The organism is Brevibacterium sp. JSBI002, assembly GCF_026013965.1.
Taxonomy (GTDB): domain Bacteria; phylum Actinomycetota; class Actinomycetes; order Actinomycetales; family Brevibacteriaceae; genus Brevibacterium.
Window position 1 is genome coordinate 3,514,988 of sequence record NZ_CP110341.1, and the last position, 56,621, is coordinate 3,571,608.

Annotated in this window: 51 protein-coding genes and 1 pseudogene (2 of these 52 running past the window's edge); 22 read left to right on the plus strand and 30 right to left on the minus strand. The window is 65.8% G+C overall.

Annotation, left to right across the window (positions count from 1 at the left end; translation table 11 throughout):
• From LJ362_RS15885 to rpmB, 5 genes are all read right to left on the minus strand, one after another.
• Positions 1-1,084: the 5' portion of a bifunctional copper resistance protein CopD/cytochrome c oxidase assembly protein gene (locus LJ362_RS15885; RefSeq protein WP_264799985.1), read on the minus strand. It extends 974 nt beyond the left edge of the window; only the first 1,084 of its 2,058 coding nucleotides appear in the window; it begins with the start codon at positions 1,082-1,084; its stop codon lies off the left edge, out of view.
• Between the two features lie 237 nt (positions 1,085-1,321).
• A complete protein-coding gene (locus tag LJ362_RS15890) occupies positions 1,322-1,609 on the minus strand; it encodes an HU family DNA-binding protein (RefSeq protein ID WP_025779153.1) in 288 nt (95 codons plus the stop codon).
• 69 nt (positions 1,610-1,678) lie between these two features.
• Complete coding sequence (rpsN, locus tag LJ362_RS15895; protein ID WP_169253553.1) at positions 1,679-1,984, minus strand: 30S ribosomal protein S14; 306 nt, start codon at positions 1,982-1,984, stop codon at positions 1,679-1,681.
• Between the two features lie 6 nt (positions 1,985-1,990).
• Positions 1,991-2,158, minus strand: coding sequence for a 50S ribosomal protein L33 (rpmG, locus tag LJ362_RS15900; RefSeq protein ID WP_039211931.1), 168 nt, complete (start codon positions 2,156-2,158; stop codon positions 1,991-1,993).
• Positions 2,158-2,394, minus strand: coding sequence for a 50S ribosomal protein L28 (gene rpmB, locus LJ362_RS15905; RefSeq protein WP_039211930.1), 237 nt, complete (start codon positions 2,392-2,394; stop codon positions 2,158-2,160). Before rpmB ends, rpmG begins: the two co-directional genes overlap by 1 nt.
• Before the next feature lie 586 nt (positions 2,395-2,980).
• Between rpmB and LJ362_RS15910 the strand changes: the two genes are divergently transcribed.
• Complete coding sequence (locus tag LJ362_RS15910) at positions 2,981-3,940, plus strand: protein kinase (protein ID WP_264799987.1); 960 nt, start codon at positions 2,981-2,983, stop codon at positions 3,938-3,940.
• A gap of 244 nt (positions 3,941-4,184) precedes the next feature.
• On the opposite strand, the pseudogene LJ362_RS15915 reads toward LJ362_RS15910, so the two are convergent.
• The 6 genes and pseudogenes from LJ362_RS15915 to LJ362_RS15940 form a co-directional block, all read right to left on the minus strand.
• A pseudogene (locus LJ362_RS15915) lies at positions 4,185-5,643 on the minus strand (dihydrolipoamide acetyltransferase family protein).
• Between the two features lie 18 nt (positions 5,644-5,661).
• The gene (locus LJ362_RS15920; RefSeq protein ID WP_264799988.1) at positions 5,662-6,639 is read right to left on the minus strand and encodes an alpha-ketoacid dehydrogenase subunit beta; all 978 of its coding nucleotides are present in this window, start codon (positions 6,637-6,639) and stop codon (positions 5,662-5,664) included.
• Entirely contained in the window at positions 6,639-7,793 is a 1,155-nt protein-coding gene (gene pdhA, locus LJ362_RS15925) for a pyruvate dehydrogenase (acetyl-transferring) E1 component subunit alpha (RefSeq protein ID WP_264799989.1), read from the minus strand. The genes LJ362_RS15920 and pdhA overlap by 1 nt, the downstream gene beginning before the upstream one ends.
• 409 nt (positions 7,794-8,202) lie before the next feature.
• Positions 8,203-9,720 (minus strand): hypothetical protein, encoded by a 1,518-nt coding sequence (locus LJ362_RS15930; RefSeq protein ID WP_264799990.1) that lies wholly within the window; start codon positions 9,718-9,720, stop codon positions 8,203-8,205.
• Between the two features lie 130 nt (positions 9,721-9,850).
• Complete coding sequence (locus LJ362_RS15935; protein ID WP_264799991.1) at positions 9,851-10,582, minus strand: hypothetical protein; 732 nt, start codon at positions 10,580-10,582, stop codon at positions 9,851-9,853.
• Positions 10,579-10,824, minus strand: a complete 246-nt coding sequence (locus tag LJ362_RS15940) for a hypothetical protein (protein WP_139909343.1) — start codon at positions 10,822-10,824, stop codon at positions 10,579-10,581. Before LJ362_RS15940 ends, LJ362_RS15935 begins: the two co-directional genes overlap by 4 nt.
• Positions 10,825-11,076: 252 nt before the next feature.
• Here LJ362_RS15940 and purB point away from each other — a divergent pair, with 252 nt between their 5' ends.
• A complete protein-coding gene (gene purB / locus LJ362_RS15945) occupies positions 11,077-12,510 on the plus strand; it encodes an adenylosuccinate lyase (RefSeq protein WP_264799992.1) in 1,434 nt (477 codons plus the stop codon).
• A 230-nt stretch (positions 12,511-12,740) separates the two neighbouring features.
• Here the strand turns inward: purB and LJ362_RS15950 are convergent, their stop codons facing one another.
• Positions 12,741-13,547: a transcriptional regulator gene (locus LJ362_RS15950; protein WP_264799993.1), complete on the minus strand. Its 807-nt coding sequence runs from the start codon at positions 13,545-13,547 to the stop codon at positions 12,741-12,743.
• A gap of 214 nt (positions 13,548-13,761) precedes the next feature.
• Entirely contained in the window at positions 13,762-15,141 is a 1,380-nt protein-coding gene (locus tag LJ362_RS15955) for an MFS transporter (protein ID WP_101547017.1), read from the minus strand.
• Positions 15,142-15,358: 217 nt separating this feature from the next.
• Here LJ362_RS15955 and LJ362_RS15960 point away from each other — a divergent pair, with 217 nt between their 5' ends.
• Positions 15,359-16,243, plus strand: a complete 885-nt coding sequence (locus tag LJ362_RS15960) for an alpha/beta fold hydrolase (RefSeq protein ID WP_264799995.1) — start codon at positions 15,359-15,361, stop codon at positions 16,241-16,243.
• Between the two features lie 151 nt (positions 16,244-16,394).
• Here the strand turns inward: LJ362_RS15960 and LJ362_RS15965 are convergent, their stop codons facing one another.
• Positions 16,395-17,735, minus strand: coding sequence for a D-arabinono-1,4-lactone oxidase (locus LJ362_RS15965; RefSeq protein ID WP_264799996.1), 1,341 nt, complete (start codon positions 17,733-17,735; stop codon positions 16,395-16,397).
• 92 nt (positions 17,736-17,827) lie between these two features.
• Positions 17,828-19,090, minus strand: a complete 1,263-nt coding sequence (locus LJ362_RS15970) for an amino acid deaminase/aldolase (RefSeq protein WP_264799997.1) — start codon at positions 19,088-19,090, stop codon at positions 17,828-17,830.
• 49 nt (positions 19,091-19,139) lie between these two features.
• Between LJ362_RS15970 and LJ362_RS15975 the strand changes: the two genes are divergently transcribed.
• On the plus strand, positions 19,140-20,741 hold the full coding sequence (locus LJ362_RS15975) for a succinic semialdehyde dehydrogenase (protein ID WP_264799998.1): 1,602 nt from the start codon (positions 19,140-19,142) through the stop codon (positions 20,739-20,741).
• A gap of 61 nt (positions 20,742-20,802) precedes the next feature.
• Here LJ362_RS15975 and LJ362_RS15980 read toward each other — a convergent pair whose 3' ends face one another.
• From LJ362_RS15980 to LJ362_RS15995, 4 genes are all read right to left on the minus strand, one after another.
• On the minus strand, positions 20,803-22,785 hold the full coding sequence (locus LJ362_RS15980; RefSeq protein ID WP_264799999.1) for a penicillin-binding transpeptidase domain-containing protein: 1,983 nt from the start codon (positions 22,783-22,785) through the stop codon (positions 20,803-20,805).
• Between the two features lie 223 nt (positions 22,786-23,008).
• Positions 23,009-23,743, minus strand: a complete 735-nt coding sequence (locus LJ362_RS15985) for a response regulator (protein ID WP_139467467.1) — start codon at positions 23,741-23,743, stop codon at positions 23,009-23,011.
• Between the two features lie 112 nt (positions 23,744-23,855).
• Complete coding sequence (locus tag LJ362_RS15990) at positions 23,856-25,766, minus strand: sensor histidine kinase (protein WP_264800000.1); 1,911 nt, start codon at positions 25,764-25,766, stop codon at positions 23,856-23,858.
• A 124-nt stretch (positions 25,767-25,890) separates the two neighbouring features.
• On the minus strand, positions 25,891-27,804 hold the full coding sequence (locus tag LJ362_RS15995) for an MOSC domain-containing protein (protein WP_264800001.1): 1,914 nt from the start codon (positions 27,802-27,804) through the stop codon (positions 25,891-25,893).
• A 113-nt stretch (positions 27,805-27,917) separates the two neighbouring features.
• Between LJ362_RS15995 and LJ362_RS16000 the strand changes: the two genes are divergently transcribed.
• From LJ362_RS16000 to LJ362_RS16010, 3 genes are all read left to right on the plus strand, one after another.
• On the plus strand, positions 27,918-28,211 hold the full coding sequence (locus LJ362_RS16000) for a metal-sensitive transcriptional regulator (RefSeq protein ID WP_264800002.1): 294 nt from the start codon (positions 27,918-27,920) through the stop codon (positions 28,209-28,211).
• A gap of 86 nt (positions 28,212-28,297) precedes the next feature.
• The gene (locus LJ362_RS16005; RefSeq protein ID WP_101547024.1) at positions 28,298-28,510 is read left to right on the plus strand and encodes a heavy-metal-associated domain-containing protein; all 213 of its coding nucleotides are present in this window, start codon (positions 28,298-28,300) and stop codon (positions 28,508-28,510) included.
• Positions 28,510-30,831: a heavy metal translocating P-type ATPase gene (locus tag LJ362_RS16010; RefSeq protein WP_264800003.1), complete on the plus strand. Its 2,322-nt coding sequence runs from the start codon at positions 28,510-28,512 to the stop codon at positions 30,829-30,831. Before LJ362_RS16005 ends, LJ362_RS16010 begins: the two co-directional genes overlap by 1 nt.
• Positions 30,832-31,112: 281 nt before the next feature.
• Here LJ362_RS16010 and LJ362_RS16015 read toward each other — a convergent pair whose 3' ends face one another.
• A complete protein-coding gene (locus LJ362_RS16015; RefSeq protein WP_139467472.1) occupies positions 31,113-31,394 on the minus strand; it encodes a hypothetical protein in 282 nt (93 codons plus the stop codon).
• A 265-nt stretch (positions 31,395-31,659) separates the two neighbouring features.
• Here LJ362_RS16015 and LJ362_RS16020 point away from each other — a divergent pair, with 265 nt between their 5' ends.
• From LJ362_RS16020 to LJ362_RS16040, 5 genes are all read left to right on the plus strand, one after another.
• Positions 31,660-32,415 carry a hypothetical protein gene (locus LJ362_RS16020; RefSeq protein ID WP_264800004.1) on the plus strand — a complete coding sequence of 252 codons (756 nt, stop codon included), beginning with the start codon at positions 31,660-31,662 and terminating at the stop codon, positions 32,413-32,415.
• Positions 32,415-33,380, plus strand: coding sequence for a response regulator transcription factor (locus tag LJ362_RS16025; RefSeq protein WP_264800005.1), 966 nt, complete (start codon positions 32,415-32,417; stop codon positions 33,378-33,380). The genes LJ362_RS16020 and LJ362_RS16025 overlap by 1 nt, the downstream gene beginning before the upstream one ends.
• Positions 33,381-33,384: 4 nt before the next feature.
• Complete coding sequence (locus tag LJ362_RS16030; RefSeq protein ID WP_264800006.1) at positions 33,385-34,671, plus strand: sensor histidine kinase; 1,287 nt, start codon at positions 33,385-33,387, stop codon at positions 34,669-34,671.
• A gap of 408 nt (positions 34,672-35,079) precedes the next feature.
• Entirely contained in the window at positions 35,080-35,655 is a 576-nt protein-coding gene (locus tag LJ362_RS16035) for a hypothetical protein (protein WP_264800007.1), read from the plus strand.
• Positions 35,652-35,963, plus strand: coding sequence for a D-alanyl-D-alanine carboxypeptidase family protein (locus LJ362_RS16040; RefSeq protein WP_264800008.1), 312 nt, complete (start codon positions 35,652-35,654; stop codon positions 35,961-35,963). The genes LJ362_RS16035 and LJ362_RS16040 overlap by 4 nt, the downstream gene beginning before the upstream one ends.
• 4 nt (positions 35,964-35,967) lie before the next feature.
• On the opposite strand, the gene LJ362_RS16045 is transcribed toward LJ362_RS16040, so the two are convergent.
• A complete protein-coding gene (locus LJ362_RS16045) occupies positions 35,968-36,567 on the minus strand; it encodes a DUF1990 family protein (RefSeq protein ID WP_264800009.1) in 600 nt (199 codons plus the stop codon).
• Between the two features lie 168 nt (positions 36,568-36,735).
• Between LJ362_RS16045 and LJ362_RS16050 the strand changes: the two genes are divergently transcribed.
• Positions 36,736-37,188, plus strand: a complete 453-nt coding sequence (locus tag LJ362_RS16050) for a MaoC family dehydratase (RefSeq protein WP_264800010.1) — start codon at positions 36,736-36,738, stop codon at positions 37,186-37,188.
• 178 nt (positions 37,189-37,366) lie between these two features.
• On the opposite strand, the gene LJ362_RS16055 is transcribed toward LJ362_RS16050, so the two are convergent.
• The 3 genes from LJ362_RS16055 to LJ362_RS16065 form a co-directional block, all read right to left on the minus strand.
• Positions 37,367-38,377: an endonuclease domain-containing protein gene (locus LJ362_RS16055; protein ID WP_264800011.1), complete on the minus strand. Its 1,011-nt coding sequence runs from the start codon at positions 38,375-38,377 to the stop codon at positions 37,367-37,369.
• 256 nt (positions 38,378-38,633) lie between these two features.
• Positions 38,634-41,279 (minus strand): trehalose-phosphatase, encoded by a 2,646-nt coding sequence (gene otsB, locus LJ362_RS16060; RefSeq protein ID WP_264800012.1) that lies wholly within the window; start codon positions 41,277-41,279, stop codon positions 38,634-38,636.
• 35 nt (positions 41,280-41,314) lie between these two features.
• Entirely contained in the window at positions 41,315-42,043 is a 729-nt protein-coding gene (locus LJ362_RS16065) for an HdeD family acid-resistance protein (protein ID WP_264801868.1), read from the minus strand.
• Between the two features lie 124 nt (positions 42,044-42,167).
• On the opposite strand from LJ362_RS16065, the gene LJ362_RS16070 reads away from it, so the two are divergent.
• The 3 genes from LJ362_RS16070 (at position 42,168) to LJ362_RS16080 (ending at position 44,398) form a co-directional block, all read left to right on the plus strand.
• The gene (locus LJ362_RS16070) at positions 42,168-42,788 is read left to right on the plus strand and encodes an ArsR/SmtB family transcription factor (RefSeq protein WP_264800013.1); all 621 of its coding nucleotides are present in this window, start codon (positions 42,168-42,170) and stop codon (positions 42,786-42,788) included.
• 87 nt (positions 42,789-42,875) lie between these two features.
• Positions 42,876-44,027, plus strand: coding sequence for a serine hydrolase domain-containing protein (locus LJ362_RS16075; RefSeq protein ID WP_264800014.1), 1,152 nt, complete (start codon positions 42,876-42,878; stop codon positions 44,025-44,027).
• Complete coding sequence (locus LJ362_RS16080; RefSeq protein ID WP_264800015.1) at positions 44,024-44,398, plus strand: hypothetical protein; 375 nt, start codon at positions 44,024-44,026, stop codon at positions 44,396-44,398. The genes LJ362_RS16075 and LJ362_RS16080 overlap by 4 nt, the downstream gene beginning before the upstream one ends.
• Before the next feature lie 83 nt (positions 44,399-44,481).
• On the opposite strand, the gene LJ362_RS16085 is transcribed toward LJ362_RS16080, so the two are convergent.
• A complete protein-coding gene (locus LJ362_RS16085; protein ID WP_264800016.1) occupies positions 44,482-44,940 on the minus strand; it encodes a Rieske (2Fe-2S) protein in 459 nt (152 codons plus the stop codon).
• A gap of 212 nt (positions 44,941-45,152) precedes the next feature.
• On the opposite strand from LJ362_RS16085, the gene LJ362_RS16090 reads away from it, so the two are divergent.
• The 3 genes from LJ362_RS16090 (at position 45,153) to kynU (ending at position 49,739) form a co-directional block, all read left to right on the plus strand.
• Entirely contained in the window at positions 45,153-46,364 is a 1,212-nt protein-coding gene (locus LJ362_RS16090) for an MFS transporter (RefSeq protein WP_264800017.1), read from the plus strand.
• A gap of 74 nt (positions 46,365-46,438) precedes the next feature.
• A complete protein-coding gene (gene recQ, locus LJ362_RS16095; protein ID WP_264800018.1) occupies positions 46,439-48,274 on the plus strand; it encodes a DNA helicase RecQ in 1,836 nt (611 codons plus the stop codon).
• A gap of 151 nt (positions 48,275-48,425) precedes the next feature.
• The gene (kynU, locus tag LJ362_RS16100) at positions 48,426-49,739 is read left to right on the plus strand and encodes a kynureninase (protein WP_264800019.1); all 1,314 of its coding nucleotides are present in this window, start codon (positions 48,426-48,428) and stop codon (positions 49,737-49,739) included.
• A gap of 75 nt (positions 49,740-49,814) precedes the next feature.
• On the opposite strand, the gene LJ362_RS16105 is transcribed toward kynU, so the two are convergent.
• Positions 49,815-50,579 carry an MOSC domain-containing protein gene (locus LJ362_RS16105; protein ID WP_264800020.1) on the minus strand — a complete coding sequence of 255 codons (765 nt, stop codon included), beginning with the start codon at positions 50,577-50,579 and terminating at the stop codon, positions 49,815-49,817.
• Positions 50,580-50,646: 67 nt separating this feature from the next.
• Positions 50,647-51,930 (minus strand): MFS transporter, encoded by a 1,284-nt coding sequence (locus tag LJ362_RS16110; RefSeq protein WP_264800021.1) that lies wholly within the window; start codon positions 51,928-51,930, stop codon positions 50,647-50,649.
• Between the two features lie 95 nt (positions 51,931-52,025).
• On the opposite strand from LJ362_RS16110, the gene LJ362_RS16115 reads away from it, so the two are divergent.
• Both LJ362_RS16115 and LJ362_RS16120 read left to right on the plus strand, forming a co-directional pair.
• Positions 52,026-52,595: an isochorismatase family protein gene (locus LJ362_RS16115; protein ID WP_264800022.1), complete on the plus strand. Its 570-nt coding sequence runs from the start codon at positions 52,026-52,028 to the stop codon at positions 52,593-52,595.
• A gap of 44 nt (positions 52,596-52,639) precedes the next feature.
• Positions 52,640-53,062, plus strand: coding sequence for an OsmC family protein (locus tag LJ362_RS16120; protein WP_264800023.1), 423 nt, complete (start codon positions 52,640-52,642; stop codon positions 53,060-53,062).
• A 64-nt stretch (positions 53,063-53,126) separates the two neighbouring features.
• Here the strand turns inward: LJ362_RS16120 and LJ362_RS16125 are convergent, their stop codons facing one another.
• The 3 genes from LJ362_RS16125 to LJ362_RS16135 form a co-directional block, all read right to left on the minus strand.
• Entirely contained in the window at positions 53,127-53,987 is an 861-nt protein-coding gene (locus LJ362_RS16125) for a PPK2 family polyphosphate kinase (RefSeq protein ID WP_264800024.1), read from the minus strand.
• 59 nt (positions 53,988-54,046) lie between these two features.
• Positions 54,047-54,886, minus strand: coding sequence for a hypothetical protein (locus LJ362_RS16130; RefSeq protein WP_264800025.1), 840 nt, complete (start codon positions 54,884-54,886; stop codon positions 54,047-54,049).
• Positions 54,887-54,990: 104 nt separating this feature from the next.
• Entirely contained in the window at positions 54,991-55,677 is a 687-nt protein-coding gene (locus tag LJ362_RS16135) for a trimeric intracellular cation channel family protein (RefSeq protein ID WP_264801869.1), read from the minus strand.
• Between the two features lie 142 nt (positions 55,678-55,819).
• Between LJ362_RS16135 and LJ362_RS16140 the strand changes: the two genes are divergently transcribed.
• Positions 55,820-56,621, plus strand: partial view of an alpha/beta hydrolase gene (locus LJ362_RS16140; protein WP_264800026.1) — the 5' portion only. Its footprint extends 71 nt past the window's final position; 802 of the gene's 873 nt are visible here — the first part of the coding sequence; it begins with the start codon at positions 55,820-55,822; its stop codon lies beyond the right edge, outside the window.

Sequence of the window (56,621 nt, forward strand, 5' to 3'; positions counted from 1 at the left end):
GGGTGGGGTCGCCCACCGGCTCCTGCGGCACGGGCGGCTGCGACCGGGCCAAGGCCACGGCCATTCCCATCGTGATTCCGAAGAGGATGAATTCGACGGTGATGAGGCGCCAGAATTCGACCGTCGCCGAGGTTGCTGTGCCCAAGCGGGAGATGACGAACTGACGGTGCCAGAATCCGATCAGACCGAGCAGGACCGTCGCGAACGCCTTTGCGAGGATGACCTGCCCGTACGTGGTCATGAGGTCGTCGAGGCCCTGCACGCGCAGGAGCGAGTTGACGATTCCGGAGAAGACGATGAGGCCGAAGGCGATGAGTGCGATCGTCGAATACCGTTCGACGATCGCCTTGAGGTTCTTCGAGGCGGCCAGTCGAGTGCCCAGCAGGGCGATGACGAAGAGCCCACCGAGCCAGAGGACCGCGCCGAGGATGTGCAGACCGAGGCTGTTGACGGCCTGTGTGTGCCCGGAGGCCTCTGCGGAGTGTCCCATCAGGGCCAAGGGAAGGATCACGGCGGCGCTGAGCACTCCGGCGGCGGCGATGCCGATATGGGAGCGGGTGCCGAAGCACAGGGTCGAGGCGACGGCGATGAGGACGACGATGAGCACCCACAGCTGCCCGTAGGCGATCTGAGTGACGAACACGCCGAGTTGGTTCGAGAAGTCGAGGTAGGCCTGGGCGCCGACGGTGTCGACGAATGAGAAGACGAGCACGGCGACCGCGGACAGCGTCCACACGACTGAGGAGTATTCGGCGATCTGAATGGCCTTCGTCCACAGCGGGTCGAGGGGAACGTCGTCATCCGTGGCTTTGTGCCTGCGGGCGCGACCGCCGGCCGTTCGCGGGAGGATGAGGACGGCGAACATGAGGGCACCGACGGTCAGCGACATCGCAGTATTGAAGACGAATTTCGCCGCAGGAAGACCGAAACGGACGACAGAGCCGGGGTCGTTGAGCAGAGTCGGGTTGGCTGCTCCGGTGAAGAAGAGTGCGGCCAGACCGGCGATCGCCCCGAGGAATACGACGATGGGGACCGTGGCACGTTGCACGAACCGTGTGATCGGCTCGAAACCTGTAGAACTCACTGCGCGCGGACCGCCCCTTCTGACATGACCCAAGGATATCGTTCGGCGTCGCCGCACTGCCAACCGGGAGATCTCTTCGTGGTCGAGATCTCGGGGAGCCGCCTCGGCGAAGATGGGTTTGAACTTACGGGAAGACGACTCCCCCTGTTCGAAGACATTCTGAGTCGATTGAAGACGCTGAGAGACGGCAAATGGCCCGGATCATACGATCCGGGCCATTCGACGCTGCTGCGTAGATCAGTTCGGGCTGCCAGCGGCACCCTTCAGCTTCGAACCAGCGGACAGCTTCACGGAGTAGCCGGCCTTGATCTGGATCTCTTCACCGGTCTGCGGGTTGCGACCCTTGCGAGCGGCACGCTCGGTGCGCTCAACGGAGAGCCAGCCGGGGATGGTGAGCTTTTCGCCCTTGGCCACGACGTCGGAGAAGACATCGAAGACACCATCGAGCACGTCCGAGACCTGCTTCTGGGTCAGGCCGGACTTCTCGGCAACTTCTGCAACGAGCTCACTGCGGTTCTTAGCCATAAAAGTGTCCTCCTTAGGACAAGTCGGTAGGTCACCGGTCCGTTTTTCCGATGACGAACTTCCTCGAGATTACCAGCTTGACTTGGTAACGCCGGGCAACTCGCCGTTGTGAGCCATTTCGCGGAAGCGAACTCGGGAGAGTCCGAACTTCCGGAGGTAGCCACGCGGACGACCGTCGACCTGGTCGCGGTTGCGAAGGCGAACCGGCGAAGCATCGCGGGGGAGCTTCTGCAGGGCGAGGCGTGCCTCTTCGCGCTGCTCGTCGGTGGAGTCAGGGTGGGTCAGCTGACGCTTGAGAGTCGCGCGGCGCTCTGCATAGCGTTCAACGATGACGCGACGCTGCTTGTCTTTTGCGATCTTTGACTTCTTAGCCATGTGCGCTCAGCGCTCCTCTCGGAAATCGACGTGCTTGCGGACTACGGGATCGTACTTCTTGAGCACGATGCGGTCCGGGGTGTTGCGGCGGTTCTTGCGGGTCACGTAGGTGAACCCGGTGCCGGCCGTCGACTTGAGCTTGATGATGGGACGAACATCCTGTGCCTTAGCCATCAGAGCTTCACTCCCTTGGCGATGAGTTCGTTGACCACAGCGTCGATTCCGCGAGCGTCGATGACCTTGATGCCCTTAGCGGACAGGGTCAGCGTGACGCTGCGGCGCAGCGACGGAACGTAGTAGCGCTTTTTCTGAATGTTCGGGTTGAAGCGACGCTTCGTGCGGCGCTTCGAGTGGGACACGTTGTGTCCGAAACCGGGGACGGCCCCGGTTACCTGGCAGGTTGCTGCCATGTCTCTCCTCCAGTTCACAAGTTACCGACTCTCGAAACAAGCTCCTGCGGGATCACACCGAAGTGTTCTCCCCGCTCGCTTGCGCCGATGTCGGAAGACATCAACAAATTTTCTCGACTGTCACCGTGAAAATTGTGTACGCCAAAACAGGTTTGCCCGTTCGGGCGAGATGTCTCACCAGCGCTGAAGCCGTAGCCTGTGAGAGATGGCCGAAGCTGGAGTGCAGCGGTGGGTGAGCACCATGCGTGTCCTAGCAGATCGATCGGTGACCTGGCTGCTACGACACAACAAGAATCAATCTTACTGAGATGGCGGGCCGGAGAGCAAATTCATCCCGGTTTCTGCGGTGGGGTCTTCGTCACTGAAGTCGGCTGCGTGTGAGGGCTTGGACGGTCGTCATCGATGCGAGGAGGGACCTTCGTCGATGCCCGGAGGGACTTTCACAGCTGGGGCCAAGCCAACTCGGTGATTTCCGCAGTAGGCTTTCGTCGGCAACGCGTCCTGTCGGCGATCCTGTTGAACGACTGCTCGACTCGTGCCAAGGTAAGTAGATGATTGCCACCACATCTGGCATTCAGGAGGACTGATGAGCGACGTTCCACAGAGGCCGCGCATTCGTCCGGCGACTAGCGACGACTGGCACAAGGGTTCTGGTGAATCCGCTGGTCAGACCCCGTCGTACGGGAATGAGGCGGACCGTTCGTCTGCCGATTTCGACAACTCGACCTATTACGAGTACCTCGAACGGCACACGGGCGAACAGTTGATCTCGAAAGCTCACAGCGGCAATGTCTTCGCCCCTGCCGGACGCTCACCTTTCGATGACGCCCACTCTGCCGGTTCCCACCAGTATGTGAATTCTCAGCAGTCTCAGCGGCCTGCCGGCAGCGGTACCGGCAATGGCGTCGGCGGCTCTGCGCAGAATGGAGCCCAGACTCCTCCTCCCCCGCAGTTTCCGCCCGCCGTCCAAAACGATTCTCCCTCGCGCAATGGCCTGAAGATCGCCGTCGTCATCATCGCCATCCTCATGGTTCTGGCCTTGGTGGGATTCTTCGGCATCCGCTGGCTCGCGCCGTCCTCGGGAACCATCCCTGTCGATGTCGGGTCCAGCGAGCCGGCGAGTCCGTCGCCCAGCCCGTCGGATGACCTTGTCCAACCGACGAAGAGCCCGGAAGACCAGCTCGACGCCTATACGAAGGCAGGCACCGAAAAGGCCGCTGACCTCGAAGGTGAGTGGGTGACTCAGGTGAGCGCGAAGAACGTCGGCCTCAAGGCCGACGGCAAGACCTGGTCAGCGCAGGACATCCTCAACGAGTACGAAGCCAACAAGGTCAAGTATCCGGGTGCAATCCTCATCCACAGCGGCGACTGGGCCTCGTACAAGGACGGCAGCTACTGGGTCACGGTCGTCGACACCGGCTACAGCGATCCGGAGCAGGCCCTGGACCAGTGCCGCTCGTGGGGACTCGACCGCAACCACTGCATCGCCAAGCGACTCGTCAAGGACGGCAGCCCCAAGGACAACAGCGCCTACCTCGACGGGTAGACCGCACCGTCGGGCCGGCCCTGACGTTCGAGGATCGGCTCCGCCCGTGCGCAGGGCGATCGTCACCGTCCTACCATCCGCTCACGGGCCAGTCTTAGGCAGATAGCCCCGATTTGAACAGGTGCTGACTGCCTTGGGCTGGGCCGCGACCGTCCACGAGAACAGAACGCCCCGGCCTCGCACTGTGCGAAACCGGGGTGTTCGAGCCTCCAGAGCCGGTCAGAAGCCGGCGCCAGGGCGAGAATCAGGCCAACATCAGAGTCGGGTCCTCAAGGCCCCGTCCGACGTCGGCGAGGAACTTCGAGATGATCTCGCCGTCGACGACACGATGGTCGGCGCTGACCGACAGCGTAGTGATCTCGCGCGGAACGATCTCGTCGTCCACCACCCACGGCTTCTTCCGGACCTGCCCGAACGCGAGGATCGCGGCCTCTCCCGGATTGATGATCGGCGTACCGGCGTCGACTCCGAAGACGCCGACATTCGTGATCGTGATCGTGCCCCCGGCCTGATCGGCCGGCGGCGTCTTGCCCGACCGCGCCAGAGCAGTGAGATCCTGAATGCCCTGCGCCAGTTCGCCCAGACCCATGGCCTGTGCGTTCTTGATGTTCGGCACGATCAGTCCGCGCGGAGTAGCGGCCGCGATGCCGAGGTTGACGTACTTCTTCACGACGATCTCGTCGCCGGAGAGGCACGAGTTGATCCGCGGATTGCGTCCCACGGCCCACGCCACGGCCTTGGCGACGATGAGCAGCGGCGAGACCTTGACGTCCTCGCCCAGGAACTTCGTCGACTTCAACCGGCGGACCATCGCCATGGTCTCGGTGACGTCGACATCGAGGAACTCGGTGACGTGCGGCATCGTGAATGCCGAATCGACCATGGCCTTGGCCATCATCTTCGTCACGCCCTTGAACGGGATCCGCTCTTCGAGCGCTCCCTGATCACTCGCCGAGGCGGCCGCCGGTGCCGTCGCACCCGACGTGGGAGCGGCGGTCCGATTGGCGGCGGCGTGCACATCGTCGCGCGTGACGTCCCGCGGGTCCGGTCGGTGTCACTTGGGAGAGGTCGACACCCAGATCCTTCGCGAGCTTCCGCACGGGCGGCTTCGCCAGCGGTTTGCTCGGCGAGGCGGGAGCCGAAGCGGACTGCGACTGCGCTGCCGGAACAGGCGCCGAAGCGGACTGTGCTTGAGCCGCCGGAGCTGTTGCCGGTGCAGGCACGGCCGCCTCCGCAGCCGGGGCAGCCGACGCTTCCGGAGCAGCCGACGCTGCCGGAGCGGCGCCAGCGGCGGGAGCGGGGACGGAAGCGCCCTTCCGCGGACGCCGCTTCGACGACGTCTCCTTCGCTCCATAACCGACGAGAGTGGCCCCGCCGTCGGCATCACCGGAGGCATCGGTCGACTTCTCAGCCGAACCGGGAGCCGGCGCACCAGCAGAGGCGGGGGCCGCCTCGGCGTTGGAATCATCTCCGCCGAACCGGATGATCGGGGTGCCGACCTCGATGGTCTGGCCCTCCTCGACAAGGAGCGCACCGACGGTGCCGGCCTGCGGACTGGGCAGCTCGACGAGCGATTTCGCGGTCTCGATCTCGACGAGGATCTGGTTGACGGTGACAGTGTCGCCGGGGGCGACCTTCCACGCGACGATGTCGGCCTCGGTCAGGCCCTCACCGACGTCGGGAAGAGGAAATTCGAAAGACATTCTTGACTCTCCTCGAAATCAGTAGGACAGGGCCCGATCGACACCATCGAAGATGCGATCGAGGTCGGGCAGGTAGTGCTCTTCCATCCGCGAACCGGGGTACGGGGTGTGGTACCCGCCGACCCGGATGACCGGGGCTTCGAGATTGAAGAAACAGCGTTCGGTGATGCGCGCGGCGATCTCCGAACCCAGCCCCAGGAAGGTCGGTGCCTCGTGGGCAACAACCAGACGGCCGGTCTTCGTCACGGACTTCTCGATCGTGGTGAAGTCGATCGGATTGAGGCTGCGCAGGTCGATGAGTTCGACGCTCTTGCCTTCCTCGGCGGCCGCAGTGACCACGTCCTGCGCGGTCGGCACCAGCGGGCCGTAGGCGACGAGGGTGACATCGGTGCCTTCGGACACGACGCGGGCGTCGTGCATGCCCAGCTCGCCTCGGGCCGACGTGTCGACGTCCCCGCGCATCCAATAGCGACGCTTGGGTTCGAAGAACATCACCGGATCCTCGCTCTTGATCGCGTCCTGGATCATCCAGTACGCGTCATGAGCGTTCGACGGAGAGATGAGTCGCAGTCCCGCATGGTGGGCGAACACGGTCTCGGGGCTCTCCGAATGGTGCTCGGGTGAGCCGATGCCGCCGCCGTAGGGCACGCGGATGACCAATGGGATGTTCTCTTTGCCCAGGGTGCGGTTGTACAGCTTCGCCACCTGGGTGACGATCTGGTCATAGGCCGGGAAGATGAACGCGTCGAACTGGATCTCGATGACGGGACGGTAGCCGCGGATGGCCATGCCGATCGAGGTGCCGACGATGCCGGACTCGGCCAGCGGGGCATCGATGACGCGCTGCGGACCGAAGTCCTTCTGCAGACCCTCGGTGACGCGGAAGACGCCGCCGAGTTTGCCGATGTCCTCACCGATGAGGACGACCTTCGGGTCGTCCTCCATGGCCTTGCGCATTCCGGCGGTGATCGCCTTAGAGAGGGGAAGTTTCTCCATCAGGCCTCACCCGCATCGGCGAACGAGGCCTGGTATGCCAGGAATTCGGCACGTTCCTCGTCGACGAGGGAGTGGGGTTCCGCGGTGACATGGGCGAACATCTCGACCGCGTCGGGGTTCTCCATGGTCATGCAGTTATGGCGGATGCGTGCGGCGAGGGTGTCGGCCTCGGCGTCCACCTCGGCGAAGAATTCGTCGCTGGTCTCGGTGTGCTTGTCCAAGTAGGCCTTGAGGCGGGTGATCGGGTCGCGATCCTCCCAGATCTCCTCTTCAGCTTTGTCGCGGTACTTCGTCGGATCGTCGGCGGTGGTGTGAGCGCCGCGACGATAGGTGAAGGCTTCGATGAGCATCGGGCCGTGGCCGGCGCGCACGGAGTCGAGGCTGGCGCGGGCGACGGAGTACATCGCGATGATGTCGTTGCCGTCGACGCGGATGCCCGGGACTCCGAATCCTTCGCCGCGAGTCGACAGCGGGGCTGCGGTCTGGACGTGAGTGGGTTCGGAGATCGCCCACTGGTTGTTCTGGCAGAAGAACAGGACCGGGGCGTGGAATGCTCCGGCGAAGGTCAGCGCCTCGGAGACATCGCCCTGCGAGGTCGCGCCGTCGCCGAAGCAGGCGATGGCGACCGTGTCGCGTTCGATGTCGCCGGTGCCGACGTCGCCGTCCATGGAGATGCCCATGGCGTAGCCGGTGGCGTGCAGGGTCTGCGAGCCGATGACGATGGTGTAGGTGTGGAACCGGTGCTCCTGCGGATCCCAGCCGCCGTGGTTCTGACCGCGGAAGATGCTGAGCAGGGTTTCGGGTTCGACACCGCGGGTGTAGGCGAGGCCGTGTTCGCGGTAGGTGGGGAAGACGAAGTCTTGGGGGCGAGCGGCCCGTCCCATGCCGATCTGGGCTGCTTCCTGTCCGAACAGAGGTGCCCACAGGCCCAACTGTCCCTGACGCTGCAGGGCAGCTCCTTCGGCGTCGATGCGGCGGACCAGGACCATGTCCCGGTAGAAGCCGCGCAGATCCTCATCGGTGAGTTCTGCTGCGAAGGCATCGTACTCACCGGATTCGACGCGGTTTCCGTCTTCGGTGAGCATCTGGATCATTCTGGGCTGCGAGGACTGACTGTGGGCAGCGCCGGTTCCCACTGAAATGTTGGAGGTCATTTCAGTTCTCCTTTGTTCGAGGTCCATCTTCACCGGAGGTGACCAGTGGTGGACCGTGTCCGTCGGGCAGGCCCTCGGATGTGAGAACTCGCCCTCGAGTGATCTGATTCACAGGTGATATCACAATACCGAATCCACTCACTGCTTGCCACTCTCCCCATGCGGTTCGAGTACCAAAAGTGCAGGTCAGGAACAGACTATGGCCCGAGCTCGACACATGTGGCCGAGTTCCAAAGCCTTCCGTGGACAATTGTCGATCACGTCAGAGATGCTCCATCGTCCGACCAATGCACATCCGAGCACCGAGGCAGCCCTTGTTCGGGAGGTCGTGTGCAGGTTTCGCAACGTCCGTTCGTGCACCGAGGTGGCCCTTCTTTTCGATGCCGAGTGCCATTGCGTGGGACCGAGTTCAATGGCGTTTGCGTTTGCCCTGGTAGTCGCGCGTCTTCGCGAGGTCACCGGTGAAGAAACCTGAGTTCTTCGAGGTGAAGCGGTCGAAGGCGGGGTTCCCGGCCTTCAGCAGCAGTCCGATAGAGGCGGCGTAGGCGACGGAGGAGTGTGCCGCCCCGGCCGAGGCGAACATCTCATCGAGTTCGGCGTCGGTCTTGTCCGCTAGTTCAGGAACCTTGCGCAGTTCGTCGGGGTCGTAGTCGACGGTGACCGTCGACCAGTCCTTCGTCGCCGGGTTCTCGTTGCCGTCGAGATCGGGGACGAGGTCCTGTTCGTGCTCGATCGAAAGCACGTCGATTCCGGAATCGATGTCGAAATCGGAGACCGGAGCACCGACCGTCATCAGGGCCGTGACGTTGACATCGTCGAGGAATGCCGGATCCGCGGCCAGAGAGCCTGCGGTGATTCCTCCCTGCGAATAGCCGACGAGCATGACCTCGGCGCCGCGGCCGATCCCGGCATCGGCGATCGCCTGGCGCACCATTTCGCGCATCACGGTGTCATTGCCGGCCATGCCCTGCACGTTCGTCGTCAGGTCCGTCGTATTGTCACCCGACTTCGGAGACCAGTCGGTGGTGGCTGGGACGTAGACGATATAGCGGGTCGTCCCATCGGGTCCGACGACCTCCTCGATGCGGACCTGTCCGGAATCGGCTCCGCGGTGGCAGTTCGCTTCGCGGGAGAAGAGGTCTTCGACGTCACGCGGCGGTTCTTTGTGCGGAGCAGTCAGCCCCTTCGCCCTCCACACCTCGACATCGGAGGGCAGCAGCAGTCCGAACGCGTTCGCCCCGGCCAGAACCCAGATCGTCATCGACGTCGAGTCGTGCGGCCAGAATGCGTGATCGCCTTCGGAGTCGAGGATGAACGGAGGCAGCCCGAGGAAACCGACGACGAAGCCCGGCAGCACATGCTCGATGACAGCCCCGGTGACGTCGGACTGTTCGAACGCGAACGCGATCAGCGCTTCCTTCGCTTTCGCCTTCGTATTGCCCAGGTCGATGCCGAACTGTTTGGTGATGACATCGTCGAGTCCGGTGACGTCGAGGATCTTCGTGACCGCAACCACCTGAGCCCCGACGACGAGGGCGACGGGGATGACGACGGGCAGGCTGAGCGCGATGATGCGGCCGGTCGCGTAGCCGAGAGTGTCGAGCAGTCCGCCGAAGACTTCGCTGATGCCCTTCTCCGCCTGCCGGTAGGCGAAGGCAGCGGTTCGAACGGCGAGCAGCGTGGCCTCGAGTTCGAGCACCGAGGCGGTCAGCTGTGCGTGGAACCGGATCCGGCAGGCGTCGAGGTTGAGCGCTGTAACAGGAGCCGGTACCTGGGTGAGCAGAGTCGCAAGGTCGAAGTCTCCGACAGCGGCGTCGACGGACAGATCGCCGATATCGGCGATGACGTTCTGCAGTGCGTCTCCGCTGCCGTCGGCGCGTTCGTCGACGGTGATCCTCCCGCCTCCGCGAGTCGTCGAACCGATCATCGCGGGTCTCCTCTCATTCCCCGGTCGCTGCCGCCCTCATGCCCCGTTCCATGCCGGTCCCTGGCGCCACAAGCCCACGGGGCCACGAACTCCCGGCCCTCAGCCGCTGCCGCCGTCAGTGCTGACTCCGTCAACTCGGAGCTCCTGCCGTCAGCGTCCGCGTGAGCACGGCGCTCAGCAGCTTTCGCACCGCTGATTCGCCGGCGTCGACGTCATCGTCGACGGTGACGGAATCGCCGGCGCGCTCGATGACCGGCCGGAACCATGTCCCGCCCTCTCGGCGGAGGAATTCCAGTCCTGTCGCACCCCGTCCGGACGCCCAGCTGAGCGTGAGCACACAGTCCTGGTCGACGAGCTCGGTGAGATCCTCGACGACGTGCCCGATCCGTCCCGGCTCGATCCGGCGCAGCAGCTGGTGCCGCGCGAAGTCCTCGAGTCCCTCCCCCTGCAACGCGAGGATCGCATGCGCGATCCCCGGCCCCAGGCACAGTGCCAGGTGGACGGTTTCGACTCCCGATGACACGACGACGCTGATGCGCGTGCGCACCCGGTTGAGTTCGGAGGCGAAGCCGCGCAGCCATGCGGTGAGCACATCGAGGTCCCGTTTCGCGCCCCCACTGCCCTCGCCCATTCCCGAGGGTGCGGCGCCAGTCCCCGAACCTGCGGCCGCAGTCCCCGAACCTGCGCCGGAGATCTCCTCCTCCGCCGAGACGGCTCGGGAATCCCGGTCGACCCGGCGAGGGAGCAGATCGGGCGGCCAAAGACGACGCAGCCGTTCGGGCAGTCTGCTGATCCGGTCGAGGTCGACGACGATCCAACTGTCGATGTCGGCGCCCTCACGTTCGGTGGGGTGAGTGTTCACAGTTGGATCCGCCCGCCCACCGACACGACCTGCAGGTGGAGGTCATACGCCTCGGCGAGCTTCTCCGCCCTCTCGCCCAACTCGTCGATCGATTCTGCGCAAGAGGCCACTCGGTCATCGAGCAGCGCTCCCGCCGGGGAATCCCATCCGTCGATCTGGCGGCAGCTCTGCGCCAGGGAGTGCAGCACCTCCGCTCGCCGCCTCCACTGCTCACGATTGCGCTCCAATTCGTCAGTGATCATGACTCTGCCCTCCCGCCTGCCTGTTCGGCATCCGTGCCCGAATCACACGACCGTAGGCGGCAGCGGCTCGAGCAGAGAAGCCTCGATTCCAAGGCTGGGGAAGAGGCTTGAGCATCCACAGGGCACAGGCGTCGAAGTCGCCACCGAATCCACAAGGGGCGATGCTCGAGTCTCGTGGTCCCGCCGGCGCCTGGCGATCGGTCGGCGCGGACGGGTGCCGCTCCGATTCGCCGCTCATGAGAAAATGAGGGCATGCCGACTGTTTCCCTTGCCGAAATCTCGCCCGCCATCGCTCTCGGACCGCTTGATGGTCGCTACCGCAAAGACACCGCTGACCTCGTCGATCATCTCTCCGAGGCGGCGCTCAACCGCAACCGCATCATCGTTGAGATCGAATGGTTCATCCACCTCGCACAGAACTCGGTGATCGAGGGCGTTCGCACCCTCACCCCCGATGAGATCGACGGACTGCGTGCCTTCGCCGCCGACTTCGACGCCGACACCATCGCCACGCTGGCGGCTCATGAAGCCGTCACCGTCCATGACGTCAAGGCCGTCGAATACACAATCAAAGAAGCCCTAGTGACGATCGGCGCCGAGGACCTCGGCGAGCTCGTCCACTTCTGCTGCACGTCCGAAGACATCAACAACCTGTCCTGGGCGCTGGGCATCAAGGGTGCCACCGAACAGGTGTGGCTGCCGAGAGCGAAGGCCCTCATCGACGCTCTCGCCGAGTCCGCCGCGGAACTGGCCGACGTTCCGATGCTCGCCCACACCCACGGTCAGCCGGCCACTCCGACGACGATGGGCAAGGAGCTCGCGGTCTTCATCCACCGCCTGCGTCGTCAGTACGAACGCATCGCCGCCACAGAGTTCCTCGGCAAGATCAACGGCGCCACGGGCACCTATTCGGCCCATCTGGCCGCTGTGCCGGGAGCGGATTGGCCGCAGATCGCCCGCACCTTCGTCGAAGATCGTCTCGGACTGACCTTCAACTCGCTGACCACGCAGATCGAATCCCACGACTGGAACTCCGAGCTGTTCGCCGATGTCGCTCGGTTCAACCGGATCGCGCACAACCTGGCAACCGATATGTGGACCTACATCTCGATGAACTACTTCAAGCAGATTCCCGTCGCCGGAGCGACCGGTTCATCGACGATGCCGCACAAGGTCAACCCGATCCGCTTCGAGAACGCCGAAGCGAACCTCGAACTCTCCTGCGCCCTGCTCGATTCCCTCGGCTCGACGCTGATCACCTCGCGGATGCAGCGCGACCTCACCGACTCGACCTCGCAGCGCAACATCGGTGTCGCCTACGGCCATTCGGTGCTCGCACTCAACAACCTGGTCAAGGGCCTCGGTGCGCTTGCCATCAACGAGGAGGCTCTGGCCGCCGACCTCGACGGCAACTGGGAGGTCCTCGGTGAAGCCGTCCAGTCGGTCATGCGTGCCGCCGGACTGCAGGGCGTGCCGGGAATGGACAACCCGTACGAAACGCTCAAGGAACTCACGCGCGGCAAACGCATCAACCAGGCCGATCTGCAGACGTTCGTCGACGGTCTCGGGCTGCCCGAGGATCGTGCCGAACTGCTCAAGGCTCTGACACCTGCCACCTACACCGGTGTCGCGGCTCAGCTCGCCGAGTCCGAGGTCTCGGACTGGAAGGCCTTAGTCGAAGGCTGATCACCGACCCTGACAACGCATCGAGGCCGGTCTCCGAATTCGGAGACCGGCCTCTATGTGCATTTCGCCGGTCGGCCGACGCCGCCCTGCAGCAGAACTTGCTGATCGGTTGACGCCTCCCCGCTGCAGACCTCGCAGATCGGTTGACGCCTCCCCGCCTCAGACCCCGCGGGTCGCAGCCACATGACTCACGGTTCGCAGTCGCCGCCCTCGTGAGTCAGCCTCGGGAGTCAGACGGAGGGGATGTCGAAGGTCGTCGTGAACTCCGGGACCTTCTCGTCGGTTCCCAGCACCTTGCCGGGTCCGCGTTCGTAGCGGATCGTGTAGGCATCCTGCTTCTCGTTCGGAACATAGGCGAGCCAGCCCTGGTGGGTTCCGCCGTCACGGCGTCTGACGTCCTCGAAGGGTTCGTAGCCGGCAGCTCGCATCTCGGCTTCGAGGCCGTCCGTCTGGTCGTATCGGTAGTCCGCCCCGCCGTCTTCGGAGATCTTGAACGCTCCGGACTGGATGAGTCCGCTGTATTTCTGCCCCGGGGTGATCTTGACCTCGAGGAGGACGACTTCGCCGCCGAGTTCGATCGCCGACGCCCTCTTGGACGACTCGAAGTTCCGCACCGCAGAGAGCACCTCGATCTTGTCCTGCATCTCCGGATCCTCGAAGCTTTCGCCGATGCTGACCTGCCCCTGGCTGCCGGACGACGCTCCCGAACCCGAACCGGTGGACCCGTCAGAAGACGAGGTCGACGACGAGGAGCCCGTAGTCGACTGATCGGAACTCGAATCCTGACCACCGGTCTGGTCCTGTCCGGTCTGATCCTGGCCGTTCTGGTCGGCGTTCGTCTCCTGGCCGTTCTGGTCGCCCTGATTCTGAGCGTTCTGATCCTGGCTGCCCTGATCCTGAGCGTCGGCGTTCGACTGTTCTCCGGTCTGGCCCTGTTCGGGCTGGACGGCCTGGCTGATGAGCGAGCAGCCCGAGAAGGCGAGTGTGCAGCTGAGCAGGGCCGCAGCGGTGAAGGTGGCACGCTTCATGCGTTTCATGATGACTCCTTGATCGGTCTCTCACACCCGGGAGCAGGTCGCCCGAATGCGTGTTCTGAAACCAACCTATGAGTTCATCGAGCGCGAGATGTGCGCAGAGTGTGGCAGAACGGCAACGTCTGTCACCGATCAGCCGCAGCCCCCGAAGAGTCTCACTGCGCGAGGCGTCCGTGTGCCGCTTTGAGCGGGCCGCGGCAATTCCCCGGCCACGTTCTCAAGCAGGGACGAGATGCTTGTCCGCGTCCACCTCGGCGAGGGTCTTCTTGCCCATGCTGCGGGCGAGGATGAGAGTCGGGACTCCGGCGACGACGATGACGACGGTGGCGTAGATCGCCGGCGCGAGAGTGATGCCGGTCGACGACATGAGTGCCGTGGCAATGAGCGGCGAGAGACCGCCGAAGAGCACGGTGGCGACGTTGTAGCCGATCGCCATGCCGGAGAAACGGCTCGTGCCGGTGAACTGCTCGGGCACCATTGCGGCAGCCACCGCGCTCCACCCGGCGGCGGGAATTGCGAGGAACGCAACACCGAAGACCGCCCCACTCGAGGAGCTGCCGCCCAGCAGAGCGTATGCGGGAATGATCGTGAACACGAAGACAGCCATGAGAACGGCCAGGGCGGGCTTGCGCCCGAACCTGTCCGAGGCGAGGCCGAAGAACGGGGTGACGACGATGGCGACGACGGCCGCGACCGTGCCCAGGGCCAGGGAGCCGGAGTTCGGGACCTTCGCCACCTCTTCGATGTACGTGGGCACATAGGTGATGTTGAGGAAGTAGCTGACCGAGCCGATCGAGGAGATGAGGAAGGCCACGAGGATCGCCCGCGGCTGTTCGAGGATCGCAGTGATGAGCGGGGAGCGCTCGAGGGCCGTGTCTTTCGTGCCCTTCTTCTCCTTCTCTGCCTGCTGCAGCCGTTTGAAGGTCTCGGTCTCCTCCATCATCGACCGCAGCGGAACCATGAGGATGGCGAGCACGGCACCGAGGACGAACAGCAGCCGCCAACCCCAGGAGTCCATTGCCTCGGGGCTGAGCGTATTCGCCAGCAGCGCACCGGACCCCACCGCCAAGAGGGCGCCGACCTCGCTGTTGGCCGCAGCCCAGCTGGCCGCCAATCCGCGCTTTCCCGGTCCCGCCGATTCCATGAGGAAGACCATGATTCCCGTGTATTCCGCGCCGACGGAGAATCCGGACAGGCAGCGCAGGGCGACCATGAGGACGCCTGCCCAGATGCCGATCGTGTCGTAGTTCGGGATCACCGCGATCCCGAGCATGGAGATCGCCATGAGGACCGCGGAGATGATGAGCGTCGATCGCCGTCCGATCCGATCACCGAGGTGGCCGAAGACCATCGCACCCAAGGGCCGGAAGAGGAATCCCGCCGCGCCGACCCCGAGGGTCAGCAGCAGAGAATCCGTCTGATCGCCGAAGAACTCCTTAGTCAGGGTCGTGGCGACATAGAAGAAGATCGAGAAGTCGTACCATTCGACGACGGTGCCGAATGCGGCGACGAACATCGACCTGCGCCGGCCTCTCTCCCGCTCGCGGCTGGTCGCCTGGGTGGGTGATGCGGGATGGTTCCGATCCGACGCGGTCATTCTCTGAGCGTACCAGCACGCTCGGACATGGGATCCCGCGAAGGACTTCGGAGGAATACTGCCGAGGGTTGCCGTGATGACAGGCCGAGGATTGCGGTGGGGACAGGCCGGGGATCTGCAGTGGGAGGGCGCCGAATACGCCGGCACGGATGGCAACGACCGGAATTATATTACCGACTAGTAGCATCCTGGCATCGTGATGATTACCCTGAAGGACATGGACTCACTTCTCAAGCAGGACGTGCGCATCCCGGTGTCGAGCCGGTACGGATCCAGCGCACTCGGGGGACATCTCTTCCTCCCCGCTGCCGACCCCCGTGCGGTGCTGACGATCCACCCGGCGACCGCGACTCCGGAACGCTTCTACTTCTCCTTCGCCGAGGCGGCCGCCGCGAGAGGATTCGCCGTGGTCACCTACGGTTTCCGCGGCGTCGGCGATCGGACCGAGGCTCGCGCCCATCGGCACATCCGCATGCGCGACTGGATCTCCGAAGATGTCGCGGCGGCTGGAGCCTGGGCAGAGGAGAGATTCCCTGATCTGCCGCATACGGCGTTGGGCCACAGCGTCGGCGGCCACGCTCTGCTTCTGGGATACGGCGGTCAGCGTCTGAGTGGAATCGCCACGATCGCCACAGCGATGGTGGCCGCGCGCGAAATCGCACCCCGCAGCGAGCGTTTCCGCGTGGAATTCGGCCTCGGGGTCTTCGGCAGAGCGATCACTCGGGTGTTCGGGTACATGCCCAGCAGTCGAGTGGGACTCGGCGAGGACATTCCCGCTGCCGCCCTCTATGAGTGGACGAAATGGCTGCGCCGCCCCCACTTCTTCTTCGATGATCCGAGCTTCGATGCCGAGGCGCGAGCCTCCCGACTGCGCACACCTGTGCTCGCCATCGGCACCTCAGACGATCCTTGGGCGACGACTGCGTTCATCGATGCGATCACCGATCGACTGCGGCTGGCCCCGGTGACTCGTCGCACCTTCGCCCCGGAGGAGCTCGGGGTGACGAGCATCGGACATCACGGCCTGATGCGCAGATCGACCTCCGAGGCGGCCTGGCCGGAGATCCTCGACTGGCTCGACGCGCGAGCCGCCGAAGAATAGGTCACTACCGGGGACTCTCCGCCCGCCCAGGAGTATCCGTTTGCGACCACTTTTCGATCGCCAGTACCCGTTTGCGACCGCCTGTCGACTGACCGGCCGTCAGTCGCGCGTAACGCCGAACGCCCTCAACCGCGGGTGACGTCGACGGACCTCAGCGCCGCGCGACGCCGAACAGCGAGTCGGTGAAGCGATTGCCGAACATGGCCTCCGGATCCAGTCGAGCCCGCAGGTCGCAGAAGTCCGCGAATCGGGGATAGAGCTCGGGCAAGTCAGCGGCGGTGCGAGTGTGGATCTTGCCCCAGTGCGGGCGGCCGCCGTGCCGGCTCAGGATCTCCTCGACGACGCGGAAGTACTCGGCGAAGTCCTCCTTGATGAAGCGGTGGACGGCGATGTACATCGTCTCCCGCCCCGTCGCCGTCGACAGCGGCACATCATCGGCGGCGGCGCACCTGACCTCGAGGGGGAATGAGATCGCCCACCCCTTGGCCTCGATGACGTCTCGGATCTCCCGGATCGCCTCGGGTCCGGAGTCGAAGGGCAGCGCGTACTCCATCTCGTTGAACCGCACCCGCCGTGGGGTGACGAACACATCGTGGCCCGGTGCCCGGTACGTCCGGTCTGCCACGACGGACTGAGCGATGCGATTGATCGAGGGCACCACGCCCGGGACCTTGGCACCGAGCTCGACGGCCAGTCGCAGTGCCCCGTTCTCCACCACCTCTTTGTCGAGGAGGTTGAGCCACCGGTTGCGCACCCCCGCCTCGGCGAGGTGACCCGGCCCGGCCTGTCCCGGTTCCACTCGGGTGTTCGTCTTCGTCAGCACCGAATCGGTGTGCGGGAACCAGTAGAACTCGAAATGGTCCGCCCCGCGCATCCGCTCGGTCAGCCCGTCGAGGAGCTCGTCGAATCCAGCGACCTTCTCCTCGGCGATGAGGTCGAAGGCCGGCACGCACTGGAGTTCGACCTCGGTGATGATGCCGAGGACGCCGAGGCCGACCCGAGCGAGGTCGAAGCTCTCCGGTTCCACTTCGGCCGACAGTTCCCGTACTTCGCCGTCGGGGCCCATGAGGCTCAGTCCGGTGACGGTCCCGGCGAACCCGGTGAACCCGATCCCGGTGCCGTGCGTGCTCGTCGAGATCGCCCCGGCCAGGGCCTGCGGATTGACGTCCCCCTGGTTCTCCAGGGCAAGACCGAAGGGTGCGAGGAGGGCTGGAATGTCCCGCAGGCGGGTGCCGGCGTGGAAGCGGACCCGGCCGGCCGCCTCGTCGACGGCGACGATCCCCGACAGTCCGTCGAGGCTGACCATGACGTCATCGCCGGCGGCCACGGGGTTGAAGGAATGCCCGGCTCCGACGACCCGCAGACGGTCCCCGGCTGCTGCTGCGGTCGTGACGATTCCCGCTAGCTCCTCCGCCGAGGCGGGACTCGAGAATGTGTGCGGATGTGCGTGGACGTGACCGGCCCAGTTCCGGAACGCATGCCGGCCATTCACTGCAGATCTGCCCGATGCACGGCCCGCAACCGTCGCCGCCACACGATTCGCACCGCTACCGATCCGTTCGCCGCGCCCTGACTGCACTTCTCTCACACCACCAGCCCCTCTCCCCGGTATGTCGACCAGGTGTCGATGATCGTCGATCCCGAGACGACGAGGAAATCGTTGAAATGTTCGGCCAGTTCGCCTGCTTTGGCGTGCCTGAACCACACGAGATCCCCGATGCGCAGCGATTCCGTGCCGGGCCCGGTCAGCGGAGTCTGCACCTCCCCGGGACCCTCGAGACCGGAGTACTCGAGGCCCGGCGGCCAGGCGATGGTCGGCAGCCGGTCGGTACCAGGCACTCCCGAGGCGATGAATCCGCCCTTGAAAACCGTCACCCAACCAGGTGCAGGGCGTCTGACGACAGGGGTGACGAAGTACGCGGCGGGCCGATGCCGGAAGTGCGTATAGCCGTCGAAGAGTCCCGGGGAGAAGAGACCGGATCCGGCGGCGAGTTCGGTCAGAGTGCCTTCGCCGGAGCTGGATTCGAACGAGCCGGTTCCCCCGCCGTTGACGAATTCGAGGTCGGCGACCTCTCTGACGGCGGCGATGACGGCGGCTCGTCGTTCGGCGAGTTCGGCGATCGAGGCTCTCTGCATGAGCCGCACGATCGCCTGCCTGACCGTTCGTCCGGCGTCGGCGGTGCCGGCGATCTGCCCCTCGTAGAACATCATCCCGACGAGGTCGAACCCGGGCCGGGCCGCGACCTGTCGGGCGAGCGCGACGGCCGCTCGCCCGTCACGGATCGGTGAGCGCCTGGCCCCGATATGGACCCGGTCGCCCAACCAGGATTCGGCCGGGCGATAGGAGGCGTCGACGTCGATGCACACCCGCACCGAGGCGGCTCCCGCCTCGGCGAGGATCGCCGCGTTCCCCGCCGGACCGGTCCCTTCCGGGCCGGAATCCCGCCCCGCCTCGGCGAGGGACCTGCGGACGTCGTCGATGATGTCGAGGTGGTCCACGGAGTCGATCATCACGGTGATGTTCGACCGCGCTCCCGCCTCGGCGACCATCCGGGTCAGGGCCGGCCGGTCGAGGCTGGGATAGCCGATGACGATCTCGCGGACGCCGCGGGCATGGAGGAACAGAGCCTCGGGAACGGAGAAGGCGAGCACGCCCGAATAGGCGGGGTGGGCGAGCGCTCGGTCGATGGCTTCGGGCACGCGCAGGGATTTCGTGGCCAGCCGGATCGGCAGTCCGCGAGCGCGCTGAGCCAGGGCGTCGAGGTTCTCGTCGAACGCGTCGAGATCGAGGACGGCGGTGGGTGCACAGCTGACTTTCAGCGCACGCCGGAGTCCACTCGAAACCATATTCGGTAGTCTAGCCTGCGATGACCTACGTCACAGAAAGAGGAAGCCGATGAGAACCGAGACCACCGCACGCACCTCCGAAGCAAGCGCGGCCGGGACCCCGTCCGCGCATGTCACCGCGGCGCTGCGGGACTTCCTCGACACCGATCCGTACGCCGATGCCTCCGGTTCGGGCGAGGTGATGCGCGGAGTCGAGCCGTTCACCGGGCAGGAGGTCGACAGGTTCGCCCGGAACACTCCCGACGATATCGAGGCTGCCTACGCCACCGCGCGCATTGCCGGCGAGTCGTGGGCCGCCCAGTCGGTTCAGCACCGCACGAAGGTGCTCACTCGACTGCATTCCGCTCTGGTCCGGAATGAGGATCTGCTCCTCGACATCATTCAGTACGAGACTGGCAAGGCCCGCATTCACGCCTATGACGAGATCCTCGATACCTTCAATGTGCTCCGCCACTACGGGGTGATGGCCGCCCGCTATCTGCGGCCCGAACGTCGACGCGGAGCCATCCCCGTGCTCACCCGGACCGAGGTCACGCGCACCCCGCTGGGCGTGATCGGTTTCATCACCCCGTGGAACTACCCACTGACCCTGGGTGCGACCGACCTGTTCGCGGCCCTGACCGCCGGCAACGCCGTCGTCCACAAACCCGATTCGACGACGACGCTGACCTCGGTGTTCATGCGCAGGCTGGCGATCGCCGCCGGCCTGCCCGCCGAGGTGTGGCAGCTCGTGCCCGGACCATCGTCCGAGGTCGGGCCCGCGCTCATGGCCGGTGCCGACGGAATCTCCTTCACCGGGTCGACGACTGCTGGGCGGTCGATCGCCGCCGAGGCGGGGCAGCGTCTGCTCCCCGCCGCGCTCGAGCTCGGAGGCAAGAATCCCCTGATCGTCGCCGCCGATGCGGATCTGGAGAAGGCCGTCGAAGGTGCCGTGCGCGGATCGTTCTCCTCGGCCGGGCAGCTGTGCATCTCCATCGAGCGCATCTACGTCCACGAGGACCTCCATGAGACCTTCTGCGCCCATTTCGCCGAGGCGGCCCGCGCCTACCGCCTCAGCGCCGCGTTCGAGTACGGCCCGGATATGGGCACCCTGGCGGGACCGAAGCAGCTCGAGACGATCACCAATCATGTCGAGCAAGCACGCAGCGCCGGTGCCACGGTTCTCGCCGGCGGACATCCGGTGCCCGATCTCGGCCCCTACTTCTACGCCCCGACAGTGCTTACGGATGTTCCTCCTGAGGCGGAGCTGCGTCGGGAGGAGACCTTCGGTCCCGTCGTCTCCGTCTATTCGGTGCCGTCGGATGCCGCGGCGATCGCTGCCGCCAATGACAGCGACTACGGACTCTCGGCATCGGTGTACTCACGCTCCCACGGGCGTGAGATCGCGCGGCAGGTCGAGGCCGGAATGGTCAACATCAACGAGGTCTACCCGGCCAGCTGGGGATCCATCGACGCACCGGCCGGCGGAGTCAAGGCCTCGGGCATGGGCCACCGGCACGGCCCTGAGGGCCTCCACCAGTTCATGCACTCGCACACGATTGCGGAGCAGCGCCTCCACCCGATCGCGCCGGCCGGTCCTCTCGATCAGGCGAAGTTCGCGAAGGCGATGACCGGGGCGCTGCAAGCCATGCGGTCCCTGCGCATGAAGTAGGGAGCGCGGCACCGTCGGGCACGGCCCAGTTGATGGGTGGAACTGAACTCGGCGGTGGTACTCAGTTGACGTTGTCGAAGAATTCGCGCGCCACCGGCACGGCCGCCTCGGCGCCGAATCCGCCGTCTTCGACAAGCACTGCCACGGCCAGGTCCCCTTGAAATCCGGCGAACCATGAATGAGTGCGCGGCGGGGTCTCGTCGCCGTATTCGGCCGTTCCGGTCTTACCGTGGACCGGATCGCCGGGAACGTCCTTGAGCGCGGTGGCGGTGCCCTCGGTGACGACTGCGCGCATCATCGCCGAGATCTCCTTCGCTGCGTCCGCGTCGAGCGTCGGGGCATCGCCGTCGCTGCCGTCGCCCGCAGCCTGGCTGCCATTGCCGGTGCCCTTTCCTGCACCCTGGCCGCCCCCGTCGCTTTTCGCCTCGTCGAGCGCCTCACCGAGGACGAGCAGCGGGGTGACCGTTGCCCCCGCCTCCACCGAGGCGGCCATCGTCGCCACGGACAGCGGGCTCGCCTGCACCTTGCCCTGACCGATCATCTGAGCGGCGTGGGTGACCTCGTCATCGTCGGTCGGCACCGAGGCCATCTTCGCGCCTATGGCCGAGGCGTCGCCGAGCATGCCGAGTTGGGCGGCGGCGTCGGCCACCTCGTCGCCGGTGACCTTGTCGCCGGAGGAGACGAATGCGGTGTTGCAGGAGTGGGCGAAGTCGTCGGCGAAGATGACGGTGCCGAGCACTTCGTCTTCGGCGTTCTTGAAGCTCTTGCCCCCGATGTTCGCGGTCTTCGGGCAGTCGATGTCATCGTCGGGTCGCACCCCTGCGTCGAGGAGTGCCAGACCGGAGGCGATCTTGAACACCGAGCCGGGAGCGTACTGGCCGCTCAGCGCTCGGTCCCAGGCCGCTCCTTCCGGGTCGTGGTTGGCCACGGCGAGCACGTGGCCGTCGCTGGGGCGGATCGCGACGACGGCGGCCGGCTTCTTCGCCGTCGCTGCCGCCTTGTCCGCGGCGGTCTGGATAACGACGTCGAGGGTGGTCTCGACGTCGTCGCCGTCCTTCGCTTCGAAGGCATGCAGGCTCGTCAGCTTCGTCTTTCCGCCTTTGTCGTTCGTCGAATCACCCTTGACGAAGACTTCGACGCTGCCCGGTCCGCTGAGACGGGAGTTGAAGGTATTCTGCAGACCGGTGCGACCGACGATGTCGCCGGCGATGATCTCACCCCTGGACTTCTCGATGTCATCGGCGCTGGCCGGACCGGCCGAACCGAGGGTGGCCTGAGCGAACCCGCGGGACCGAGTCAGGGTCTGGGTATCCTCGGTGAACAGCACTCCAGGAAGATCGTGGATGGCGTCCTTGACCGACTTGTAGTCGTCTTCGCGCAGTGTCACGACGGGGACGAGCTGGTTGACTTCGGCGTCATCGACGGACTTCTCGAGGTCATCGGCGTCGAGGTCGAGGGAGTCGACACCGTCGTTGAGTCCGCTGACGAGTCGGCCGATGGTGTCGGATTCGAGCCGGATCGGGTGGACGCCGATGTCGATGACCTTCCCCTCCTCCATAAGCACTTCATCATCGGCGCCGAGGATCTTCCCTCGTCCGCCGGGATTCGCGCGCAGAGCGAAGCTGCCGCCCTTTCCGAGCTTCGGGTGGATGGCTTTCTCCGTGAGATCCGCCCACCAGAAGAGCCCGTTCTTCTCCAGCGGCAGCTGGGAACTGTACTCCCAGGACTCTCCGTCGTTGTTCGCCCACGTCCAATCGAGGGTGGCCACGGTCCGACCGTCCGCCTCGGTGATGTCGTCGACGGTGACCGACCGCAGGTCGACTCTCGTGCCCAATGCCTTCGTGACGCGGTCGAACAGGCCCTGAGCGAGATCCTTCTCATGCCAGATGTCCGAGCTCAGCTGTTCTTCGGCGAGGTCGTGGGCCGCCGCCTCGGCGGCGGAGGACTTCGTCATCGGCAGCCGGAAGAGAGCGAAGACTCCGGCTCCGGCGAGCAGCACGAGGACGAGGGCGACGGTCAGCCAGTCCCGGGACTTCTTCGACATGGGACCATCCTCCACCGAGGCCCCCTCGATGTCCATTGCTTTGTGCCGAGACCGGCGTTACGTCGGTCCATGGCCGATTGTTGGGTCGATCCACCGCGGTTTCGGCGTTCAGAACGCCGTGGATCGACCCAACAATGCTTGCGGCGTCGGTCACGTGCGCGGTGACAGAGCGATCAGCCCGCGGCGTCGGTCACGGCCGGCTGCTCGCGCACGTAATCCGCGATCAGCCCGCGTCGGGGACGACGGTGTATTCGAGGACGGGGCGACCGGCCGAACCGTATCGGGGACGACGTTCGAGCATCCCGGCGTCGGCCATGGATTCGAGGTAGCGGCGAGCGGTGACTCGCGAGACCCCGAGCCCTTCGGCCAGCTCTGCTGCGGACTGGCCGGGATTCTCATCGAGCAGGCTCTTCACCTCGGCCTGGACCGCATCGGGCACGCCCTTCGCGGTCGCCGCCACGGTGTGCGTGCGCAGGGCCGAGATCGCTTTGTCGACCTCGGTCTGGGTGACCTCGCCGTCGTTCGAATCCCCGCCGAGGCGGTTGCGGAAGGACGAATACGCCTCGAGTTTGGATTTGAAGACGGGGAAGGTGAAGGGCTTGATGATGTACTGGGCGACGCCGTAGGACAGAGCCTCCTGCACGATCTGCATATCCCTGGCAGCGGTGACCGCGATGATGTCGACGTCGACGCGTTGGCCGCGGATAGCGCGGCAGACCTGCAGCCCGTGCCCGTCGGGCAGATTCATATCGAGGAGGACGAGGTGGACGCCGGAGGGATCGAGTCCGTAGATCTGACCTGTGAGAGCAGCCATCGCCTGAGTGGCATTCTTCGCCACTCCGGCGACGTGATAGCCGTCGATGCGGTCGATGTACTTCGCGTGAGCACGGGCGGCGACCACCTCATCCTCGACGACGAGCACACCGATGCTCGATTCAGGCGCAGTTGTGTCCGACATGCTGCCAGTCTATCTTCACCCGTTTGACAGCGTCCCGGATCGTGTTGCAGTCCCGTCACATCCGGTTCCGGTCCACCTGGGCGGTGCCGGCATCACCGGCGATCACCCGCCCCTATCCGACCTGCCCGTCGCCGGACTGACCGGAACCCGACCGGCCTGCCCCGGTCCGACCCGCATTCCCCGGGTCGGGCAGCCACACCGTGAGCACTGCGCCCTTGAATCGGTCGCAGTCCTCCCCGTGGCCCTGCACGTCGACGGCTCCCCCGAGGCGGCGGATCGCCTGCACGACCAGGGACAGCCCGACCCCGCGGGTGCCCGTCTGCTGGCGACCCTGTCCCTGGTCGGTCTCGACGCCATCGTGCTTCGTCGACCAGCCGCGCTCGAAGATCGCGTCGAGGTATTCCTCGTCGATTCCCGGGCCGTCATCGCTGACCTCGATCGTGAATCCGCCGGGACCGCCGGAGCCGGAGAGTTCGACATGGACTCTCTTGTCCTCGGGCAGTACGTCCTGCCTGCTCAGGGCGTCGAAGGCATTGTCGACGAGGTTGCCGAGGATCGTTGCGAGGTCGCGATCGTCCCCGCCGAGGTTGCCCGTGAGGTCCGCGGTGTCCACCGTCATCTCGATGCCCACCTCGGCGGCTTGGGCGATCTTCGACAGCAGCAGCGCCGAGAGGACGGGATGGTCGAAGGTCATCGACCCGTCACCGTTGACCCGGTTGAGATCGTCGATGTCCTTGGCCGCGAAGTCGATGGCCTCGTCGACGTGCCCGGTCTCGAGCAGGGACACGACCATGTGCAGCCGGTTCGCGTATTCATGGGTCTGCGCGCGAAGGGAATCGGAGAAGGAGCGCACGGAGACGAGTTCGCCGGAGAGCTCGGCCAGCTCCGTGTGATCGCGCATGGTCACGACCCACGTGTCGCTGGCCGCCTCGGTGGGCTGCTGATTGACGACGAGGACACGGTCGTCGGTGTAGTGGATCTCGTCACGAGCCCACCGTCCGGAAGCGAGCAGATCGTGCAGCGCCTCGGGCAGGTCGAGTTCGCGCAGCGGCATCTCCTCCGCCGAGGTGGGACCTGAGTCAGCATCGTCGCCGGCGGGCGGCATGCCCAGCAGTTCGCGGGCCTCGGTGTTGATGAGCACGATCCCGCGGGCTCGGTCGACGAGCAGCAGTCCTTCGGAGACGGCCGTGAGCACGGAGGAGTAGAAGTCGAGCATGCTGCGCAGCTCGTCGGCACCGTAGTCACCGGTGACCCGGCGCAGTCCCCGCGATGTCACCCAGGACGAACCGATGCCGAGGACGAGGGTGAGGACGGCGATGCCGATGAGCCATTTGCCCTGCGCCAGGAAGCCTTCGCGGACCGAATCGGCGGAGCTGCCGACGATGACGGCGCCGACGACGGTGTCCGACCTCAGTCCGTCGACGCCGACGTGTTCGGCGTAGACCGGGGTGACGACGTACATGGTGCCGTCGGCCGGGCCGCCGTCGTTGATGAAGCGCACGGTCGACCTGCCATTCTGCAAGGCCTGTCCGTCGACGGCCTGGGCCAGCTGGTCGATGGAGTCCTCGGGAATCTTCCCGGAATCCGCCGAGGCGGTCTTCGCTTCCAGCGCCTGCTGGCGTCCGGGTGAGCCCAGGGTCGGCGGCGTGAGGAGGAAGTCGATGGGCACGACCGCGGCGATGTCGAAGCCGTATTGGCTGATGACGTTGTCCAGCAGCGTCTGAACGTCGTCGCGGGATTCGGAATCGAGGTAGTCGTCCTGGCCGACGTCACCGGTTCCGACGAGGCCCAGTGACATCGAGATGTTGTCCGCGGCCGACCGCAGCAGGTCCTGTTCGCGCTTAGTGTTGAGTTGGGAGAGCTGAAGGTAGAGCAGACTCGTCGTGAGCACCATGATGCCCACGAGCATGATCGAGTTCGCGAACATGATCCGCCCGGCCGCGGAGAGGCGGACCCACCGACTCAGGCGACCCACCGGTCCGGCGGGCCCCTTCGACAGCACGGTGCGCTTCTTCTTCGGCATGGAATCCATTGTGCCACCCGCCCAGCCGCCGTCTGCCTGATCGGGCCGGGAGGTCATTCATCGGGTTCAGAGGGCCGGCTGGGTCATTCCGCCTGGTCAGTCAGCTGTGGTCGGCCTGCCGGGTTCAGAGCGCCAGGCTGATGGGCCCGGCGGGGACCGCGGAGCACACGAGCACCTCGTCGTTCTCGACGCGGGCGGCCGGCTCGATCGGGTAGAGCACGGACCCGGCGGCCAGGGGCACCGAGCAGGTTCCGCAGGATCCGCCTCGGCAGGAACTCGGCGAGCAGAATCCGCGCGCTTCCAAGGATTCGAGCAGGGTGCCTTCCTTCGGTTCCCAGACGAAGCTCGTTCCCGAATTCTCCAAGGTCACCTCGGCGGGCGAACACGCGGCGATGGCCTCGCTCATCCCCGTGTTCGGAGAGGCGAAGGTCTCCTGGTGGACGGCGGGAACGCCGGCCTCGTCCGCGGCGGCGAGCACGGCCGCCGTGAAGTCGCGGGGTCCGCAGACCATGACGTTGTCGCAGCCGGCCACCCAGTCGACGAGTTCGCGGTGGCCGGGTCGACCGGCCGTCGCGGTGTCGCGGTGGTGGGTCTCGACTGGCACTCTGCCTGAGTGGGCACGGTCCTGCAGCCTGTTCCACAGGCATGCGGTGCGGTGGTCGCGGTCGACGTGGAAGAGTCGGATCCGTTCAGTGGCGGGCAGGTCGGCCAGACCGTCGCTGCGCAGCAGACCGAGGCTCGGGGTGATGCCGATTCCCGCGGTGATCAGGGCCGTTGTGCCGCCGAAGACGCGGGAGGCGGTCATGGTTCCGTGTGGGCCTGAGGTGAGGACCCGCTGCCCTTCTTCCAGGGAGGCCATGGCGCGGGAGCCCTTGCCCTGGGTGCGTACGGCGATGCGGACGATGTCGTCGTCGACGTCGGTGATCGTATAGGTCCGCCAGAACGGTGCGCCGAGGTCGAGGTGGACGCGCAGGTTCGTGCCCGGTTCGTCGAATTCGCGGATCCAGCCGAGATCGTCGCGCAGGGCCACCTCGACGATGTCGTTGCAGATCTGCCGGCGGCCGACGACGGTCATGAAGCGCGGAGTTCGTGCGACCTTGACCAGTTCCCGCGGGGCCGGGCCTTCGACCGTGATCTCGTCGCCGGCCGCGACATCGCCGGTCTCGAGGATCTGCCCGTAGATTCCGCAGTGCAGATGGCCGCAGGCGGAGTTGAGCAGCCGCGGAACGTTGACGTCGACCTCGGTGGTCGTCGGGTTGACGGTCGTCGCCGGGCAGCGTTCGATCGTCGAACGGATCGCCAAGCGCACGCCGCCGAGGCGGATGATCGAACCGATGAGCGCGAACTCCTCGAACGGAGCGAGTCCGTCGACGAGGATGTTGCCGCGGAACCGCAGCGGGTCGAGCTCGGCTGCGGGAGTGGCCGGGTCGTCCTGGACGCTCGCGTCCGCCGAGTCGGCCACCGTCGGACTCGTCGCCTCAGCGCTCAACCCGAGGGCCGCGCGGCCCTCGTCGGTATCGGCGATCGCGGCGACCGTCGCGGGGTTGATGAGCGAGATTCCCGAGCGCTGCGAGTCGAACATCCCCTGATCGGCGACGGCCAGGCAGCGCGGGAATGTACCCTGCGGGGGTATCCGCTCGGAGAGGAAACTCGCCGAGGCGGCCCTGCCCTTTTCATCGTCCGTGGAGAAGCACGTCGATTCCCCCGTCGGGGCCGTGAGGGTCACGGTCGCGGAATCATCGTCGGCCGCTTCGGCGGGGGCACTCCGGCCATCCGGATCAGGTCCGGGCACGGATTCGGCGTCGACCGCCTCGGGGAGGGTCGCTGCGACCTGCCACTTCTGCAGGTCGGTGTCGTTCTTGAGCACGGTAAAGGCGGAGTACGAGTGCCAGGCATCGGCGGGTACGTCGAGGCTGCCGTTCGTGAACGCCGCGATCCGGTCGCCGCGGATTCCGCGGTCCTTGATCACCCGAGCTTCGGTGAGTTCCTCGGCGGGGAATCCCTTGACCGGGAACCGGAACAGTCTGGCAACACGCATAATTCGATTGTAGGAGCCGGAGAACACGTCAGGGTCAGGGTGAGAGCAAACGCACAGCCGCCTCGGCGAGGGTCGATCTTGATTTATACCCTATAGGGGTATACGGTGTGATCATGACTGAGCAACATGGATACACCCCGCAGAAGGACGCTCTCGCGCGGAGGATGAAGCGGATCGAAGGTCAGGTCCGCGGCATCGGGAAGATGATCGATGAGGACAAGTACTGCATCGACATCCTCACCCAGGTCTCCGCCGCGACAGCCGCGCTGCACGCGGTCTCCATCAACCTCCTCGAAGAGCACATCGCTCACTGCGTGGTCGACGCCGCCTCATCGGGCGACGACGAAAAAGCGCGGAAGAAGGTCGAAGAGGCATCAGCCGCCATCTCCCGACTCATCAAGAGCTGAGCGGAGGGCCGCGTCCGCCCGACTGGGGTGCGACGACGCCTGAGGCTCTGACATCGGGAAGCACTCACAGCTGATAGGAGAGCACAATGACGACCACCACCATCACCGTTTCGGGAATGACCTGCGGACACTGCGAAGCCGCTGTCAAGGAAGAGCTCGGCGCACTTGCGGGCGTCTCGGACGTCGCGGTCGACCTCAACGCCGGGGGCGATTCCCCGGTCACGATCACCTCGTCGGCTGCACTCGACGATGCGGCGATCCGTGCCGCCGTCGATGAGGCCGGCTACGAGGTGAAGTGATGCCTCGCGAGCTCGAGCTCGACATCACGGGCATGACCTGCGCGTCGTGCTCGGCGCGGATCGAGAAGAAGCTCACCCGCCTCGACGGGGTCACGGCGGAGGTCAACCTGCCGCTGGAGACCGCGCATGTGGTCATCGACTCCGAACTCAGCGACGACGACATCACCGCCGCCGTCGAGAAGGCCGGCTACGGTGCCACGGTGCGCAGCCCCGTCGCGGGCGGTGCCGGTCCGGAGATCGTCGACTACGATCCCCGCCACCTGCGGCCGCGCCTCATCGGCTCCCTCATCCTGGCCGTGCCGATCGTCGCGATCTCGATGGTCATGAGCTGGCACTTCACCGGGTGGCAGTGGATCGTCGCGATCCTCGCCCTGCCGGTCGTCACCTGGGGTGCGTGGCCGTTCCACTTCGCGGCGTACAAGGCCGCCCGCGGTGGATCGACGACCATGGACACCCTGGTCAGCGTCGGCATCACCGTCGCGAGCCTGTACTCGTTCTTCACGCTGGGTCGGGCCGTCGCCGACGGTCACGGCTGGGCGATTCCCGCCGAGTACCACGTGTGGTTCGAAGCGGCCGCGGCGATCACGGTGTTCCTGCTCATCGGCAAGCTCACCGAGGACCGGGCGAAGAGCCGGGCGACGGCTGCGCTCAAGGCGCTGCTCGACCTCGGCGCGAAGTCCGCGACCGTGCTGCGCGACGGAGCCGAGGCGGAGGGCGCCGCCGCTTCGGACGGTGCCGCCGCGAATGACGGCCGTGTCGAGGTGCAGGTGCCGATCGATGAGCTGACCGTCGGCGATGTCTTCCTCGTCCGTCCCGGCGAGAAGATCGCCACCGACGGTGAAGTGCTGAACGGTCATTCGGCCATCGATGAGGCGATGCTCACCGGCGAATCCGTGCCGGTCGAGGTCGGCCCCGGAGATTCCGTCACCGGAGCCACGATCAACACCTCCGGTGTCCTCGAGGTCCGTGCCACCCGTGTGGGTGCGGACACGACGCTGGCGGCCATGGCCGATCTCGTCTCCCGTGCGCAGAACGGCAAACCTGCCGTGCAGCGACTGGCCGATCGGATCTCGGCGGTGTTCGTGCCGATCGTCTTCGGCATCGCCATCCTCACCCTGCTCGTCTGGGGCTTCGCCACCGGCGACTGGGCGGCGGGACTGCATGCCGCGCTCACCGTGCTCATCATCGCCTGCCCCTGCGCCCTGGGCCTGGCCACGCCGACGGCTCTCGCGGTCTCGTCGGGGCGCGGATCCCAACTGGGCATCCTCGTCTCCGGGCCCGAGGCACTGGAGTCGACGCGGTCGATCGATACGGTCGTCCTCGACAAGACCGGCACCCTGACCACCGGCGTGATGAGCCTGACCGGAACCGAGCTCTCGCCTGAAGACTTCGATGTCCTGGCCCGATTGGAATCGCGCAGCGAACACCCGATCGCCCACGCCATCGTCGACGCCGCACCCGAGATCGTCGGGTCGGGTTCAGCGGGAGCTGCCGCGACCGGGACTGTCCCAACTGAGCCGAGCTCGATGGGATCGGCCGAGGATTCGGCCAGGGCCGCCTCGGCGAGGTCGGTCGAAACCGCGACCGGGTCATCGGTCACGGATTTCGAGAACATCGCCGGCGGCGGACTGCGGGCCACGATCGACGGCGCCGAGGTGCTCGCCGGTCGCCCTGATCTGCTCCGGGAACGCGGAATCGCGGTCGACTACCCGACCGATTCGATTCCGCGTGGGGCCACGATCGTCGCACTGGCGATCGACGGTCAGTTCCGCGGGTTGAGCTTCGTCTCCGATGGAGCCAAACCGACGGCCAAGGCGGCGATCGACGAACTGCATTCGCTGGGACTGAGCACCGTGCTCCTGACCGGGGACAATGCTCAAGCCGCCGAGGTGGTCGCCGAGGCTCTCGGGATCACCGAGGTCCGCGCGGATGTCCGCCCGGAAGGCAAGGTCTCCGTGGTCAGCGAACTGCAGGGGCAGGGCCGGGCCGTGGCCATGGTGGGCGACGGGGTCAACGACGCCGCCGCACTGGCCGGTGCCGATCTCGGCATCGCGATGGGGTCGGGCACGGATGCGGCGATGGCGGCTTCGGATGTCACCATGGTCAAGTCCGATCCACAGCAGATCCCGCAGGCGATCCGACTCTCGCGCCGAACCTTGGGGCTCATCAAGGGCAACCTGTTCTGGGCCTTCGCCTACAACACGGCAGCGATCCCGATCGCGGCGTTCGGTCTGCTCGACCCGATGATCGCCGGTGCAGCGATGGCGTTCTCGTCGGTGTTCGTCATCCTCAACAGCCTCCGCCTGCTGCGCTTCAAGTAGGCACGGCGGGGCGGACGAGCATCCACCCCTCGGGTGCGACGGAGCTGCGGCGGAACCCGACGCACTTCCACCCCTCGACCGCACAGCGGCAACCGACAAGCTGCCACTCCCTCGACCTCGAGCATCCCCCACTGAGAGCGCCATAACCCCCTGCTCCTGCACGGCTTTAAGGCGCTCTCGGTGTCTGATGCCTCAGCCGGTGTAGGAAGTGACACTCCCGCGAGGGTCTGCCGCAGGAGACCAAGACGGCGTCCGGCGTCTCAGCGCAGGACTGGGGCGTCTTACCTCATGACCGGGTAGGACTGGTTCTGGTTCTGCGTATCCTTGCGCATCACCCAGTTGAGGTAGCTCGTGAAGCCCGACACCAACACAAATGCCGCTCCGGCGTAGATGAACGCGTAGCCGAAGGCGCGGCCGTCCTGCCAAGCTCGGGTGACGATGATCGCGAGGACGAGAGTGACGATTCCGCAGACGGCGCCGACTTTGATCGCGTCCTTGTAGGACACCGTGCTGGTGGGCTTGCCGCCTGTGGACTTCTTCTTCGGGGTGTTCGTGGGCGCCATGCCGCTCATTCTACCGGTCCGACCTGAGAGCAGTCCCATCCTGTGGGCGAGATCAAATCTCGGTCGACCCCAACTGGAACTTCGATTCCACCGGCACCGAGGTGGGCCCCGCCGACCGTCCGTCCCAAGCACCCAGGTGGCCACAAGACGCCTTGAAACCGGCGGACGACACGACGGCAGGTGGATCCGACGACGGCGCTGAGCCCTCTGCGCCGATGATCAGGTGGACTACAGGCTCGGAACAGGCAAAAATAAGGATGTGCCCGTGACTGTCAGACGCGCCTCAGGGGAGGCGCTGCGCTCATTTCACTCCAGCCAGGCCCCGCCTGGCCGTGAATCATGTGCAGACACCACTGCAACGACGACCACCGCCGCAGACATCGCAGCCGTCGGCCCCGGCCCCCTCGACATTCCTCACTCGGCATCCCCCCGTTACACCCTCCGTACCGTCACCGCACTCATCCTCGCGGGGGTCATGATTCTCACCGTCACAGCATGCGGGCCCGATCGCGGGCTCAAGGTCTCCCCCGAGGGCAACCCCTCCCCCTCGCTCTTCGCCCCCAATACCGAAGCCGCCGGCCAGGCGAACGAACCGTTTTCGCTCGACGAGGTCCGCAAAGCCATCGAATCGTCCTCGGGAGTCGCCGTCACCGGCAGCGCCACGGAGACCGCCAAGGTCGTCGCCGACTGCAAAGACTGCCTGAAGTTCGCTTCTCCGTTCCTCAGCGGTGAACAGAAGTTCCAGCTGGTCACGGTGGCCAATCCCAAACAGCGGAATGAGATCATCGCCGGCGCTGTCATCAGCGAACAGAGGGGCGAGCCCCGCCTCGAGCTCATCGCCACCGGCAATCAGCTCAAGGTCAGTCCCGGCAGAAATGGGACACTGGTGGTGCAGGAGGCCATGTTCGCTGACGGGGACAAAGCATGCTGCCCCTCCGGCTGGTCGGTGCAGGTGTTCCGCCTGCACGACGGTAGGTTTGAACCAGGTCAACGCTTCACGCGGCTTAATGGAGAAACGTAATGCACATAGTTCTGGTCGAGGATGACGAGGTCATCCGCGAAACGACGCAGATCGGACTCGAACGCTTCGATTACACGGTCTCGGCATTTGCCGACGGCCGCGAGGGGTACGAGTTCGTCTCCGCCAACGGCGCCGACGTCCTGCTTCTGGATCTCATGCTGCCGACGATGAACGGTGCGTCCATCTGCCGTGCTGTGCGCGAGCGTTCGACGATCCCGATCATCATCATCTCCGCCCGTTCCGATGCCATCGACATCGTCCAGGCGCTCGAGGCCGGAGCCGACGACTACCTCACCAAACCCTTCGACATGCAGGTGCTCAACGCCCGCATCCGCGCGGTCGTCCGCCGATTCATCACCACCGGCACCGACCGGTTCGGCTATTCCCCCGCCCCCGAGACGGACGAGCATCACGAAACCGTCATCGGTCCCGGCGGCATGGTCACCGGCGACGGCATCCCCGAGGTCCTCGGCGCCAGCCCCGGAATGGACACCCGGGATCGACTGCGAGCGCAGCTCGAATCCGATGACACCTACCTCGGTGCCGGTGGGAAATTCACCACCGCCCCCGAGGCGGATGACGACGAAGAGGCGATCGGCGGCACCGGGGTTCCACCCCGCCCCAACGGCTCGCCCACAGTGGCCCAGGAGTCGTCCGGCTCCGACGGCGGGCTGGGTCCGTTCCGCACACGACTGGGATCCCTCGTCCTCGACACCGGTCGGCTGACCGTCGAGGTCGACGGGGAGGAAGTCCACCTCACCCCGACCGAGCTGCGCGTCCTCCTGCTGCTGACCGAGCAGCCCGAACACGTGTACTCCCGGGAGAAGATCGCGTTCACGGTATGGGGATACGAATGGGCCGGTGACTCCCGCGTCGTCGACGTTCACATCCAGCGCCTGCGGAAGAAGATCGGGGCGAACATGATCGAAACCGTTCGCGGATTCGGTTACCGCTTCGCAGGCTGATCGCATGTCGCTGCGCTGGAAGATCTCTCTGCTCATCGTCGCCTCGGTGATCATCGCCGTGCTGTCGTGCTCGATCGTGCTGCGCCAATCCGCGGCCCGAGCAGAGGACGACCGGATGCGTTCGACCGTGACCGAGCAGCTGACGAACGCGACGGCCATCTTCTCCGAAACCGGAGTGCTCACCCTCAATGCCCGCATCGATGATCCGGAGCTGCCCAAGGAAGCGCGCAAGTCCGCGCTCAAGGGCCAGAGCGTGACGATCCGGTCCGAGGTCGACGGTGAGGAGATCGTCTGGGCCGCCGCCCCGATCGAGGTCGGTTCGCACACCCAGGTGATCTCCGTGCGCGCCTCGACGAAGGACAGCCAAGAGCTCATCGGCCGCATCGATCAGGCGCTGCTGGTGGGCATGATCGGCTCCGCCCTCGTCGTCGGCGGCGTCGGATCGATCGTCGCCGGCCGAATCTCCCGCAGGCTCACCCTCGGCGCTCAGGCCGCCAGGAAGATCGCCGCCGGTGACACGACGACGCGCATCGCCGACGTCATCGACGAATCCGATCAGGAGGTGTGGGCCTTCGCCACGGCCGTCGACACCGCGGTGGCCCGCCTGACCGAACGCATCGACTCCGAGCAGCGCTTCACCGCGGACCTCGCGCACGAGATGCGCACCCCGCTGACCGGTCTGGTCAACGCCGCCAACCTGCTCGAAGAGGATTCCCGCCCGGCCGAACTCGTCAAGGACCGGGTCGTGCGCATGCAGGTCCTCGTCGAGGATCTCCTCGAGGTCTCCCGTCTCGACGCCGGCCGCGCCAACCCCGAGTTCACCCGCGTCGACGTCGATCAGGCGATCCGGTCCCTGCTGGGCACGATGGAAGCTTCGGGCGCCCTCGCCGGCCATCAGATCGATACCCATCTGGCGGCACTGAATTCGACGCTGGTCACCGATGTCCGCCGTTTCGAGCGCATCGTGTCGAACCTGCTCGTCAACGCGATCAAACACGGCGGAGATCCCATCCGCTTGGAGACGAGCACGCGCATCATCGTCGTCACCGACTCCGGTTCCGGCTATCCGCCGGACATCGTCAACACCGGCCCGACCCGCTTCGTCTCCGCCGGCGGCGGCGGAATGGGCCTCGGTCTCGTGATCGCGCAGGGACAGGCTCGCCTGCTCGGCATCAAGCTGGTCTTCAGTAACGACCCCGTAACGGGAGGCGCGCGAACCGAGGTGATCTTCCCCGACGAGGAAGCCCAGGAACGCGCGCTCCGGCAGTACATCGAGAGCCGATCCGAATGATTTCGCCGAGGCGGCCCTCAACGCGATTCAGCGCTCTGACCTGGCATGAAGCTGGGTTCCCGAGGTTCTGCTGAACCCGGCCTGAACATCGGCTGGCCGCCCGCGAGTGCGACTCATCACCAAAATATGACAGGTTCTATATATTCCCGTTACACTTTTGTGATGTTGTATTGAAGTCGTCGAAACCTCGACGGTCTTCGACGAGTCACAGTCACACGGAGAGTTATGTCAGAGTCATCATCGACCACAGAACCAACGGTGCGTCGACGGGATCTGCACAGGCGTCGCTCATCGTCCCCGTTCTCACGCGCACGCACCTCGTCGCGCAGCACCGGGACACCGGCCGCGCCCGCATCCACTGCATCCGCTGACTCTTCGGCCGAGTCACTGTCGCCGAGGCGCGCAGCGATGGCCGCCGAGGCTCAGGCCGCTCAGGCCTCTCCCCGTCGTGCCGCAATGGCTCGTGAAGCAGCCGCGGTCCCCACGACCTTCGGCTCACCGTCTGCCTCGTCTGCCCGTCGGGTCAGCGCAGGAGCCGCCGAGAGCCGCGGGTCCGATGGCGCGCTGCTCAAGTCCGTGCGCAAAAGCAAGGTGCGGACCGCCTCGACTCTGGCTGCCGTCTCCGTGGCGGGTGCCGCCACCGCAGTGACCATGCTGGTCAACAACCTCAGCGGCGGTGCCGAGGTCAAGACCGACCCGACCGCCGCCGGTGAGCCCGCCGCCATCAACGCTGAGAAGGTCAACGCCGACGTCCCCGAGGTCAAGGGGAAGTCGTCGATGGAGATCGGCGTGCCGAGCGCCAAGCAGAAGAAGGTCGAAGCTGCGTCCGCGCGGTTGAGAAGAGCGCCCTGCCTGGCTGCGATGAAAAGCAGAACTTCGATCAGTCCGCCGGCAACGGCGAGCTGCCCGACGAGTGGCTGTGCGACCTCGGCAAGGAAGACCATCGACTCCGCGCCGACGCCGCCGTCTCCTTCGCGAAGATGAACGCCGCTTACAAGAAGGACACCGGCAAGGAACTCGAGATCACGGATTCCTACCGCGACATGGCCGGACAGCTCTCGGTCGCGGGCCGGAAGCCGGGACTGGCCGCCAAACCGGGCACCTCACTGCACGGTTGGGGCATCGCCCTCGACCTCGGCGGCGGAGTCGCCAACAAGACCGGAGCCTGGAACTGGCTCGTCGAGCACGGAGACGAATACGGCTGGGAGAACCCCGACTGGGCCAAGGCCAGCATGTACGAGCCGTGGCACTGGGAATACACCCCCGCCCGCGACTCGATTCCCGGCAAGTGATCGATCAGCTGCGCAGCGCCCGTCCGTAGCGGCGGCGGTAGATGATCTGAGCGAGCCGGACGAACGGTTCGCCGAGTCTCCAGATGCCCAGACCCGCCCGCGAGACCGATCTCAGAACGAGGAAGACCCTGTCATCGGCGGTGCGGATGAGGATGAATGACTCCTCTCCGGTGATCGGATGTCCCGGCTTCGTGCCATAGGTGAATCCGCACCGGCCCTCCTCTTCGAAGACGTCGATGACGCGTGAAGGCTCAGGCAGTCGGAAAGGTCCGAGGCGCACACGGATCGTCGGCTCCTGACCCCGCTCCACACGAGGCGGCCGACCAGGTCTCACTCCATCCGCGCGAGCGTCGGCCTCGGCCGTCGTCTCCGCTCCGCCCGCTCGACTGACAGCGTCCGTACTTCCATCGACTTCGATGTCGAAGCCGCTGCGGATCTTGACCTCCCAGTGCAGTAGCTCATCGGCGCAGCGCTCGAACATGTCTGTCCCGTGGCCGACGAAGTACGCGGATTCGAAGTGACGGTAGCCGTCGGGACGTTCCAGCCACCTCGGCGAGAGGGGATGCGTCAGCGTCTCCGGGCGCTCCTGTGATTGTTCGGCCATGCCTCCAACCTAACGGACTCGAACCGTCAACCGAACGGACTCGGACTGTGGGACTCACAGTCCGGACGGTTGTGCGGCGTCGACCGAACGGTTACGTATGATGCCAACAACAGCGGACCTCAATCGAATGTCCGCTCAGCATCTGAGCCAGGATCAAAGGAGAACCACGTGCGCACAATCAACGGCATCGACGAGATCGAATCGCTCATCGGGCAAGGGCTCGGCTCCTCCGAGTGGATGACGATGGATCAGGACGCCATCAACACCTTTGCCGACGTCACCGGCGACCACCAGTGGATCCACGTCGACGAAGCGCGCGCGGCCGAAGGTCCCTACGGTGCGACGATCGTCCACGGATTCTTCACGCTCTCGCTCATCCCGAAGTTCTCCACCGAGGTCTTCACCATCGAGGGCGTGTCGATCCGCGTCAACTATGGACTGAACAAGGTCCGGTTCCTTCAGCCCGTCGTCGTCGGCTCCCGGCTGCGCGGAACCATCAGCGTCAAAGACGTCATCCGCGGTGACAAGGGCACCCAGGTCATCCTCGAGCACACGATCGAGATCGACGGCGAGGACCGCCCCGCATGCGTCGCCGAGGTGGTCACCCTCCTCGTCGAGTGAACGACCGCGACAGGACCACCCGCACTATTGAGTATCCGCCGTCTGACGGAAGGATAAGTGTGCGCAGATTGCCCATTTCCAGCTCGAAAATGGCAACCTGCGCACACTTATCTCTCGCCGAGCGGCACCGCGGCCGCACCACGAGAAGGCCAGTCGGACGAAATGGCGCGACGCATACTCAGATCAGGCCACCCGCACGCAGGTGGTGAGCGATCAGGCCGCAGATCTCCGCCATGTCTGAGTCTTTGGATACTCGGATGACCGTCCACCCTTCGGCCTGGAGAGCTGAGATACGGCGATTGTCCTCGGCGAACTGCGTCGGCGAGCTGCGATGATGATCGCCTTCGTACTCGATGGCAAGCCTGATCGACGGATAGCCCATGTCCGGGTGAAGCAGCGCGCCGATGAGTGAGCACATGACAGCCGGATGGACCACAGGTTCAGGCAGTCCTGCGTCGATGAGCCGCAGTCGCAGCTTCGTCTCCGGTGGAGAATCGACATCGTCCCGCACCAGCCCGAGTGCGCGTTCAACTGTGAGACGTCCTCTCACTCGGCGGCGGGAGGCGATTTCAGCGCGGATTTCGTCGATCGCCGTCAACGGTCCCCCGTGCCATCGGCCGACCGCGGCGTCCCCGAGCACTACGAGCTGCTCCACGGTCAGCACTCGCGCAAGTTCGATGAAGAGCTGTGCCGCCGAGATGAGCGTCAGGCCGAAGTAGTTCTCCGACCGCAGCCATTCGTACCGATGGAAGACGACGTTCGTCCGTCGCTTGGTCGGGCCTTTGTCTTCACGAGCCACGTGCACCCGAGTGTCGGCGTTCGACGGCACCGGCAATCCATACAACTTCGCCGCAGTGACACCGCAAGCAACGACACCAGTGTCGATGCACACCAATCCCGTCAGCTTCACTCGTTCGTCGATCCACTCGGCGTCCGCCCAGGTCGGAGCGACAACCCGTGTCGAAGGGTCAGTTTCAATCCACACGCCGTAGCCGAGCTGCTTGTACTTCCGCTCATCGTCCAGCGCGCGGCGCGTGATTCCCCGCGATACTCCCTGCGCACGCGTGAACGGAATCGCGGCGGTCATGAGCTGACGCGGTTTCTCCGTCCAGGGTCGGACCCGAAGCTTCCGCAGGTTGGCCGGCTGAGCAGTGGCGAGAGACTGCTGCGCCGGTGCCCGATTGTTCATAGGCAGAGAATGCCTCCGCCGCGGCGAAGACGGCCAGTGGTGATTTCACGCCTGTGGACAGAGCCTGGTTGTCCACAGGCCAACTGCGCGCGAGTCGCCGCGTCCGCGCTGCAGGAAAGCGGAGAAAAGTGTGCGCAGATTGCCCATTTCCAGCTCGCAAATGGCAATCTGCGAACACTTATCGCTCAAGAGCGGCGGCTGGAGCCCGCGCCTCGTGGTCGCGCGGACAAAGTCGGCTGGGGAGGGCCGCGTTGCCTCAGCTCGGGCGGTGGGCGTCGAGCTGTTGGGCGACGCGGATGTAGCCGAGGTGTGAGTACGCCTGTGGGTGGTTGCCCAGGTGCATCTCGGCGACGGGGTCGTATTCCTCCGACAGCAGTCCGGTGGGCCCGAGCAGATCGTCGACCTGCCGGAACAGATCCCAGGCGTCGTCGATGCGGCCGACCTTGATGAAGGCTTCGATGAGCCACGTCGTGCAGATATGGAATCCGCCCTCGAGCCCGGGCAGTCCGTCATCATAGCGGTAGCGGAACACCGTCGGGCCGACTCGCAGCTCGCGTTCGATCGCGTCGACGGTGGACACGAACCGCGGATCGTCGGCGTCGAGCAGTCCCGAGAGCCCGACGAACAGGGCTGCCGAGTCCAGGTCCGTCTCACCGTAGGCGACGGTGAATGCCCCGACTTCCTCGTTGTAACCATGCGTGAGCACATCGTGGGCGATCTCCTCGCGCAGCTGCCGCCACGCACCGGGCGGCTCCCGATCGAATCGGTCCGCGATCCGCAGCGCCCGATCGACCGTCACCCAGCACATCACGCGTGTGTACACGTTGTGCTTCGGTGCGCGCCGGGCCTCCCAGATCCCATGGTCGGCCTCGAACCACCGTTTGCCCACGGCCTCGACCATCTGACAGGTGAGCGTCCAATAATCCTCGGGCAGCTCGCCGAGGTGGTCGCTGAGTTCGTCGAGGAGCTCCGTGACCGGGCCGAACACATCGAGTTGGACCTGATGTTCGGCTGCGTTGCCGACCCGCACCGGCCGTGATCCGGCGTATCCGGGCAGGTGGTTGAGCACCGCCTCGGTGGTCAGGGCCGAACCGTCGACGGCGTAGAGCGGATGGAGCTGTTCGGGTGAGACCGTGCGCTCGAGGATGCCCGACAGCCATGAGAGGAAACCTTCGGCCTCACCGGTGGAACCGAGGGCGAGCAGGGCCCGGACGGTCATCGACCCGTCGCGCAGCCAGGTGTACCGGTAGTCCCAGTTGCGGACGCCGCCGATGCCCTCGGGCAGGGAGGTGGTGGGAGCCGCGAGAACCCCACCGGTGGGTTCGTGGCACAGGGCGCGCAGGGTGATCGCCGACCGGATGACCTCTTCACGGTGGTGACCGGGCAGAGTCAGTGACTCGACCCAGTTCGTCCAGAAGTTCAGGGCGCGTTCGCGCACATGGTGCTCTCCGCCGGTGGCCATGTATCCGGCGTCGCCCGTGCCCGTCCCGCAGGCGAGGACGAGGACGACGGATCCGCCGGGCTGCTGCGAGGGGACGACGGTCGCCTCCGCGGTGTGGGAGTCGCCGTTCTCGACGATGTCGAAGTCGATTCCGGGGGCGTAGAGTTCGATCGGCTCCGCAGTGCCGAGCACCGCCACACCATCATCGGTCCTGGTCATGCGGGTGGGAACCGTGGCGTAGTCGAGCCTGGGGGCGAAGCGGATGCGGGTCGGGGTGTCGCCGGCGAGCACGCGGACGACGATCGTGTCGTCGCTGTGCCCGTCGACGGGAGCGAGGTAGTCGACACAGCTCAGTCCAGCCCACCGGGTCTCGAGCAGGGTCGAGTTCCCGAGGTATCGCTGGGTCAGCGGGGCGGCCCCGTTGGCCGGTGCCACGGCGAAGAATCCGGCCGCCTCGGAGCCGAGAATCTCGGAGAACATCGACGCCGAGTGCGGCAGGGGGTGCGGCATCCAGCAGATGCTGCCGGTGGGGTCGATGAGCGCGGTCGACTGTCCGTTGCCGATGAGGCTGTGCCGCTGGATCGGGGTGGCGCGGCGGCCGAAGAGCCAGGACTTGCGCAGCTCGAACAGGGCACTGAGGACGGTGGAGACCTCGGCCGGTGAGTCCAGCCGGAAGTCGGCGTGAGTCGGTGCGGTCTGAGTTCCGACCTTGAGCCCGAGGTCATCGGCGCCGAGGGTTTCGAGAGCGAACTCGTCGGCGGTGTCATCGCCGATGAAGACGACGGCTTCCGCCCCTGTCTGACTGCGCAGACGGGTCAGCGCGTCGGCCTTCGACGACGGTACGACGGACAGGTCGATGACCTGCTTGCCGCGGGTGGGGTGGATCGGGTGGGCGTCGGCGAGCTTCTCGACGGCGGCTTCGATCTCCCGCCGGTCGGTCTCGTCGAGTCCGCGCAGGTGCACGGCCGCGCCCGTGGTCTTGTGCTCGATGACGTCGCGCGGCAGGGCGCGTGTGAGGTCGGCGCGGAAGTCGGCGAGGACCGCCCGCTGCTCTTCGGTGAGCGTGTCGATGGTGAATGTGTCGGTCTCACCGCCGTGGGACCCGAAGAGGTGGACCTCCCTGGGCAGGCGCGACATCGCCGCGAGGTCGCGCAGGCTGCGACCGGAGATCACGCCCGCCGAGGTGGACGGCAGCAAGGCGAGCGCGCGCAGTGAATCGACCGAGCTCTCCAAGGGAAAGGCCTGGCTGGGAACGTCGACGATGGGGGCGATCGTCCCGTCGTAGTCGGTGGCCACCAGCAGGGAGGGGGAGCGTGAGAGCGCGAAGAGGCGACGGAAGAGGACCGGGTCGAGTGCTCTGCTCGCTTCGGCCAGGTCGCCCAATAGTTCGGAGGACCTCACCGAGGCGGCGATGGTGGCCAATCGGGATTCGGTTGCGCTCTCGTGCTCGACAGTGCTCATCTCACCTCGGGTGTCTCGGTTGGCTCGGGTGCCGGTCAGGGCTCTTTCGTCACGGGGGTGTCGTCGTCCGGATCGTCGGGATCACCGGAATCATCGTCGTCGGTCGCCTCGGCGGGGGTGTCGATCTGTTCGGGCAGGGCACCGAGCTTGGCCAACTGGCGGCCCTTGCTCAGGCGGGAATAGCCGCCGATGATGAAGATCACGCCGGCGATGAGGGTCGCCGCTCCCGTGAAGCCGAGGATCGACAGGGCCTCCATGCCGTCGCCGAAGACGAGGATGATGCCGAGCAGGACGTGGACTCCGGAGGCGATGAGGAAGTCTGAGGCCATGGGCTGGGACCGCAGCTGCCGGTAGGCCCAGAATTCGAGAGCGCCGTGCAGGAGGGCCCAGATACTCAGGGCCGCGCGCAGTTCGGCGGGTTGGTCGGCGAGGAAGAGGAAGACGATGGCCGGGATCGCGATGACGGCCTGTCCGAAGATCGCGGTGCGCACGTTCAACGGCGAGCGCACGGCCTGGAAGACCAGGGCCAGGGCGAAGAGGATGAGGTAGCCGATCGCGAGGTGGTCGACGACCTCGGTCGGCAGGCTCAGCTGCAGCGGATTGCTCGAATCGCGGGGCCAGAAGACGGTGACGATGCCGAAGGCGACGCCGAGGATTCCGCGCACGACCATGGGCCAGCCGAGTCGACTCGCGGCGGCGATGGCCTGCGGGGCGGCTTCGTTACGCGGGGTTGCGGATTCGGTGCGCGGCTCTTCGGTACTCATCACGGCACCAGTCTAGGTCGCCAGCCTGAGTCTGTCCGGTCAGCATCGGTTCAGGGGCGAGCTGGTGGCGTTTCTTCGCACTGAATGCATTTACGTAATTACGTAGTTCCTGTATCGTCGAAGCATGGAATCAGTACCGTCGGCAGAAGATCGTCTCTCCGCTCTCGAACAGCGAGTCGCCGAGCTCGAGGCTGTGGCCAAGGGGCCGCAGGGGGCTGCGGCAGCTCAGAAGGACGTGGGCGAAGCGCCGTCGGCTGGAATGGAGTCGCCAGCATCGTCCGGCGCTGCGGACTCGCCTGCAGAGCCGAGCGAATCGGGATCCGCCCTGCCGGGCGACGCTGAGACGTTTTGGGCGCTGCATGGGCTCGTCGACCGCCTCGGCGAGGACGGCGGAGTGACCTACACCGGGTACACCACTCCCCCGGGCGGCAGCGGTCCCGTGGCGTGGCAGATGGGTCTGAGCAGTGCCGGGCTGGCGCAGATCGATTTCGCCGAGGCGGCCGGATCCTTGGCAGCCCTCGGCCACCCGGTCCGCCTGCAGCTGCTCCAGGCGATCTATGAGGGCACGAGCACCGTGGCCGAGCTGGGCAAGGACGAACGGTTCGGCACGTCCGGGCAGATCTATCACCATGTGCATGCTCTCGCCGGCGCCGGCTGGTTAGAGAGCGCCCGCCGCGGACATTGGCGTGTGCCCGCTCAGCGAGTCGTTCCGCTGCTCACCCTCGTCCTCATCGGCACCCACTGACAGGACCTCTCGCCGGCGGGCCACTCGCCCGCCGCGCGACCCGAACCCGACCACCACACATTCCACCCCTGCTGACCAGGAGGAACGATGACCGCCATCGACAATCACCGCACACCTGCGACTGCGGGACGGCTACCTCGGCGCATGGGGTTTGCCCTGCTTGCCGCCGCACTCACGGCCGCCGTGCTCGCGGCGATCACCCCGTGGCCGCGCGGTTTCCAGGGTACGCCGACAGGGGACGCCGAGCTCATGAGCGAACTCGAAGACGCACTCGGCAGCCGGCATTGGCAGCACGTGGCCGCAGCCCGCACAGACGGCGACGAAGTGACCTTTGCGGGCACCGGAGCCGATGAGCACACCGAATTCGAGATCGGATCGATCACGAAGACGTTCACGACCGCCCTCTTCGCCGATGCGATCGATCGAGGCGAGGTCGAGGCGGACACCAGCCTCGGCGAGGTGTGGCCGGAGCTGGAGGGGAAGGTCGCCGAGGTGACGCTCGAGTCGATTGCGATGCAGCGGTCGGGGCTGCCCTCCCAGAACCCCGCACCGAGCTTCAGCGACGGGGTGATGACCATGCTGTCGAACTACGTCCACACCGACCCCTACCGCGGGGATGCCGCGGACATCGTCGCCAGTCTCAACGACGTGGAGGTGGGCGAGCCGGAGCCCGAGTATTCGAACTATGGGTTCGCCGTCCTCGGCCAAGCCGTCGCCGAGGTGGCCGGGTTGAACTATTCCGACCTCGTCCGGTCTCGCCTCACCGAACCCTTGGGAATGAAGGAGACGTTCGTCCCGGACTCCGCCGAAGGCCTGACCCACGGGTTCACGGCCTCCGGGCTGCCGGCCGCGCCGTGGACGATGGGCGGATCCGCGCCCGCGGGGTCGATCCGGTCGACGACCCATGACCTGTCGATCTGGCTGCGTGCCGTGAGCGACGGAACCGCGCCCGGCGCCGAGGCGGCAGAACCTCGAACGGAATTCGAGGATGACCGCATCGGCTGGGCGTGGTTTACGACGACGCATGGCGGCTCGACCATCACCTGGCACAACGGCGGCACCGGCGGCTACCGGTCGTACCTCGGATTCGACTCGAAGTCCGGGAAGGGCGTCATCGTGCTGGCGGATTCCGCGAACTGGGTCGATGCGGCCGCGACGCTCATCTCGAAGCCGGCCGATACCGAGGCAGCCGACAGTGCACGTAGGGATTCCGCTGCGAAGTCAGGAACACAGTCATGAGTCCCGAAACCGTCTCCGCGATTGTCGGCGCAACCCTCATCGTGTGGGGTGCGTTCACAGCGTGGCGAGCTCACCGCGCGACGACGCGGATCGGACTGCTGTCTGGAATGGTCTCGGCTGCCGTGTTCGTACTGCTCATCCGGCTCATCACGCCCTTCGGCAGTTGGCACGACTGGTTCGTGTGGGTGTGGCTGGCGGCAATGCTTGCCATCATCGTCGGTGCGTGGAGGGCCGCACTCGTGTGGCCGGATCTGCCGTGGCGGGCGGAGGATGCGACGACGCGCCGGACCGAGGCGAGCAGGCTCGGCTTCGAAGCGCTGCTCGCGCTGATATGTGCCGGAGCCTTGGTCCTGCCCGGATTCCTTCTCTGAGCTAGACCTGCGAGGGGCGCGCCGCTCCCGTCGACGCCGAACACTGGCCAGTGGAACCGACGCCCACTGCCTGCCTGTGAGCCTTATTTGCCCTTGACGGTCAGCGTGCCGCCGCTTTCGGAGACCTCGTACTTCGGCAGCGGCTCCTCGGCCGGACCGGAGATCACCTCTCCGGTGGTCACCGAGAAGTTCGAGGAATGACACGGGCAGATGATGGCCTCCTCGGTGATACGAGTGACCTGGCAGCCCTGGTGGGTGCACACCGATGAGAACGCGAAGAACTCGCCTTCCTTCGGCTGAGTGATCACGTAGGTGTCCTCGATGACGGTGCCGGATCCGACGGGCACGTCGGAGGCCGGCAGTTTCGAGTCCTTCGTCGGCTCCGCCTCCTCGTCGGACGAACACGCCGAGGTGGCCGCCACCGAGCCGCCGATGACCGCCACCGTTCCGGCCACGCCTGCTGTCTTCATCACACGTCGCCGGGTCGGATCCGCTGGTACGGTCGATTCGACTTCGGCGGGGCTGTTCGGGGTCGTCGTCATCGGAATCTGCTCCTTCTCGCGGGTGCGCACAATCCGCCATGCCGCCAACCGACATGGACTCGTAGGTTCCAGCGTACAATCGCAGTCGGTTCACCGCCTGCATGCACCTGTCAGGATGGAATGGCACCGGACCGATCCTCGGACGATCGGGGCGATGGGCGCGGTGGGCCGCCTCGGCGAGGGACGATTGCGGACGAAGAAGGGGTGCGGCAGTGGCAGACGAAACGGCGGCAGCACACCGGCGGCGCCCGGAATCGCGCATCGCGACGGGATGGGGCCTGGCCGCCTCGGTGTACGTGTTCACCGTCGTCATGATGGGCACCACCCTGCCCACGCCCCTCTACCCGCTCTATGAGGAGCGGTTCGGGTTCGGCACCGCTTTCACCACTCAGCTCTTCGCGATCTACACGGTCGGGGTCATCGGCGCGCTCATCATCTTCGGTCGGCTCTCCGACGGACTGGGGCGACGGCCGGTGCTCAGCCTCGGGGTGATCTTCTCGATCGCCTCGGCGGTGCTCTTCCTCATCGGATCCCACATCGGCCTGCTGCTGACCGGCCGAATCCTGTCCGGTCTGGCCGCGGGGATCTTCACGTCGACCGCCACCGTCACCGTGCTCGAGAACGCGCCCGCCGGGCGCGAACGACTCGCCGGATCCTTGGCCACGGCGGCGAATATGGGCGGGCTGGGACTCGGGATCCTGTCCTCCGGACTGCTCGCCCGCTTCGCCCCCGCTCCCCTGCTCACGCCGTTCCTCGTCAACGCGCTCATGCTCGTCATCGCCGGCTTGGCGCTCATCTTCGTGCGGGACCGGACGCGCGGCGGGGCGGCGGCTGTGCGGTTGCAGCTGCCGGGGATTCCTGCCTCGGCGAAGCGCATGTTCCTGGCCGCCTCACCTGGGGCGATCACCGGCTTCTCGGTGTGCGGGCTGTATTCGGCGATCGCGCCGAGCTTCATCGGGCAGACCCTGCACGTGACGTCGACCGCGGTCACGGGCGCCGTCGTGTTCCTTCTCTTCGGCGCCTCGGCGACGGCGCAGGTGCTGCTGCGCGGGTTGAGTGACCGTCGGCTCATCATCGGCGGGACCGTGACCATGATCGTGAGCATGGGGGCTCTCGTATGCGCGCTCATGGCGGGGTCGCTGCCGGTGCTCATCGCCTCCGCAGCGTTAGCCGGTGCCGGGCAGGGGCTCGTGTTCATGACCGGGATGCGTGCGATCACCGCGGTGACCGCGCCAGAGCACCGCACCGAGGCGACCACCTCGTACTTCATCCTCGCGTACGTGTTCATATCGGTGCCGGCGATCGGTGCCGGATTCCTCGCCGCCGAGGTGGGGCTGGCGAATGCGACCGTCGTCTTCGCCGTCGCAGTGGCCGTGGTGTGCGTGTTTGGACTCGTCGCGGCACGGAGGTTCGCGGGCCGTTAAGTATGGGATTGCCGGGTGCTGTGGGCTGTCTCCGGTGGAGGTTCGGGTCAGTGACGTGAACTAGGGTGGGAGCCATGACCTCCGCAGCCACGACATCCGCCCTCGATGTCCTCCACGATGTCTTCGGCTATGAGGAGTTCCGGGGTCAGCAGGCGGCCATCGTCGACCAGGTCGTCGGCGGCGGGGATGCGGTCGTGCTCATGCCCACCGGCGGCGGAAAATCCCTGTGCTATCAGATCCCGGCCCTGGTCAGGCCTGGTACCGGCGTGGTCATCTCCCCGCTCATCGCACTCATGGCCGATCAGGTCGCGGCACTGGAGAACCTCGGCGTGCGGGCGGCCTATCTCAACTCATCCCTCGATTTCGAGACCGCCCAACAGGTCGAACAGCAGCTGCTCGCCGGAGAGATCGACCTGCTCTACCTCGCGCCCGAACGCCTCGTCCTGCCGCGGACCATGCGACTGCTCGAGCAGGCACAGATCTCCCTGTTCGCCATCGACGAAGCCCACTGCGTGTCCCAATGGGGACATGACTTCCGCAGCGACTATCTGGGACTCGGCGTCTTGGCCGAACGATTCCCCGATGTCCCACGCATCGCCTTGACAGCCACGGCCACGCCGGCCACCCACGCCGAACTCACCGAACGCCTCCACCTCCAGGACGCCGAGCACTTCGTCGCGAGCTTCGACCGACCCAACATCACCTACCGGATCGAACCGAAGGCCTCGGCGAGATCGCAGCTGCTCAACTTCATCAGCACAGAACACCCCGGGGATTCCGGCATCGTCTACTGCTTGTCCCGGCGCGGAGTCGACCAACTGGCCGAAGCGCTCGTCGCCCGCGGCCTCACCGCTCTGCCCTATCACGCGGGGCTGCCTTCCGAGGTACGCGCGGAGAACCAGGCGAGATTCCTCCGCGAGGACGGCATCGTCATGGTCGCCACGATCGCCTTCGGCATGGGCATCGACAAACCCGATGTCCGCTTCGTCGCCCACCTCGATCTGCCTCGATCGGTCGAGGGCTACTACCAGGAGACCGGTCGAGCCGGCCGTGACGGACTGCCCGCGGACGCGTGGATGGTCTACGGCCTCGGCGATGTCGTCTCCCAACGTCGACTCATCGAATCCGGCGAGGGCGACCAGGTGTTCAAACGCCGCCAGATGGGCCACCTCGATTCGATGCTCGCCCTCTGCGAGACCGTCGACTGTCGACGTGTGCAGCTGCTGCGGTACTTCGATGAGGATTCCGCACCGTGTGGCAACTGCGATACCTGCATGACACCCCCGGTGACCTGGGACGCGACCGTGGCCGTGCAGAAGCTGCTGTCGGCCGTCATCCGGCTCGACCGGGAACGCGGGCAGCGCTTCGGTTCGGGCCAGGTCATCGACGTGCTGCGTGGCAACGACAACGACCGTTCCCGGGCCTCGGACCATGCGAGCCTGAGCGTCTGGGGCGTCGGCGACGACCTGTCCGAGAACCAATGGAAGACCGTCATCCGCCAGGTGCTCGCCCGCGGACTCCTCGACTCCCATGGCGACTACGGAGTGCTCGTGGTCGGTGAGGCGGCCGGCCCCGTCCTGCGGGGAGAAGAGGAGATCTCACTGCGCGTCGACCCGGTGAAGAAGTCCGGAGGCAAGAAGGCCGGATCAAGTCGCCGGGGCGGCCCCGAGGTCGAGCTCGACCCCGCCGATGCCTCCCTGTTCGAGGCCCTGCGCTCCTGGCGCGGAGAGCAGGCGAAGGAGCAGGGGGTGCCCGCCTATGTCGTGTTCCCCGATGCCACGCTCTACGGCATCGTCGAGGTCAAGCCGACGACGATCAGCGAACTCGGTCAGGTCAGCGGAGTGGGTCTGAAGAAGCTCGACCGCTACGGCGATTCCGTGCTCGAGGTGCTCGCCGCCCAAGCAGGCTGAACCGCCTCGGGCCCCTCAAACTCCCTATTTGCTACCTGACGGCGGCCCAGCAACCTGGCGCGAGGTTGCTGGGCCGCCGTCGGGTAGTTCTGAGGCGGTAGCCTGGAATGCAGACGAACCCACCGGTTCCCTCACCACGTGGAAGGCGACGATGACGACCCCTGACCGGACAGCCACCTCGGCGAACTCAACTGGCTCCCCGAGTTCAATCACCCGCGCGGACTGCAAACAACGCGATGCGAACGATCCTCTGCGTGATTGCCGCGAGGAGTTCCTGCTCCCGGAAGGCACGATCTATCTCGACGGGAACTCTCTCGGCCCGCGCACAAAGGGAGCCGCAGAACGCGCCCAGGAAGTCATCACCGACGAATGGGGCACCGGCCTCATCGGGTCATGGAACACCGCCGGCTGGTGGGATCTGCCGGCAAAGCTGGGTGAGAAGGTCGCCGGGCTCGTCGGCGGCGGGGCCGGGTCGACCGTCGTCACGGACACGACGTCGATCAATCTGTTCAAGGCCGCCTCGGCGGCGCTGAAGATGCAGGCCGAGGACTCCTCGGACCGGCGGGTCATCCTCACCCAGCGGGAGAACTTTCCCTCCGATATCTACATGCTCGAAGGATTGGCCGAGCAGCTCGGCGACGGATACGAGGTCCGCCTCGTCGACGATGAGGAAGTCACCGCAGGGTTCCCGACCACGATGTCCGACGAGGTGGCCCTCGTCGTCCTCACCCATGTGAACTACCGGACCGGTCGGCTCTTCGATATGGGCACGACCACCTCGGCGATCCATTCCGGCGGAGCCATGGTCATCTGGGACCTGTGCCATTCGGCCGGTGCTCTGCCCATCGATCTGGCCGGAACCGGGGCGGACATGGCGATCGGCTGCACGTACAAGTTCCTCAACGGCGGACCCGGGTCTCCCGCATTCATCTGGGTCGCCGAGGCGCTGCAGAACCGATTCAGCCAACCTCTGTCGGGGTGGTGGTCGCATGCGCAGCCCTTCGATATGGCCCCGGACTACCGGCCGGCCGACGGTATCCGCCGCTACCTCACCGGAACGCAGGGAATCCTGTCGATGTCCGTGGCAGAGCTCGGCCTCGACATCCACTCGCGGGTGGATATGGAACAGGTCCGGGAGAAGTCCCTGGCCTTGTCGGACCTGTTCATCGACCTCGTCGATGAGCGTTTGGCCGATCATCCGGTCGAGGTCGTCACCCCACGTGAGCACGCCCATCGCGGGTCTCAGGTCTCGATCCGGCATCCGGAGGGGTTTGCGGTGATGAGCGCGCTCATCGAACGCGGAATCATCGGCGACTACCGTGAGCCGGAGGTGCTGCGCTTCGGTCTGACTCCGCTCTACATCGGGTTCACCGAGGTGTGGAACACCGTCGAGGCCCTGCGCGACATCCTCGACAACCGACTTTGGGACACCCCGGCGCACAAGGTCCGCGGCGCCGTCACCTAACTGCTACCTGACGGCGGCGCAGCAACCTGGCGCCAGGTGTCTGGGCCGCCGTCACCTGCGTTGGGACGTGACCGCTCAGGTGTCCGGAGCCGCAGAGGTTTCGGCAGAGGTTTCGATGACCTCGGCGTTGACGCCGAAGTACGGTTCACCCGCCTCATTTCGCGGGCGGTTGGCGGCAAGCGTCTTGAGCAGATTGCTGCCCCGCTCCCCAGTGATCGGGTCGAGATCGAGGATGGCACACCGCGCAATCGGATCCCCGATCCGCACACGCAGAGCGCCGACGTCCGGCACGTTCACCGTCACCTCCCGGCCTCGCCAAGTCTCTTCGATGAAGGGTTCGTCCGTGTCGAGGACGAGGGTGGCACGGAAGCGGGCGGCCTCATCAAGCAGCTCGTGGTGACCGGATCGATCGGCGAGTTCCCTCATCGAAGCAGTCGTGACGATCGACAGGCCAGCTCCGTAGATCACGTCTCCACGATGTGCTTGGGCCAGCCGCACCGGCTTTCCCAGCCACGCGGAGGCGAGCGCCGAATGCGGACCGTCAGTGAGTTCGAGGTCGACCGGCCGCTTCCAGTAATTGCAGGTCAGGCGCTCACCCGAGCCGACTGGCACCCCAGAGGTAGAGCGCCCGTCGGGCAGGGTGATCGTCAGCATGTCGTCGACGAGTGAGGTGGTCATGCGGATGAGCCGAGGATTCTGCACGGTCTTGAGCACCTGTCGTCGTTCGACATCGACGAAGCAGAACTCACGATCGCCGACCGGTCCGTGAACGTCGACGGCGGCTCCCGGTCGGGCCTCGTGTCGTGTGCCTTTGACGTGGGCGAACCCGAGCGATGGCACACTGAATTCCCGCGCAGAAGCAGGTGACGGCGGCCCAGATACCTGGCGCCAGGTTGCTGCGCCCCCGTCAGGTAGTAATTGGGGCATGTGGGTTGCGCCTTCCTGTGATGGCGTAGGTGCCGATGGCCACCGCTCCGATGGCCAGGACCGTGCCGCCGATGATAACGGCTCCGGGAATTGTGGCGATCGTGCCGAGCACTCCCACGGTGACTCCGGAGAAGGTCTGCATCCCCGGCCCGAATGTCGCATAGGAGCCGATGACGCGGCCGCGGATCTCCGGCGGCGCTTCGAGTTGGATGATCGCCATCCCGGTCGACTCGGCGGTGATCTTCGAGACTCCGGCGATGACGAGCATGATGACGGCCAGCCACAGGTGCGAGGTCAGGGCGAAGAACAGAGAGCTGATGCCCATCGCCGCGGCGGCCAGTGCCGCGGCAGCCGGAACGGCCTTGATCCACCCGGTCGCCTCAAGCCCGAAGCCCCCGAGCACCCCTCCTGCACCCATGGCGAAGAGCAGCACGCCATAGGTGAAGTCACTGTCCCCGCCGACCGGATTGAGGATGTCGCCGAACACCGGCATCGCCGTCTGCAGCACCGCCCCGATCGTCGTCGAGGCGAGCGCGGCCAGCAGCAGCATGCCGACGATCGCGCGATTGTGGCGGACGTCGATGAGCACCCGCAGCGACTGGATGAGAGTCGTCCGCGCGGTGCGCACTCCTCCGCTGCGCAGATGCCCGGTGAAGGGGGTGCGGATGAGGAAGATCGTCAGCGGCAGATAGAAGACGATGTTGATGAAGATGCCCCACGTGGCACCGACCCCGAGCAGCAGAGCGGAACCGACGACGGGACCGAAGAGGATGCCGAGGCTGCGGAACGTCGCATTGAGCCGGACAGCGCTCGGCAGCTCCTTCCGATCGACGAAGTCATGGAGCATCATCTGTTCGGCCGGACCCCACAGACATCCGGCCAGGCCATGGATGACGAGCAGCACGCAGGCCTGCCACAACTGCAGAGAGTCCGTGAGGAAGAGGATCCCCCAACACAGGGACACGACCATGAACATGATCTGTCCGATCTGGATGAGGCGGCGGCAGTCGAAGCGTTCGGCCAGAGACCCGGCATAGACGGACAGGAGCAGGAAGGGCAGCCAGTGGCTGATGAGCTGGAATCCGACGAGCGCCGGGGATTCGAACTTCTGCCACAGCACCCAATAGGTGATGACGTGCTCGATATTGTCGCCCATCATCGCCGTGCCCGATCCGATCAGATAGGGCGCAGTCTTCCAACTGCGAAGCACGCTGAAACGGCGCGGACCGGCGGCACCGCCGTTGTCCTCGGAGAAATCGCTCACTCGCCTATTCTCACACCCGCGGGAACGCGCCGGCGCCGACCTCTTGTCTGCTGGGAACGAGGCGAGGACAATGATCCTTGATCAAGGAGGATCATATGTCCACAGCTCAACCGCCGACGTCCGCCCGCCCGAACTCCGCCCTTGTCGTCATCGACGTCCAGAACGGCGTCATGCAAGCCAGTTGGAACTCCGAATCGGTCATCTCCACGATCTCTGATCTCGTCGAGCGTGCCCGGGACACCGGCACCGAGGTGGTCTGGGTCCGGCACAGCTCCGGTGAGCTGCCGATCGATTCCCCGCAATGGCAGATAGTCGACATGCTGTCCCCCGCCGACGGCGAATCCATCGTCGAGAAGACTCACGGAAATACCTTCGAGGACACGGACTTCGAGGAGGTGCTCTCCGGGAAGGACGTCGGCCACCTCGTCGTCACCGGTGCCCAATCTGATGCCTGCGTGCGCTCGACCATTCATGGCGGATTCGCTCGGGGCTACGACGTCACCCTCGTCACCGACGCCCACACCACCGAGGATCTCACCGAGTGGGGCGCTCCCCCACCGGAGCAGGTCGTCTCCCACACGAACCTGTACTGGCAGTTCGAATCCGGTCCCGGACGGCAGGCACGGGTCCAGGAGTCGAGCGAGGTCGACTTCGCCAGACCGTGATCGACCCCGCTCCTGCAGCTCCGCAAGTCTGCCATCATTGAGGCATGAGTGAAGACATCCGCAGCATCGAACTGACCCGCATCGCCGAAAACCACTACCGCGCCACCGCCCCAAGCGGAGCAAGCATCGAATTCGGTCGCGGCGAGGGCCTCATGACCCCCGTCGAACTGCTCCTGGCCGCCGTCGCCGGCTGCTCGTCGATCGACGTCGACACCGTGACCAGCCGTCACACCGAACCGACGAAGTTCGACGTCACCGCGACCGCAGACAAGATCGACGAAGACGGGGCCTCCCGTGTGGACAACGTCCACCTCGACTTCGATCTCGCATTCCCCGACGACGAGGAGGGCCGGAAGGCCGATGCCCGCATCGAACGCCTCGTCGGGCTCTCCCACGACAAGTACTGCACGGTCTCCCGCACCGTCGAACACCCCACGAAGGTCGACTTCAGCATCCGTCGCGACTGACGTCGCGATTCGTCATGGCAGTTCCTTCGCCGAGGCGGACCGCCGTTCCGTACAGACGTGACCCTCAGCTTTCGGCGAGCCGCTTCTTCTCGACCTCGACGTCGAAATCGGCGGCCGGCCACTGCGGGTCGATGTCGACCAGGGCATCGAGCAGCAGCCGCTGCACGGCCAGCCTGGCGTACCATTTCCGGTTCGCGGGCACGACGAACCACGGTGCCGCCTCGGTGGAGGTGCGGTCGAAAACGACCTGATAGGCGTCCATGTAATCCGGCCACAGGAGTCGTTCGTCGACGTCACCCGGGTTGTACTTCCAGTACTTGTCCGGCCGTTCGAGGCGTTCGGCCAGACGCTCTTTCTGCTCGTCCGGAGAGATGTGGAGCATGACCTTGACGATCCGGACTCCCGCCGCGATCAGTTCGGCTTCGAAGTCGTTGATGGCGGTATAGCGGCGCTCGATCTCGGTCTCGTCGGCGAGTTCGCGAACGCGGCCGATGAGCACATCCTCGTAGTGTGAGCGGTCGAAGACTCCGATCATGCCGGGCCCGGGTACGCGCGGTCGGATGCGCCAGAGGAAGTCGTGGGCGAGTTCCTCCTCGGTGGGTTTCTTGAAGGCGGCGAGTTCGACGCCCTGCGGATCGACGGCACCGACGACGTGTCGGACGATTCCGCCTTTGCCGGCTGTGTCCATGGCTTGCAGGACGAGGAGGACAGCAGGGCCGGAGTCGTCATCGTGATGGGCGGCGAACAGACGCTCCTGCAGGTCGCCCAGTTCAGCGGACAGCGCCTCGAGGTCCTTCTTCCCGCTCTTCTTGTCCCCGTCGTAGCCGGGAGTGGATTCGGGATCGACCTCGCCGAGGCGGAATCCCTCCCCGGCGCGCAGAAGTGGGGCGGGGGCGGTCGTCCAGTTGCTCGTCGGCTCACTCATGCGTTCATCTTTCCAGGTGGGGATGGCCGCGTCTATACCGATGAGTCACCGGTGAACGCTCACCGCCTCGGGCCTTGATGAGGCGGCTGAGGTCCGTCGATGCCCGGCAACGGGTTCTCATTCGTCAGTCCGCGCTGGAGCCTGTCCTCCAGGTACCTCTGGTAGGCCGCATCGCGTTCGCTCGCAGTCTTCTGCGGCTTCGGCTTGTCGATGACATTCCGCAGCACAGCCAAAACCGACAGCACCGCCAGACCGGACAATGCCACGGCCACCCAGATCATCGTGGCGAGCAGGCCCGGCGGATTGTCGAAGACCTGCACACCGGCGAAGAAGATGAGGAAGGCGAATCCGAGATACGGCAGCAGCAGCCACAGCGCGACTTTGTAGCCGCCGATCATCATCGGCATCATCATGCACGTACTCCACGCCATGCCGCCGATGAAGAAGAGCAGAACGAGGAAGAAACTCGCCGGATCGGCGTTGAGTTCCGCCGCCACCGCTCCGGGAACGGCCCGCTCGCCGAGGAAGAACGGCCAGACCAGCGCCACCAAAGTGACGATCACTGCGGAGCCGACCACGCCGAGGAGAATCATCGGGATGAGACCCTCACGCCGGAACCCGTCGTCCGGTCGTTTGTGCTCCATGAACAGGAATGGGAAGAAGAAGGCGAGGCCTGCGGCACAGATTCCCATCCACATCGCATCCGCTTCGATGATTTCGAAGTCGTTGCCGACCATCAGCCCCGTCGAGGCGAGCCAGATGAAGAAGGTGAAGAACAGCGCCCCGAACAACGAGACCCCGAGGACGCGCACAAAATCACGCGTCCACGTCGGTACCGGCTTCTCCTCGCGCAATGGAAGCGGCCCCGACGGGGGCGGTCCGGCTGGTGTCTCACTCATGATTTCATCGTCGCACAAGCACGGGCGACTGATACCGGTCTCGGTGTTTCAGATCCCCCACCGCGAACGTCAACCGGTCAGACACCGTCCCACAGGCCACGCCTTCAGTCCGGTTTGCGGAACACCGACGGCAGCTTCTTCTTCACCCGTTGCCCGGTGTCCCGGTACGACCATTGCCGCATCGGCTGCGGCACCCGCCATTGCAGCTTCCAGGCGAGCATGCGGAAGCCGAAGGCGGCGGCCGCGATGATCAGGGAGGCGATGGCACCCAACAGTCCGGTCACCTCGGCGATGATCGTCAGCCCCGAACCGAACAGCGCGGGGATGAGGTAGAGGTCGGTGCCGCGGAAGATCGCCGGATCCTCACTGGCCACGGCATCGCGCATGAGTCCGCCGCCGCACGCGGTCAGCGCACCCATGAGCAGCGCCGCCGGATAGTTCGTCCCGGCGGCGAGCGCGATCGTCGTGCCGGTGACGCTGAAGAGGCCGAGGCCCATCGCGTCGAAGGCGACGATCCAGATCCGTGCCCGGGAGATGTGGGAGCCGATGATGTAGATGAGCAGGGTCGCAATCACCGGCGGGGCGAGGTAGATCGGTTGGCCGATGGCGTTGGGCACCCGGTCGAGGAGCACATCGCGGATCATGCCTCCGCCGATGCCCGTCATCGTGCCCAGCACCAACCCGCCGGTGATGTCGAAATTGCGTCGCGCGGCCAGCAGCACTCCGGAGACTGCGAAGACGAAAGTGCCGGTGAGGTCGAGGGCGAGGAACAGGATCTCCTGCAAGTTCATCTCCACCTCGGCTCCCCTCGTCGCTCCGTGCCCGGCCCGGTGCCGAGCGTCCTACCAGCCACTGTAATCCGCTTCGACATCCAGTGAGCCATTTGTCTGGTGTCCCGTTCCCCATCGCCGAGGCGGCCGCTAGGCTGAGGAGATGACGCAGCCGACGCTCATCCTCGTCCACGGCGCTTTCGCCACTTCCTTCTCTTTCGCCCCGCTGCAGGCCGAACTCGCCTTCCACGGAGTGCGCTCGGCTGCGGTTGACCTGCCGGGTCACGGTTTCGCCGCCACCTTCCCGCTCGGGTATCAGGCGCCTCAGGACCTTGCCCGGTTCACCTCGGAGCCGGGATCGATCAGGGGTGTGACCGTCGAGGACAATGTCCGGGCTCTCACCGAGGCGGCCGCCCGTGCCAAGGAGCACGGACCGGTGGTCATCGTCGCCCACAGCCGCGGCGGGGCCACATTGACCGCCTTGGCGAATGCGCATCCGGAACTCATCGACCACATGGTCTATGTCTCCGCATGGGCACCGGTGGACCTCCCGGCCGCCGAATACAATGCCGAACCTGAAATGAAGACCGTCGACAATGCGGCTCTCGCCCGGGCCCTGGCCGGTGATCCCGGGCAGCTGGGTCTGCTGCGCTGCAATTTCCGCCAGGCCGACCCGGTGGTCCTCGACGGCCTGAAAGCACTCTTCTGCGCCGACGTCGGCGATGACGAGTTCCGCATCTTCTTGGGCTCTCTCCAGCCGGATGAGAACCTCGACGCGGGAGGCCCCGAACACCGGGCGCAGGCGGGCACGTGGGGGACGATTCCGCGCACGTTCGTCCGCCTCGGCGAGGATCGAAGCCTGCCGACCGCGATGCAGGACCGCCTCATCCGCGAAGGCGATGCGCTCACCCCGGACAATCCCTACCGGGTGCGCACACTCGCGTCGTCCCATGTGGGATGGCTGA

Excerpts from the sequence above, each read along its gene's own strand:
- LJ362_RS15970 (WP_264799997.1), bottom strand. The coding sequence starts at position 19,090 with ATGGTTTCGAGTGGACTCCGGCGTGCGCTGAAAGTCAGCTGTGCACCC.
- LJ362_RS16085 (WP_264800016.1), bottom strand. The coding sequence starts at position 44,940 with ATGACGACGACCCCGAACAGCCCCGCCGAAGTCGAATCGACCGTACCA.
- LJ362_RS16030 (WP_264800006.1), top strand. The coding sequence starts at position 33,385 with ATGTCGCTGCGCTGGAAGATCTCTCTGCTCATCGTCGCCTCGGTGATC.
- LJ362_RS16075 (WP_264800014.1), top strand. The coding sequence starts at position 42,876 with ATGACCGCCATCGACAATCACCGCACACCTGCGACTGCGGGACGGCTA.
- LJ362_RS16010 (WP_264800003.1), top strand. The coding sequence starts at position 28,510 with ATGCCTCGCGAGCTCGAGCTCGACATCACGGGCATGACCTGCGCGTCG.
- LJ362_RS16120 (WP_264800023.1), top strand. The coding sequence starts at position 52,640 with ATGAGTGAAGACATCCGCAGCATCGAACTGACCCGCATCGCCGAAAAC.
- LJ362_RS15990 (WP_264800000.1), bottom strand. The coding sequence starts at position 25,766 with ATGCCGAAGAAGAAGCGCACCGTGCTGTCGAAGGGGCCCGCCGGACCG.
- LJ362_RS15940 (WP_139909343.1), bottom strand. The coding sequence starts at position 10,824 with ATGATCACTGACGAATTGGAGCGCAATCGTGAGCAGTGGAGGCGGCGA.
- LJ362_RS16135 (WP_264801869.1), bottom strand. The coding sequence starts at position 55,677 with ATGAACTTGCAGGAGATCCTGTTCCTCGCCCTCGACCTCACCGGCACT.
- LJ362_RS16035 (WP_264800007.1), top strand. The coding sequence starts at position 35,080 with ATGGCCGCCGAGGCTCAGGCCGCTCAGGCCTCTCCCCGTCGTGCCGCA.
- LJ362_RS15950 (WP_264799993.1), bottom strand. The coding sequence starts at position 13,547 with ATGAAACGCATGAAGCGTGCCACCTTCACCGCTGCGGCCCTGCTCAGC.
- LJ362_RS16040 (WP_264800008.1), top strand. The coding sequence starts at position 35,652 with ATGAACGCCGCTTACAAGAAGGACACCGGCAAGGAACTCGAGATCACG.
- LJ362_RS15920 (WP_264799988.1), bottom strand. The coding sequence starts at position 6,639 with ATGGAGAAACTTCCCCTCTCTAAGGCGATCACCGCCGGAATGCGCAAG.
- LJ362_RS16065 (WP_264801868.1), bottom strand. The coding sequence starts at position 42,043 with ATGAGTACCGAAGAGCCGCGCACCGAATCCGCAACCCCGCGTAACGAA.
- rpmG (WP_039211931.1), bottom strand. The coding sequence starts at position 2,158 with ATGGCTAAGGCACAGGATGTTCGTCCCATCATCAAGCTCAAGTCGACG.
- recQ (WP_264800018.1), top strand. The coding sequence starts at position 46,439 with ATGACCTCCGCAGCCACGACATCCGCCCTCGATGTCCTCCACGATGTC.
- LJ362_RS16015 (WP_139467472.1), bottom strand. The coding sequence starts at position 31,394 with ATGGCGCCCACGAACACCCCGAAGAAGAAGTCCACAGGCGGCAAGCCC.
- LJ362_RS16080 (WP_264800015.1), top strand. The coding sequence starts at position 44,024 with ATGAGTCCCGAAACCGTCTCCGCGATTGTCGGCGCAACCCTCATCGTG.
- otsB (WP_264800012.1), bottom strand. The coding sequence starts at position 41,279 with ATGAGCACTGTCGAGCACGAGAGCGCAACCGAATCCCGATTGGCCACC.
- LJ362_RS16055 (WP_264800011.1), bottom strand. The coding sequence starts at position 38,377 with ATGAACAATCGGGCACCGGCGCAGCAGTCTCTCGCCACTGCTCAGCCG.
- LJ362_RS16115 (WP_264800022.1), top strand. The coding sequence starts at position 52,026 with ATGTCCACAGCTCAACCGCCGACGTCCGCCCGCCCGAACTCCGCCCTT.
- LJ362_RS16125 (WP_264800024.1), bottom strand. The coding sequence starts at position 53,987 with ATGAGTGAGCCGACGAGCAACTGGACGACCGCCCCCGCCCCACTTCTG.
- rpsN (WP_169253553.1), bottom strand. The coding sequence starts at position 1,984 with ATGGCTAAGAAGTCAAAGATCGCAAAAGACAAGCAGCGTCGCGTCATC.
- LJ362_RS16045 (WP_264800009.1), bottom strand. The coding sequence starts at position 36,567 with ATGGCCGAACAATCACAGGAGCGCCCGGAGACGCTGACGCATCCCCTC.
- LJ362_RS15910 (WP_264799987.1), top strand. The coding sequence starts at position 2,981 with ATGAGCGACGTTCCACAGAGGCCGCGCATTCGTCCGGCGACTAGCGAC.
- LJ362_RS15980 (WP_264799999.1), bottom strand. The coding sequence starts at position 22,785 with ATGTCGAAGAAGTCCCGGGACTGGCTGACCGTCGCCCTCGTCCTCGTG.
- purB (WP_264799992.1), top strand. The coding sequence starts at position 11,077 with ATGCCGACTGTTTCCCTTGCCGAAATCTCGCCCGCCATCGCTCTCGGA.
- LJ362_RS15930 (WP_264799990.1), bottom strand. The coding sequence starts at position 9,720 with ATGATCGGTTCGACGACTCGCGGAGGCGGGAGGATCACCGTCGACGAA.
- kynU (WP_264800019.1), top strand. The coding sequence starts at position 48,426 with ATGACGACCCCTGACCGGACAGCCACCTCGGCGAACTCAACTGGCTCC.
- LJ362_RS15975 (WP_264799998.1), top strand. The coding sequence starts at position 19,140 with ATGAGAACCGAGACCACCGCACGCACCTCCGAAGCAAGCGCGGCCGGG.
- LJ362_RS15890 (WP_025779153.1), bottom strand. The coding sequence starts at position 1,609 with ATGGCTAAGAACCGCAGTGAGCTCGTTGCAGAAGTTGCCGAGAAGTCC.
- LJ362_RS15995 (WP_264800001.1), bottom strand. The coding sequence starts at position 27,804 with ATGCGTGTTGCCAGACTGTTCCGGTTCCCGGTCAAGGGATTCCCCGCC.
- LJ362_RS16000 (WP_264800002.1), top strand. The coding sequence starts at position 27,918 with ATGACTGAGCAACATGGATACACCCCGCAGAAGGACGCTCTCGCGCGG.
- LJ362_RS15955 (WP_101547017.1), bottom strand. The coding sequence starts at position 15,141 with ATGACCGCGTCGGATCGGAACCATCCCGCATCACCCACCCAGGCGACC.
- LJ362_RS16070 (WP_264800013.1), top strand. The coding sequence starts at position 42,168 with ATGGAATCAGTACCGTCGGCAGAAGATCGTCTCTCCGCTCTCGAACAG.
- pdhA (WP_264799989.1), bottom strand. The coding sequence starts at position 7,793 with ATGACCTCCAACATTTCAGTGGGAACCGGCGCTGCCCACAGTCAGTCC.
- LJ362_RS15960 (WP_264799995.1), top strand. The coding sequence starts at position 15,359 with ATGGACTCACTTCTCAAGCAGGACGTGCGCATCCCGGTGTCGAGCCGG.
- LJ362_RS16130 (WP_264800025.1), bottom strand. The coding sequence starts at position 54,886 with ATGAGTGAGACACCAGCCGGACCGCCCCCGTCGGGGCCGCTTCCATTG.
- rpmB (WP_039211930.1), bottom strand. The coding sequence starts at position 2,394 with ATGGCAGCAACCTGCCAGGTAACCGGGGCCGTCCCCGGTTTCGGACAC.
- LJ362_RS15985 (WP_139467467.1), bottom strand. The coding sequence starts at position 23,743 with ATGTCGGACACAACTGCGCCTGAATCGAGCATCGGTGTGCTCGTCGTC.
- LJ362_RS16025 (WP_264800005.1), top strand. The coding sequence starts at position 32,415 with ATGCACATAGTTCTGGTCGAGGATGACGAGGTCATCCGCGAAACGACG.
- LJ362_RS16005 (WP_101547024.1), top strand. The coding sequence starts at position 28,298 with ATGACGACCACCACCATCACCGTTTCGGGAATGACCTGCGGACACTGC.